At 47.2% G+C, this 57,671-nt stretch carries 52 protein-coding genes and 8 pseudogenes (2 of these 60 cut by a window edge); 53 read left to right on the forward strand and 7 right to left on the reverse strand.

Annotated features, from left to right (window positions below; genetic code table 11):
• The 4 genes from AK95_RS05395 to AK95_RS05410 form a co-directional block, all read left to right on the forward strand.
• On the forward strand, positions 1 to 216 hold the 3' portion of the coding sequence (locus AK95_RS05395; protein ID WP_071218957.1) for an RCC1 domain-containing protein. 675 nt of this gene lie to the left of the window's left edge; 216 of the gene's 891 nt are visible here — the last part of the coding sequence; its start codon lies off the left edge, out of view; the stop codon is at positions 214 to 216.
• A 154-nt stretch (positions 217 to 370) separates the two neighbouring features.
• Positions 371 to 880 (forward strand): DinB family protein, encoded by a 510-nt coding sequence (locus AK95_RS05400; RefSeq protein WP_343225158.1) that lies wholly within the window; start codon positions 371 to 373, stop codon positions 878 to 880.
• A gap of 23 nt (positions 881 to 903) precedes the next feature.
• Entirely contained in the window at positions 904 to 1,299 is a 396-nt protein-coding gene (locus tag AK95_RS05405) for a VOC family protein (protein ID WP_071218959.1), read from the forward strand.
• A 527-nt stretch (positions 1,300 to 1,826) separates the two neighbouring features.
• Positions 1,827 to 2,186, forward strand: coding sequence for a DUF6463 family protein (locus AK95_RS05410; RefSeq protein ID WP_071218960.1), 360 nt, complete (start codon positions 1,827 to 1,829; stop codon positions 2,184 to 2,186).
• A 169-nt stretch (positions 2,187 to 2,355) separates the two neighbouring features.
• Here AK95_RS05410 and AK95_RS05415 read toward each other — a convergent pair whose 3' ends face one another.
• A complete protein-coding gene (locus tag AK95_RS05415) occupies positions 2,356 to 3,375 on the reverse strand; it encodes an alpha/beta fold hydrolase (protein WP_071218961.1) in 1,020 nt (339 codons plus the stop codon).
• A 152-nt stretch (positions 3,376 to 3,527) separates the two neighbouring features.
• Between AK95_RS05415 and AK95_RS05420 the strand changes: the two genes are divergently transcribed.
• The 17 genes from AK95_RS05420 (at position 3,528) to AK95_RS05500 (ending at position 25,954) form a co-directional block, all read left to right on the forward strand.
• A complete protein-coding gene (locus tag AK95_RS05420) occupies positions 3,528 to 4,433 on the forward strand; it encodes a LysR family transcriptional regulator (protein ID WP_071218962.1) in 906 nt (301 codons plus the stop codon).
• A 362-nt stretch (positions 4,434 to 4,795) separates the two neighbouring features.
• A complete protein-coding gene (locus tag AK95_RS05425) occupies positions 4,796 to 7,300 on the forward strand; it encodes a heparinase II/III domain-containing protein (RefSeq protein ID WP_235613002.1) in 2,505 nt (834 codons plus the stop codon).
• Positions 7,288 to 8,250 carry an ABC transporter permease gene (locus AK95_RS05430; protein ID WP_071218963.1) on the forward strand — a complete coding sequence of 321 codons (963 nt, stop codon included), beginning with the start codon at positions 7,288 to 7,290 and terminating at the stop codon, positions 8,248 to 8,250. Before AK95_RS05425 ends, AK95_RS05430 begins: the two co-directional genes overlap by 13 nt.
• A gap of 33 nt (positions 8,251 to 8,283) precedes the next feature.
• Complete coding sequence (locus tag AK95_RS05435) at positions 8,284 to 9,159, forward strand: carbohydrate ABC transporter permease (protein WP_071218964.1); 876 nt, start codon at positions 8,284 to 8,286, stop codon at positions 9,157 to 9,159.
• 88 nt (positions 9,160 to 9,247) lie between these two features.
• The gene (locus tag AK95_RS05440) at positions 9,248 to 10,843 is read left to right on the forward strand and encodes an extracellular solute-binding protein (RefSeq protein WP_071218965.1); all 1,596 of its coding nucleotides are present in this window, start codon (positions 9,248 to 9,250) and stop codon (positions 10,841 to 10,843) included.
• Positions 10,844 to 10,968: 125 nt separating this feature from the next.
• On the forward strand, positions 10,969 to 12,672 hold the full coding sequence (locus AK95_RS05445; RefSeq protein ID WP_071218966.1) for a polysaccharide deacetylase family protein: 1,704 nt from the start codon (positions 10,969 to 10,971) through the stop codon (positions 12,670 to 12,672).
• A gap of 23 nt (positions 12,673 to 12,695) precedes the next feature.
• The gene (locus AK95_RS05450) at positions 12,696 to 13,934 is read left to right on the forward strand and encodes a DegT/DnrJ/EryC1/StrS family aminotransferase (protein WP_162487529.1); all 1,239 of its coding nucleotides are present in this window, start codon (positions 12,696 to 12,698) and stop codon (positions 13,932 to 13,934) included.
• Entirely contained in the window at positions 13,915 to 15,822 is a 1,908-nt protein-coding gene (locus AK95_RS05455; protein ID WP_071218968.1) for an NHL repeat-containing protein, read from the forward strand. The genes AK95_RS05450 and AK95_RS05455 overlap by 20 nt, the downstream gene beginning before the upstream one ends.
• Positions 15,809 to 16,837 carry an alpha/beta hydrolase family protein gene (locus AK95_RS05460; RefSeq protein ID WP_071218969.1) on the forward strand — a complete coding sequence of 343 codons (1,029 nt, stop codon included), beginning with the start codon at positions 15,809 to 15,811 and terminating at the stop codon, positions 16,835 to 16,837. Before AK95_RS05455 ends, AK95_RS05460 begins: the two co-directional genes overlap by 14 nt.
• A gap of 92 nt (positions 16,838 to 16,929) precedes the next feature.
• Positions 16,930 to 18,381, forward strand: a complete 1,452-nt coding sequence (locus tag AK95_RS05465; protein WP_071218970.1) for an extracellular solute-binding protein — start codon at positions 16,930 to 16,932, stop codon at positions 18,379 to 18,381.
• Positions 18,382 to 18,789: 408 nt separating this feature from the next.
• Entirely contained in the window at positions 18,790 to 19,467 is a 678-nt protein-coding gene (locus tag AK95_RS05470; protein WP_071218971.1) for a response regulator transcription factor, read from the forward strand.
• Positions 19,464 to 21,284, forward strand: coding sequence for a sensor histidine kinase (locus AK95_RS05475; RefSeq protein ID WP_071218972.1), 1,821 nt, complete (start codon positions 19,464 to 19,466; stop codon positions 21,282 to 21,284). Before AK95_RS05470 ends, AK95_RS05475 begins: the two co-directional genes overlap by 4 nt.
• Before the next feature lie 181 nt (positions 21,285 to 21,465).
• Complete coding sequence (locus AK95_RS05480) at positions 21,466 to 22,167, forward strand: N-acetylmuramoyl-L-alanine amidase family protein (protein WP_071218973.1); 702 nt, start codon at positions 21,466 to 21,468, stop codon at positions 22,165 to 22,167.
• Between the two features lie 10 nt (positions 22,168 to 22,177).
• Positions 22,178 to 22,861, forward strand: a complete 684-nt coding sequence (locus tag AK95_RS05485; RefSeq protein WP_071218974.1) for a GDSL-type esterase/lipase family protein — start codon at positions 22,178 to 22,180, stop codon at positions 22,859 to 22,861.
• Positions 22,862 to 22,896: 35 nt separating this feature from the next.
• Complete coding sequence (locus tag AK95_RS05490; protein WP_071218975.1) at positions 22,897 to 24,303, forward strand: MBOAT family O-acyltransferase; 1,407 nt, start codon at positions 22,897 to 22,899, stop codon at positions 24,301 to 24,303.
• 12 nt (positions 24,304 to 24,315) lie between these two features.
• Positions 24,316 to 25,455, forward strand: a complete 1,140-nt coding sequence (locus AK95_RS05495) for a DHHW family protein (RefSeq protein WP_071218976.1) — start codon at positions 24,316 to 24,318, stop codon at positions 25,453 to 25,455.
• A gap of 4 nt (positions 25,456 to 25,459) precedes the next feature.
• Positions 25,460 to 25,954 (forward strand): DUF4358 domain-containing protein, encoded by a 495-nt coding sequence (locus AK95_RS05500; RefSeq protein ID WP_071218977.1) that lies wholly within the window; start codon positions 25,460 to 25,462, stop codon positions 25,952 to 25,954.
• Positions 25,955 to 25,973: 19 nt separating this feature from the next.
• Here the strand turns inward: AK95_RS05500 and AK95_RS05505 are convergent, their stop codons facing one another.
• Positions 25,974 to 26,894, reverse strand: coding sequence for a helix-turn-helix transcriptional regulator (locus AK95_RS05505; RefSeq protein ID WP_071218978.1), 921 nt, complete (start codon positions 26,892 to 26,894; stop codon positions 25,974 to 25,976).
• Between the two features lie 98 nt (positions 26,895 to 26,992).
• Between AK95_RS05505 and AK95_RS05510 the strand changes: the two genes are divergently transcribed.
• The 6 genes and pseudogenes from AK95_RS05510 to AK95_RS34035 form a co-directional block, all read left to right on the forward strand.
• Positions 26,993 to 27,457 (forward strand): VOC family protein, encoded by a 465-nt coding sequence (locus tag AK95_RS05510; protein WP_071218979.1) that lies wholly within the window; start codon positions 26,993 to 26,995, stop codon positions 27,455 to 27,457.
• 78 nt (positions 27,458 to 27,535) lie between these two features.
• Entirely contained in the window at positions 27,536 to 28,105 is a 570-nt protein-coding gene (locus AK95_RS05515; protein WP_071218980.1) for a YdeI/OmpD-associated family protein, read from the forward strand.
• A gap of 191 nt (positions 28,106 to 28,296) precedes the next feature.
• Positions 28,297 to 29,133 carry an isocitrate lyase/PEP mutase family protein gene (locus AK95_RS05520; RefSeq protein ID WP_071218981.1) on the forward strand — a complete coding sequence of 279 codons (837 nt, stop codon included), beginning with the start codon at positions 28,297 to 28,299 and terminating at the stop codon, positions 29,131 to 29,133.
• Positions 29,134 to 29,507: 374 nt separating this feature from the next.
• A pseudogene (locus AK95_RS05530) lies at positions 29,508 to 30,328 on the forward strand (radical SAM protein); the annotation flags it as partial.
• A gap of 14 nt (positions 30,329 to 30,342) precedes the next feature.
• Positions 30,343 to 30,519, forward strand: a pseudogene (locus AK95_RS35110) (hypothetical protein); the annotation flags it as partial.
• Positions 30,512 to 31,004: pseudogene (locus AK95_RS34035) on the forward strand (IS256 family transposase); the annotation flags it as partial. The pseudogenes AK95_RS35110 and AK95_RS34035, both read left to right, overlap by 8 nt.
• 273 nt (positions 31,005 to 31,277) lie before the next feature.
• Here AK95_RS34035 and AK95_RS05540 read toward each other — a convergent pair.
• Positions 31,278 to 31,793 carry a hypothetical protein gene (locus tag AK95_RS05540; RefSeq protein WP_162487530.1) on the reverse strand — a complete coding sequence of 172 codons (516 nt, stop codon included), beginning with the start codon at positions 31,791 to 31,793 and terminating at the stop codon, positions 31,278 to 31,280.
• 517 nt (positions 31,794 to 32,310) lie between these two features.
• Here AK95_RS05540 and codB point away from each other — a divergent pair.
• The 7 genes and pseudogenes from codB (at position 32,311) to AK95_RS05575 (ending at position 37,345) form a co-directional block, all read left to right on the forward strand.
• Positions 32,311 to 33,588, forward strand: a complete 1,278-nt coding sequence (gene codB / locus AK95_RS05545; protein WP_071218984.1) for a cytosine permease — start codon at positions 32,311 to 32,313, stop codon at positions 33,586 to 33,588.
• Complete coding sequence (locus tag AK95_RS05550; RefSeq protein WP_071218985.1) at positions 33,557 to 34,825, forward strand: cytosine deaminase; 1,269 nt, start codon at positions 33,557 to 33,559, stop codon at positions 34,823 to 34,825. Before codB ends, AK95_RS05550 begins: the two co-directional genes overlap by 32 nt.
• A 205-nt stretch (positions 34,826 to 35,030) precedes the next feature.
• Positions 35,031 to 35,277 (forward strand): annotated as a pseudogene (locus AK95_RS05555) (effector binding domain-containing protein); the annotation flags it as partial.
• Positions 35,278 to 35,289: 12 nt separating this feature from the next.
• The gene (locus tag AK95_RS05560) at positions 35,290 to 35,778 is read left to right on the forward strand and encodes a phage tail protein (protein WP_071218986.1); all 489 of its coding nucleotides are present in this window, start codon (positions 35,290 to 35,292) and stop codon (positions 35,776 to 35,778) included.
• Positions 35,771 to 36,193, forward strand: a complete 423-nt coding sequence (locus AK95_RS05565; RefSeq protein ID WP_071218987.1) for a DoxX family protein — start codon at positions 35,771 to 35,773, stop codon at positions 36,191 to 36,193. Before AK95_RS05560 ends, AK95_RS05565 begins: the two co-directional genes overlap by 8 nt.
• 139 nt (positions 36,194 to 36,332) lie before the next feature.
• Positions 36,333 to 36,644, forward strand: coding sequence for a hypothetical protein (locus tag AK95_RS05570; RefSeq protein ID WP_071218988.1), 312 nt, complete (start codon positions 36,333 to 36,335; stop codon positions 36,642 to 36,644).
• Positions 36,645 to 37,090: 446 nt separating this feature from the next.
• Positions 37,091 to 37,345 carry a hypothetical protein gene (locus AK95_RS05575; RefSeq protein ID WP_071218989.1) on the forward strand — a complete coding sequence of 85 codons (255 nt, stop codon included), beginning with the start codon at positions 37,091 to 37,093 and terminating at the stop codon, positions 37,343 to 37,345.
• Between the two features lie 396 nt (positions 37,346 to 37,741).
• On the opposite strand, the gene AK95_RS05580 is transcribed toward AK95_RS05575, so the two are convergent.
• Together AK95_RS05580 and AK95_RS05585 are read right to left on the reverse strand one after the other, a co-directional pair.
• On the reverse strand, positions 37,742 to 38,575 hold the full coding sequence (locus AK95_RS05580; protein ID WP_071218990.1) for an ABC transporter permease: 834 nt from the start codon (positions 38,573 to 38,575) through the stop codon (positions 37,742 to 37,744).
• A 2-nt stretch (positions 38,576 to 38,577) separates the two neighbouring features.
• Complete coding sequence (locus tag AK95_RS05585) at positions 38,578 to 39,534, reverse strand: ABC transporter ATP-binding protein (protein ID WP_201259357.1); 957 nt, start codon at positions 39,532 to 39,534, stop codon at positions 38,578 to 38,580.
• Between the two features lie 306 nt (positions 39,535 to 39,840).
• Here AK95_RS05585 and AK95_RS33800 point away from each other — a divergent pair.
• The 9 genes and pseudogenes from AK95_RS33800 to AK95_RS05625 all read left to right on the forward strand — a co-directional run.
• A pseudogene (locus AK95_RS33800) lies at positions 39,841 to 40,319 on the forward strand (methyltransferase domain-containing protein); the annotation flags it as partial.
• Between the two features lie 121 nt (positions 40,320 to 40,440).
• Complete coding sequence (locus AK95_RS05595) at positions 40,441 to 40,926, forward strand: DinB family protein (protein WP_071218993.1); 486 nt, start codon at positions 40,441 to 40,443, stop codon at positions 40,924 to 40,926.
• Positions 40,927 to 41,102: 176 nt separating this feature from the next.
• Positions 41,103 to 41,327, forward strand: coding sequence for a hypothetical protein (locus tag AK95_RS05600; RefSeq protein WP_071218994.1), 225 nt, complete (start codon positions 41,103 to 41,105; stop codon positions 41,325 to 41,327).
• Between the two features lie 108 nt (positions 41,328 to 41,435).
• A pseudogene (locus AK95_RS34040) lies at positions 41,436 to 41,528 on the forward strand (acetyltransferase); the annotation flags it as partial.
• A gap of 289 nt (positions 41,529 to 41,817) precedes the next feature.
• The gene (locus AK95_RS05605) at positions 41,818 to 42,873 is read left to right on the forward strand and encodes a LacI family DNA-binding transcriptional regulator (RefSeq protein WP_071218995.1); all 1,056 of its coding nucleotides are present in this window, start codon (positions 41,818 to 41,820) and stop codon (positions 42,871 to 42,873) included.
• A gap of 22 nt (positions 42,874 to 42,895) precedes the next feature.
• On the forward strand, positions 42,896 to 44,593 hold the full coding sequence (locus tag AK95_RS05610) for an NPCBM/NEW2 domain-containing protein (RefSeq protein WP_071218996.1): 1,698 nt from the start codon (positions 42,896 to 42,898) through the stop codon (positions 44,591 to 44,593).
• A 328-nt stretch (positions 44,594 to 44,921) separates the two neighbouring features.
• Positions 44,922 to 45,269, forward strand: coding sequence for a DUF1048 domain-containing protein (locus AK95_RS05615; RefSeq protein WP_071218997.1), 348 nt, complete (start codon positions 44,922 to 44,924; stop codon positions 45,267 to 45,269).
• A gap of 10 nt (positions 45,270 to 45,279) precedes the next feature.
• Entirely contained in the window at positions 45,280 to 45,630 is a 351-nt protein-coding gene (locus AK95_RS05620; RefSeq protein WP_071218998.1) for a DUF1048 domain-containing protein, read from the forward strand.
• Positions 45,631 to 45,796: 166 nt separating this feature from the next.
• Positions 45,797 to 46,945 carry an enolase C-terminal domain-like protein gene (locus tag AK95_RS05625; RefSeq protein ID WP_071218999.1) on the forward strand — a complete coding sequence of 383 codons (1,149 nt, stop codon included), beginning with the start codon at positions 45,797 to 45,799 and terminating at the stop codon, positions 46,943 to 46,945.
• A 158-nt stretch (positions 46,946 to 47,103) separates the two neighbouring features.
• Here AK95_RS05625 and AK95_RS05630 read toward each other — a convergent pair whose 3' ends face one another.
• Entirely contained in the window at positions 47,104 to 47,562 is a 459-nt protein-coding gene (locus AK95_RS05630; RefSeq protein WP_071219000.1) for a DinB family protein, read from the reverse strand.
• A 320-nt stretch (positions 47,563 to 47,882) separates the two neighbouring features.
• On the opposite strand from AK95_RS05630, the gene AK95_RS05635 reads away from it, so the two are divergent.
• The gene (locus AK95_RS05635) at positions 47,883 to 48,479 is read left to right on the forward strand and encodes a DUF1349 domain-containing protein (RefSeq protein WP_071219001.1); all 597 of its coding nucleotides are present in this window, start codon (positions 47,883 to 47,885) and stop codon (positions 48,477 to 48,479) included.
• A 48-nt stretch (positions 48,480 to 48,527) separates the two neighbouring features.
• On the opposite strand, the pseudogene AK95_RS05640 reads toward AK95_RS05635, so the two are convergent.
• Positions 48,528 to 49,091: pseudogene (locus tag AK95_RS05640) on the reverse strand (NAD(P)H oxidoreductase); the annotation flags it as partial.
• Positions 49,092 to 49,341: 250 nt separating this feature from the next.
• Here AK95_RS05640 and AK95_RS05645 point away from each other — a divergent pair.
• The 9 genes and pseudogenes from AK95_RS05645 to AK95_RS05685 form a co-directional block, all read left to right on the forward strand.
• A pseudogene (locus tag AK95_RS05645) lies at positions 49,342 to 49,479 on the forward strand (winged helix-turn-helix transcriptional regulator); the annotation flags it as partial.
• Between the two features lie 84 nt (positions 49,480 to 49,563).
• Entirely contained in the window at positions 49,564 to 49,896 is a 333-nt protein-coding gene (locus AK95_RS05650) for a winged helix-turn-helix transcriptional regulator (protein ID WP_071219003.1), read from the forward strand.
• A gap of 316 nt (positions 49,897 to 50,212) precedes the next feature.
• Positions 50,213 to 50,941 carry an NAD(P)-dependent oxidoreductase gene (locus AK95_RS05655; protein ID WP_071219004.1) on the forward strand — a complete coding sequence of 243 codons (729 nt, stop codon included), beginning with the start codon at positions 50,213 to 50,215 and terminating at the stop codon, positions 50,939 to 50,941.
• A gap of 14 nt (positions 50,942 to 50,955) precedes the next feature.
• Positions 50,956 to 51,414, forward strand: a complete 459-nt coding sequence (locus AK95_RS05660) for a DUF2269 family protein (RefSeq protein WP_071219005.1) — start codon at positions 50,956 to 50,958, stop codon at positions 51,412 to 51,414.
• A gap of 87 nt (positions 51,415 to 51,501) precedes the next feature.
• The gene (locus AK95_RS05665) at positions 51,502 to 52,335 is read left to right on the forward strand and encodes a nucleotidyltransferase domain-containing protein (RefSeq protein ID WP_235613003.1); all 834 of its coding nucleotides are present in this window, start codon (positions 51,502 to 51,504) and stop codon (positions 52,333 to 52,335) included.
• A 255-nt stretch (positions 52,336 to 52,590) separates the two neighbouring features.
• Positions 52,591 to 53,553 carry an ABC transporter permease gene (locus AK95_RS05670; RefSeq protein WP_071219096.1) on the forward strand — a complete coding sequence of 321 codons (963 nt, stop codon included), beginning with the start codon at positions 52,591 to 52,593 and terminating at the stop codon, positions 53,551 to 53,553.
• Positions 53,554 to 53,577: 24 nt separating this feature from the next.
• Complete coding sequence (locus tag AK95_RS05675; protein ID WP_071219006.1) at positions 53,578 to 54,462, forward strand: carbohydrate ABC transporter permease; 885 nt, start codon at positions 53,578 to 53,580, stop codon at positions 54,460 to 54,462.
• Positions 54,463 to 54,587: 125 nt separating this feature from the next.
• Positions 54,588 to 56,183: an extracellular solute-binding protein gene (locus tag AK95_RS05680; RefSeq protein ID WP_071219007.1), complete on the forward strand. Its 1,596-nt coding sequence runs from the start codon at positions 54,588 to 54,590 to the stop codon at positions 56,181 to 56,183.
• A gap of 335 nt (positions 56,184 to 56,518) precedes the next feature.
• On the forward strand, positions 56,519 to 57,671 hold the beginning of the coding sequence (locus tag AK95_RS05685; RefSeq protein ID WP_083397535.1) for a helix-turn-helix transcriptional regulator. It continues 1,172 nt past the right edge of the window; the window shows 1,153 of its 2,325 coding nt (coding positions 1-1,153); the start codon lies at positions 56,519 to 56,521; the stop codon falls past the right edge of the window.

Genomic DNA, 57,671 nt, shown 5'->3' on the forward strand with positions numbered 1-57,671 from the left:
ATCGGCATAAAATCGGACGGTACGGTTACGGCTGTGGGTTGGAATGAGCATGGCCAATGCAATGTAAGCGGCTGGCGCGATATTGTGGCAATTGCTGCGGGTTGCGTTCATACTGTCGGCGTAAAATCAGATGGCACGGTGGTGGCTGTAGGCGATAATGAATATAGCCAATGTGATGTAATCGGTTGGCATGGCATCCAACTGCCCAGTAATTAATTTCCAATATTACAGGATACATATACTATTGGAACCATGCCTGATTTGTGAAATTGCTTGACTCTGAAAAGCAAGACAAAATAGCAAATAAAAAGAAATATTAAATACGCTACTGTAATAGGATGAAGATGAGTTGATTTGATGTTATGGAAAGGTGAGGCAATTGAATTCTTCGGAACTAATCGATGTATACAAGATCAATCTGCAGCAGTATTCCATCGACCAATTAAGACATGTATCTGAACGAGGAGTATGGTCGCTCGGCCAAATGTATGACCATATGATCCTCACTGCTCTCGATTACCTTGACCAAGTGCAAAGATGTGCGTCCATGAGTGAAGTGCAGCTGAAAGGAAAGACAGAGGCTGGCGACCAGTTGTTTTGCGCCGGTTCATTTCCTCCGATAAAAATCAGATTACCGGATGGGCCTGAGAATACCCCAAGTAATTCGGAAACCGTGGATGATCTCGTTCGCGGACTTGATACGGTGCTTCAGAGAATGTATGAATGGGAGGAGAACTTACATGCAATAAACCCAAATTATAAAGTCAGACATGAGGGATTTGGGTGGCTCAACGCACGGGAGTGGTTTGATTTGGTTGGTATGCATTTCCGCCATCACTTACGCCAGAAGGCCGAACTGGAACAAAAACTCGAGTTTTAATTATAATGTGAAGGGGGATATGTATGAAAACTTTAGGGTCCTTGAATGTTGATGTGATAACTTTGTTTGTAGAGGATTTGCAAAGGGTGAGGGCGTTCTATCAAGAAGTATTCGGATTATCCGCCGTATATGAAGACGCTGTTTCAGCGGTATTCAACTTCGGAAATATGAGCATAAATCTCCTGGATATTTCTGAAGCATATGGTCTGATCCATCCTGGAACAGTCGCAAACCGGGAATCCGGATCTCGTTTCCAGTTTACCATCCGGGTGGATGATGTAGATGCAGTGTGTGATGAATTGAAACCACATGGCGTAACTCTACTTAACGGTCCAATGGACCGGCCTTGGGGAGTACGCACTGCTGCCTTCATGGATCCGGCAGGACATGTCTGGGAGATAGCGCAGCAATTTACCTAGAGACGAATGAAATGGTCACAAAGAGTTTATTTACAAAATAACTACGGCATTTGCATCTTGACATTGCTACGAAAACGTATTAAATTAGGTGCAGCCACTTACTACGAGTTCGTACTAAAAAGAAGTCGCCGGAATGGGGGCGCTCCTACGTTCGAGGACCGGTATCGCGACCTATCATCCGGTAAAGTCCAAATCTAGGAGTGACTGATTCCAGTCTGGCACTTTATTTTTCTTATTTATTACGAAATCGTACTAAATATTGCAATGACCGTTGCGGCTGCTGATACGTATTGAGTTGAATTGGCATGACATAGCATTAATAGTGGCGCGGATCATCGGAATCGGAGTGCCGTTGATTCATGGCATTCTGACCCAACGGACGATGGTCAGGCCGTTTGCGAAGTCGGAGGTCACTATTCGCCGAAGCAGTAATCAGATGAATCGTGCCAGGACTCATACAGTTCAGCACATCAACTGGATCCTCGGCGGCAGCGCCTTGATCGCTATGAAGAAAAGGAGGGAGCAATATGGTAAGTGGGGCTAAGCGCCATGTTGGCCTGATGCTTATGTTAACCGGGTTACTGCATGTGATTTATGGACTTTTTGCATACGCAAGTCAATTACAACCCCTCATCACTGAAGGCTTGTGGGGTACAGTGGCAGATGATCAGTGGGATCGTGGAACCGCGTTCTGGTTCACGATGTTTGGATTTCTGCTAATGTTGCTTGGCTATATGGTGGATTGGCTGATTAAAAAGAAGGGGATCGTTCCTCCCGCAGTTCTCGGTTGGATGCTGCTATGTGTCTGCTTGATCGGCGCTATCGTAATGCCAGCTTCGGGTTTTTGGATTGGCCTGCCTCAGGCATGGCTTTTATTACGAATGTGAAAGGGCACTACAAAAAAGAGGTCAACCAGCAAGTTCTGGTGACCTCATATTACGATCGGGCAGGGTCGTTACTTCATGAGAGTTATGACAGACGAGAGCCATGTTTCAACCATAATTAGAAAATAAAGTTTGAGAAATGAATTGATATTTTGTAGCATCGAGTGATGATTTATCCTTTTGCCTTAAGCGCCAACAAGCGTTTAAGGTTGTCATCAATACATTTATTATCGGCTTGGTTGATACCGCGACCAGCAAAATGTCCCCAGATCGACTCGATCGGATTAAACACAGCATGAGGAATAAGCTTAGCCTCGTATTCGTTATCGTCCGCCGTGCAGAAAAGATCCGTGCTCCCTGGCATCACACACGCAAGTGCTTTGATGCTTCTGAGCGCCTGATCGAAATCTCCGTTATAAGAGGGGTTTGCACTAATATCTGCATGCTGCCCTGTCCATAACATGGCCAGGACATTGTGCGGATCCATCTGCATAAAGCTTTCCTCCCAAAAACCAGCCACAAAATCCGCCAATGCGTCAAATCCCAGCTCACGATAAATTTCCTTTCTGTAAAACGCTTGAGATACTCCCCATCCCGCATAGACACGGCCAACGGCACGCATGTCTGCAGAAGTCAACTGGTCTAGTTTACTTGTATTGGAGCCGACTGCAGCTATGAGTGCAGCTTTCATCCCTTCCAAGACGACATACGTTTGAGGCCAAGTCTTTGCAACACCGGCGAAGGGGGCAATTCGTTCCACCATGTCTGGATAACTTGCTCCCCACTGGAATGCTTGAATGCCTCCCATGGACCATCCAACGACGAGTGCAATCTTATGAATCCCGAATTTTTCGGTGACCAGCCGATGCTGGAACTTAACGTTGTCATAGATGGTTACCTGCGGAAAATTAGCCCGGTCGAATGGGGGAGGCGTGTTGCTGGGTGACGAAGATAATCCGTTGCCCAGCAGATTTGGAACGATAATGAAGTATTCTCTCGGATCTAGCGCCATATCGTTTCCAATCAACCACTCATTCTGAACATGGTGGTCGCCAAAAGCTGTGGGATAGACGATGACATTATCTTTCTTCTCATTCAATTGTCCATATGTCTTATAAGCAAGAAAAGCGTTCGGTAACGTCACTCCGGATTGCAAGGTGACGTCACCCAAATTAAAAATCTCATAATCCATCGTATTGTTTACTCCCTTCAAAATGAAACCATATATTTAAAATGTAGTTCTTGTTGTTAGTATAGTTCCATGATACTCTCAATAAAAGTGAATGGATTTCAAAGCTATATTCAATAATTTTGAAGGTGAAAAGGTAAAAGGGGGATCGTATGATGGAATTGCGCCAACTGAACACGTTCCGCACGGTTGCCACAACTTTAAATTTTAGTCGGGCTGCGGAGGTGCTGAACTATGTCCCCTCCAATGTCACGATGCAAATGAAAGCATTGGAGGATGAGCTTGGTGTTCGTCTCTTTGACCGCTTGGGCAAGCAGCTCGTTCTGACGACTGCGGGTAAGCGTTTTTTGACTCAAGTCGAAGGGGTGCTAAACAAATTGGACGAAGCACGCAGCGTCGTACATGACAATGATAACTTAAGCGGCACTCTAACGATTAGCGCTAACGAAGTTCTTTGCGCCTATCGGCTTCCCGTTGTCTTTCAACGTTTTCGTTCGCGCCATCCGGGCGTGCGCCTCATCTTCCGCTCCGTTCCCAATCAGGAACTCAAGCAAACGCTCTTTGAAGGGACCGCGGATGTCGTCTTTATGTTGGACGAACCTATTCGCTCAAGCGGACTTGCGGTGGAGCCGTTGGTGGAAGAAACTTTCCGATTATTCGCCGCTCCGAACCACCCGCTTGCAAAACGAACTGTGCTGCAGCTGGAAGATTTTCACGGAGAAGTGTTTCTGACGAATGAAAAGGGTTGTCCCTATCGAACCATGTTTGACCGGTCCTTTGAGAAAGAGGGCATTGATAGTATTACTTATTTAGAGTTTCAAAGTGCCGAAGCCATTAAACAATGCGCAATCACGGGAATCGGCATTGCCTTTCTTCCTGAAATCGTCGCGGAAGCCGAAGTTGAGCGGGGCGAACTTGTTGCCCTTCCATGGCAAATTCCGGACTTGCACGTGTATACACAAATGTCATGGCATAAAGACAAGTGGCTTTCACCTATCATAATTTCTTTCATAGAAGCAGCAAGGGAGGTAATTGCTGTAGAGGGAGAGAAAACCGTATAGCTTAAAGTAGCTGTCGAGAGACAAGAACGAACCAAATACCATTCAAAAGTCGCTAAATTAGCGGCTTTTTGTTTTGTGAAACCAAGTCCTTGTCCTGAAAATGAGCTAAATAGAAAGAGATAACCATATTGGGATGAAAGGAAAAGCAGCGAATCTTGTGTAAAAATTTGAATTGACAGATCATTTAAAATACAAGTAATATACATGTATGTTAATGAGGGTCCGTAAGTAAGCAAGTTGCCGAGAAGGGTATGAACGGAGACTGATCTCCATTGGGCATTGTTTGCCATAAAATTATGACAGCGTTTTCTTGGTCGATTGTACAGGAAGAAACTCACTTATTAACGGAGGAGCTGAGATTGATGCTGCGGATGGAATTTATAAAGCCCTCGCTGCTGGAGACGGGGGAGGAGCACCGGCTGAGCTTCATGCTAGCGGAGCCCTGCGGGAGACTAGAACCCCAATTGGATTCAGCGTATAGAATTACCTGCAGCGATCCGGAGACACTTGGGGTGAACGGAAGTCTGATAACCGGGCTAAAGCCGGGCGAGACGGAGGTATCCGTATACTTCCAGGGCGATAGCCCATCAGCGTGCAGCTGGAAGGTGCGGGTACAGCCGGCAGGTATGGCTTCAGGCATGAAGCTGCATGACCATCCGAGAATATTGTTTTCGGAAGAAGAACTCAAGACATTTCGGGAACGGATTAAGCCGGGCGACGGCCGTTTTTTGAGGATCATCGATGCATCTCGGCTATGGGAGGAATATTTGGCAAAAGCGGACGCCTATGTGGAGGAAGAAAGCTTCGAAGTGCTGTATCCGTCCATATCGGAGCAGTGGAAGGTTGAGCTGCCTCTGACAGAGCCGAAGCGGGCGCCCGAACCGCAAGGCCATACCTTCTTCCCCTTCTGGACGATGTATGCCAGAGCGATTGAGGATCGGCTGGTCGTCATGTCCACGGCCTTCCTGGTGACGAATGAAAGAAAATATGCGGAGCGAGTGAAGGAGCATCTGATGTCCCTGACTTCCTTCGGCAAATGGTATGAGTTTGACGAGCGGGGTGCAGAAGGAAATCTGAGCAACGCTCACCTGCTGCTTGGCGTTTCGAGTGCCTATGATGCCATTCACCGTCTTCTAACGGAGGATGAGCGGCGATCCATTCGCCAAGCCATTCTGGAAAAAGGGCTGCAGCCGCTGGCCATCGATATCGGAAGCAGTGATATGCACAATATTGTCGCAGCCAAGCAGGTGGCGATGGTGTACGGTGCGGCGGCGATCATGGATGAGGTCGCGTTTGCCGCCAAATATTTAAACGCCGGACTTACTTATCTTCAGAGCTATCTGGAACGAAAACGGGTGTCCGGCGAAACAGAGGGGCTGCTGTACGACAATGTGGCAGCACGACATGCCTGGATGGCGGCGGATCTTTACCGGAGGATCAGCGGCGATGACAGCCTGGTTCAGGACCCGTATTTACGGGAAGAGCTTCCCGAGCGTTTTTTTCGGCTGATGGCGCCGGGGGAGGAGAGCTCGTTCCCGAATCTGTCGGATTCATTTTCCAAGCTCGATATCGCATACCTCATGGCCATGACAGCTACCCATTACGGCCATCCGGCAGCGGTGTGGTACTTGCAGAAGCATGCTGCGGCACATCACAATTCGCTTCTTTATTTGCGGAAAGAGACCTCCCCGAAGAGCCCGTCAGAGCTGTACGGCGCATGTGCTTCAGCGGTCTTCCGGAGCGTAGGCTGGGCCGCCCTGCGGTCAGGATGGGGGGATGAGGATCATCTGCTGTGCTTCACCTCAAGCAGCTCGGCGAAGGACCATAATCACAGAGACCAGAACAATCTGGTGATCAATGTCGGCGGAGAATGGCTGCTGACCAATCCTGGCTATCAGGATTATGTACCCGGTCCGAAGGCGGATTACACTACCGGCACGGTAGGACACAATTCGCTGCTCGTCAAGGGTCAGGGACAGCTCCACCTGGGAGGAGGCGATCTTCGGGAGGAACTGCTGCTACCGTCATTCGAGGCGGTTGTCGGGAACGCTACCGAAAGTTATGGGGGGCTGCTGAAAGGCTACCAGCGATCTGTCATACATATCGATTCGGCTTATTACGTCGTCGTGGATGATGTGGAGCTGCATCAGGATTCAGATGAGGCGGAACTGCTGTTTCATACGACCTCGGCGGTTCTGGATGGCGATGAGCCCAAGGCACCGGGCGAGAACCTGGAAAGCGACTCCGTTGTATTCCAGGGTGAGAAGGCCGCTCTGCAGCTCATGTTCCCTTTTCCCGAGGAGAAGATGCTTTCCCTCCGTGAATACCCAGGGGCGGAGAGCTACGGTCCTTATGTTGCTGTCGGGGGCGCGTCGGGAAAAAGACGGCGGTTTCTCACGCTGATCAACCCGCGATTCCAATATGGTGAAAGGCTGGAAATCCGTCAAAAGGAACAGAATGCCGGCAGCCTTACCTACGGTTTAACGGTGGAATGGCAGAACGGGACGGAGGATGTCTGGCTGTTCTGCGCTGACGCGGCTGAAGCACGCTACCGAGGCATTACTTTCCTGGGAGATACCGCCCGCATCTCCGGTGACGGCAAGCTTAATTTATGGAAGGCGGAGCGGCTGTCCGGTGGGGACATCGCTTTCGAGGCGGAACTGCCTCTAAGCATATACACCGATGCCCGCGATTCAACCTGCTTCGTGCATAATCCCCATCCGGTAGAAGTTCTCTTCAAGCTGAAGCTGATAACTGCCGGCGTGGAAGTCGAACAAACCACGCCACCCGGCTATTATGAATGTAATCTTATGAACATCGGCAGAGGTGGTCAGGCGGAAGGGAGAGAAGCTATGTGGAAACCGTGACTTCGAAAATCAATAAACCGGCTCCTGCCAAAAAGAGCGCATGGAAGCGAATCCGAACTCGAATGTGGAGGGACCGTTATTTGTACCTCTTGCTGCTGCCGGGCCTGCTCTATTTTATTGTGTACCGGTATCTGCCCATGCTGGGCATATCACTTGCCTTTAAAGAATACAGTCCGTTCCGGGGATTTGCGGAGAGTCCTTGGGTCGGATTCGCGAACTTTGCCCGTATTTTCGAAAGCTCCGAGGTGATCCAGGTTATCTGGAATACCCTGACCATTTCCTTTCTGCAAATCGCGTTCGCATTTCCGGCACCGATCTTTCTGGCCATCATGCTGAACGAGGTGACCAATCCGCTCTTGAAAAGAGGGCTGCAATCCATCGTTTACATGCCGCATTTTCTCTCCTGGGTCGTGGTGGTCGGCATCGTGACGATCTTTTTCCGAAATGAAGGACTGATCAACGATGTGCTCCGCGAGCTGTTCGGCCTGGAGCAGACGATTCCTTTTCTGACTGAACCCGATTATTTCCGTGCCTTTCTGGTGCTGGAGGTCATATGGAAGGAAGCCGGCTGGGGAACGATTATCTTCCTGGCGGCGCTCGCAGGCGTTAACCCGGCTCTGTACGAGGCGGCCGTCATGGACGGCGCAGGACGCTTCCGCCAAATCTGGCATATTACGCTGCCCGCCATCCGCAGCACGATCATTATCATGCTGATCATACGCCTCGGTGACGTGCTGGAGATCGGCTTCGAGCAGGTGTTCCTTCAGCTGAACGCCTTTAACATGCACATCGGCAATACGCTCGACACCTTTGTGTATTACAAGGGTATTCAACAGTCGGACTACAGCTTCTCTACCGCGGTCGGCGTATTCAAGGGACTGGTCGGTCTCGTGCTGGTCATGGCCGCCAACAGGCTGTCCAAGCGTTTTGGCGAGCAGGGCGTATATTAAGCGATTCGATTCTTTCAGAGAGGAGATCGACACATGAAGCAAAAATCCATCGCGGACCGTTTGTTTAACGGTGTGAATATCAGTCTGCTGCTTGTCATATCCGCGGTCATGCTATTTCCGTTTGTATATTTGTTCTCGGTTTCATTTTCCTCGTTCGAGGATTTTCTGGGCAGCAAGCTGCTGCTTTGGCCGTCCAAGTGGACGACCGACGCCTATGAATATATTTGGGCCTCCAGAACGTTCCGGCAGGCGCTGCTGAACACCTCGGTGGTTACCGTGCTTGGCACCATCGTCAATCTGTTTTTTACGGCGACGATGGCATACGCCTTGTCCCGTCCGATCGTCGGTCAGCGCACCGTTATGTTTATGGTCGTATTTGCGCTCCTGTTCTCGGCCGGCATGATTCCGACCTATCTGGTCGTGCAGGAAACAGGGCTGCTTGATTCCATCTGGTCACTAATTCTTCCGGTGGCCATTGCGCCCTTCAACCTGATTGTCATCCGCCAATTTTTCATGAACATCCCAAGCGACATGATCGAGGCAGGCATTGTGGATGGCGCGAATGACCTGCAGATTTTCGGGCGTATCATCCTGCCGCTCTCGAAGCCTGCACTGGCGGCATTCAGCCTGTTTTATGCAGTTACGCACTGGAACAACTATTTTGCGCCGATTCTGTACATCAATGATCCCTCCAAATGGACGATTCAGGTGGTGCTGAGACAGATAGTGGTGGTGGGGGAAACGACAGGCACGCTCGGGGGGGATAATATGTTCCTCGAAAATCCGCCTCCGCCCGAGACGATTCAGATGGCCGCCATTCTGATGGCGACGCTGCCGATCCTGATCGTGTATCCGTTCTTGCAGAAGCACTTCGCCAAGGGCGTCATGCTGGGCGCCGTCAAAGGTTGATGACTTCGCACGGCCGGACCATGGCGGCTGTCGAATGAATCATAGATGGAGGTCACACTCCGACATTGATATGAATGGGGGAAAGCTCATGTTAAAGAAACGCAGACTTACCGCAGTCATGGCGGCCTTGCTCTCTATCAGCCTGGCTGCATGCGGAGGCCAGCCGAAAGCGGAGGAGCAGCCGAAAGCCCCGGCTTCGGGAGATAAGAGCCCGGCGCAGGCGGATCCAAAGTTTTCGATTACCGCAATCGATTTCCGGTATGGCGATCCGCCGCCGACTTCAAGTCCCGGCATTGACATGATCAACGAGAAATTCAATGTGGACTACAAGCCTGTTTTTGTACCGAACACCGCTTTTGATGAAAAGATCAACGCTGTATTCGCATCAGGTCAGATTCCGGATATGATCGGCTTAATGTCGACCGACTTGAAAAACCGCTACAACAAGTTTGCGAAGCAGGGTGCGTTTTTGGACCTCGAGCCGTTCATCAACGATTATCCGACCTTGAGGGCCGTGCCCGATTACATATGGGACTCCATGCGAGTAAACGGCAAAATTTATGCGATTCCACAATATGCCCCGAAGTATCAGGTGGTACCGGTGATCCGCAAGGATTGGCTTGATAAGCTTGGCCTGAAACCACCGACCAATTATGAGGAGCTGAAGGAGGTAGCGCTGGCGTTTACGAACGGAGATCCGGACGGCAACAGCAAAAAGGACACGTACGGGATTGCCATCGGCCAGGATATTAATCCGAACTTTAACCAGGGACCCTATTGGGACCCGGATGCCTGGTACCATCAGGATGCGCAGGGCAACTACATCCCGGGCATAATCGGTGAAGGCCGCCGGGAGTTTGTTACGATGCTGTCCGAGCTTTACAAGCAGGGAGCCATGACGAAGGACTACGCGATCCTGAACTGGGGAGACACGAACAAGGAATTCTATTCCGGCAAGGCAGGCATCTTCATCGGAACGCCGCGGGGCATGTCGCAGGACTATATGAACGGGCTGCTGGCGATACATCCCGAAGCCGAGTTTATACACCTGGAGCCGTTCGAGGACCCATACGGAAACAAGGGACTGACGGCAGGAGCAGGGTATAACGGCCTTACCGTGCTGAGCGCTAAACTTGAGGATGAGCCGGAAAAGCTGAAGAAAGTGCTGGAAATGATCGATTTCGGCCGCAAATTCTATCCGCAGGATCAGAAGAATGAGAAGAACGCCGATTTTGACTGGTGGTCAGGCAAAGTCGGTTCAGGTTACGTTATGCAAGACGGCGTGCCTGTCTTCAACGAAAACTTCGGCAGAGACGGCCTGGGGCCATCAACGTATTATGTTGATAATTCATCCTGGGTACCGCAGGACTCGGACAACGTATATTCCATTACGTATCAGACCAAACAGCTGGTAGATCTTGTAGCAGCCATTGAAACGATGTACAAGGATATGAAGCTTTATATCAACCCGATCAATGGATTGGAGTCGCCGACGGACAACGAGAAAGGCGCAGAACTGAAAAAGTATGTCATGGATGAGCAGGTGAAAATGATTGCAGGCACCCGTCCCGTATCCGATTGGGATAAACTGGTTCAGGAGTACATGGACAAAGGCGGAGCCCAGATCGTCCAGGAATACAACGCGAATATAAAAGAGAAGGATCCTAAAGCACTTTTTAAGTGAGATTGGTTAAAGTGACGCTTTATAAATGATCTGTAGAACGGCGGGGCAAATCATTTTGCCCCTGTTCTGCATTGGATGACAGGCACCTATGCGAATGCGAGCAGGGGAAGGGGGAGAGATGTATCATGAGAAAGACAGCCAAAATCGGTTTATGGTTTAACAAGCGGTCGGCGGAGTATCTCTGGAGACACGGCCAGGACCTGTTTCAGCTTTATGTGGAGGAGGTGCTTGGGCATGCCGGCATTCCTTATGCAAGGTTTGATGATGCCGATACCCTTGAGTCCTATCATCCCGATATCATCGTCGTGCTGCACGCTGGAGAGAAGGAGGAGGATCTGAACCGACTGGAGCAGTGGGCCCGACAGGGAGCGACGCTCATCAGCTACGGTGGATTGAATCGTATGGCCGGCCGGCTGGGCTGTACCCGGTTTGCCATCCGGGATGCGGTGTATGGCGATCTGTCGGGGTTAAAATATGCGCAAGGCATTCCGGTTCTGAGGGCGGTAATCAGTGATCCGTGGATGGTATCGCAGACATCTGTCATGCCGGTTGAAGCAGACGGCGTTCTGCGCCGGCTACGGAAAGATGGTGCCGAGGCGTCCGCGGCCGTCATCAAGTTCCCGCTCGGCGGCGGACGGCTGATCCGCTGGAACGTGGACATTCCTGCGAACATTGTCATGCTGCAGCAGGGCGGAGGCCCGGTCGTGCAGGACGGCATACCTGCTCCGGACGGAACAGGAGCGGTGGACGAAGGCATTCTGAAGGCGGATGACCGGTGTGAGCTGGACTGGAATGAGGACCGCTCGGTGACAGAGACCGGGATGCCTTATTTTGATACGCCGTATGCAGACTGGTGGCGCGAGGTGATTGTCCGCCAGCTGATGGAGGAAGCGGATGCGCTTGGATTGTCTCTTCCGTTTCTGGATTATTGGCCGGAAGGCGTCCATCAGGTGGCCATGATTTCGCACGACAGCGACTTCAACGTTGAGGAGGCGGCCCGAACGACCTTGAGCGTGCTTCAGAATAACGGCGTCCGATCGACCTGGTGCATGATTGAGCCGGGTTACTCTCCTTCGTTGTACAAGGAAATTCGGGCAGCCGGGCATGAGCTGGCTTTTCACTTCAATGCTTTGGAGCAGGAGAATGGCATATGGAGCGCCGAAGAATTCACACGTCAACTGAACGTGATCCGGAGCACCAGCGGATCGCCAATCGTATCGAACAAGAACCACTATACCCGGTTTGAGGGCTGGGGAGAGCTCTATGAATGGTGCGAGTTGAACGGCATTGAAGCGGATCAGACCCGGGGGCCGAGCAAAAAAGGAAATGTCGGCTTTCCGTTCGGTACCTGCCACCCCTATTATCCTATCGCTCGTTCTCATGAGCGAAATCGGTTTTACCGGGTGCTGCAGATCGGCTTTCTGACCCAGGATCTGGAGCATCCTACACTTTCGGATGTGTCGGTGATTGCCCCGTTTCTCGAAAAGGTGGCGGAGGTCCGCGGCGTCGCTCACTTTCTGTTTCACCAGCAGCATATCCATAACCTGGAGCAGGTCCGGCACGCGCTTACGCTTGCCGTCGAAACCGCGAAGCGTCTTGGTTTTGTATTCTGGACGAGCGAGGAGATCACCCGCTGGGAGGAGGCCAGACGAGCTGCGGTACTGCGGGTCGGCGCAGACGGAATCCTGATCGCCGAGAATCTTCCGCAGGGAGCGGTATTGCGTCAGCCTTCTGATGCGGAGGCGGACCTGTCAGCTTCACGGATGGAAATTCGCTTTGGGCGCCCGTGTGCTGAAGCGGCGAGCAGCGTGAAAACAGCAGCTGAATAACGACGATGAGGAGGAATCAGATCGTGGAAATGTTAGCGATTCATGGCGGAGCGCCAGTCAAGACCGGTCCTTTTGGCACAGGTAAACGATTCGGGGACGAGGAGGCCGCGCAGCTGCTTGAGGCGCTGGAGCAAAACACGCTGTTTTATCATTTCGGCTCCAAGGTTAAACAGTTTTTGGCCGATTTCAATGCGATGTACGGCCGGGAATACAGTGTGGCGACATCCTCCGGCACCGCAGCCCTTCATGTCGCACTTGGTGCGGCGGGTGTCACCGTAGGGGATGAGGTCATAACAAGCCCGATTACGGACCAGGGAACGCTGATCGGCATTCTGTATCAGAATGCCATCCCGGTGTTTGCCGATCTGGAGCCGCACACTTACAATTTGGATCCGGCTTCGGTTGAGGCGCGCATCACACCGAGAACCAAAGCCATTATCGTCGTCCATCTCGCAGGATATCCATGCGATATGGATCCGATTATGAAGATCGCGAAGAAGCATGGCATCAAGGTTATCGAGGATTGCGCACAGGCCTATTTGACCCGGTACAAGGGCAGGCTGACCGGGACCATCGGAGATTACGGCTGTTTCAGCACGAATGATTTCAAGCATATTTCCACCGGGGACGGCGGTATGGTGCTGATCAATTCGGGAGCGCGCGAGGATTACGAAACCGCTCACGCCTTTGCGGACAAAAACTATCGCCGTCTAGGCACCACGGTTGACCGAGGAACGAGTTATATTGCACCGAATTACCGGATGACCGAGCTGCAGGGAGCCGTCGGAATCGCCCAGTTGAAGAAGCTGCCCTGGATATGCGAGCGGCGTCAGAAATACGGGGACCGGCTCAATGAAGGATTGCAAGGTATTAAGGGTGTCATTCCGCCGCAGGTTGACCCGGAGCATGACTGTACATACTGGTTCTACATGCTGCGGCTTGACCTGGATCAATTGACCTGCAGCCGCGAAGAGTTTTGCAGAGCGCTGGAGGCGGAGGGCATCCCGAACCGTGCCGGCTATATCCCACAGGTATGTTATTTGCAGCCGCTGTTCCAGAAGCGGCAGGCTTATCCGGGAAGCCATTTTCCGTTTGACGGCAGCAGCGTTTCCTATAAACCCGGCCTGTGTCCAGTAGCGGAGGAGATTCTGGTCACGGCGGTTCAGATTCCACTGAACGAATTCTACTCGCTGAAGGATATTGAGGATATTATTCACGCAGTTGCCAAGGTGGGTGCTTGTTATGCCAAAAGCGATGAGTAATACGGATAAAGCGGGCGGCGGTAAGATCCCGGCGAGGATGGGGGCTTTTGAGCGGATCGGCGTTCCCGCAGACGTGGATGAGAGCCGGTCAGCGGCGGTCTGTCGTAGAGACGACGGAGCCGAACGCATCGTAATCGCTGCCCGGGGATACGTGCTGATTGTGGATCCCGAGACGGGTAGCTGCAGCCAGCTTTATTTTCCGGGGGGTGAGAGCCAGTATCCGTTCGCGTCGGCCAGTGATCTCCGGGGGTGGTTCTATACGGGAGCAGGCCGCTATTTTTACATTGTAGATCCGTTCACTCCAGCATTTGTTGGACAGCACCGGGTTCCTGAAGGGGAAGAGGAAGCGGGATTTGCGTTTGCCGTTAAGGGGGATGGACGGGTTTACGCCACAACGTACCCGGGAAGCTATCTGGTTGAGCTCGACGCTTCGTCGGATTCATCTCGCACGTTATGCAGGCTGGATTCCGAGAGGAAGTATGCCATGACGCTAGCATGCGGAAGCGGCGGGAAGATCTATGCGGGACTAGGCACGACATCGTCGGCCATCGCCTGCTTCCATGAAGAAACCGGCGAGCTGGAGATATTGCTCGAGGGACCCCCGGATATGCCCGGCAGCGCTGCAGTTCTCCAGGGCTGCAACGGCTCTGTTTACGGCTGGCTGCCTTCAGGAGAGAATGGAGACGGACGATGGTACCGGCTGGGCGAGCACGGGGTGGAGCCAGTGCCGGCGGAGGAAGTCGGTCCATCCCTGTATAAGGGAGCAGGTTACAACAAGCTGCATCTGGACCTTGACGGCGGTCGAACGCTGCTGAAATGGCAGCTGTCCGACAGGCAGGTCGTCATCATGGAAGCGGACGGGAGCTTGAGCCGGATACCGCTTGCTTACAAGGGAGGGGGAACACCCCTCTCCCCGCTGTATGGAGGCCCGGACGGCATTTTGTACGGCACCTCGAACCACCCGCTTCATCTGTTTACTTATGATACCACAGCCGGACGTCTGACCGATTGGGGCGGCGATATTGTGGAGCGGGGAGGCGGCGGTAATATCGCCGCTTATGCGGCTCAAGGGAACATCATCGTGGGTGCGGCATATGCAGGCGGCATGGTCCATCTGTTGGATACGGCGAAAGATTGGAATACGGAAGAAGGACTCTGTCGGAATCCTAGGCTGATCTATGAAAATGCCGCTGTCCACAGGCCGAGATGCGCTGCCGCGCATCCGGACGGCCGTCATGTTCTGTATGGCGGATTTCCCGGTTATGGTGCCGCAGGCGGCGGGCTCGGCATCGTGGATGTGCAGGCCGGTCAGGTGGAGATGCTAGAGCACCAGGAAATTGTCAGCGGGCAGAGCACGATTTCGCTGGCGGTACTGCCGGACGGCAGGGTATTCGGGGGCACCAGCATTGAAACACCTGGCGGTGGGATAAGCAAGGCGGGGGAAGCGGCAATGTATGAGTTGAGTTGGCCTGACCGGAAAGTGATTCGGCGCTGGGTGCCGATCCAAGGAGCCAAAGAGATTGCTCAGCTGGCTCCCGGCGTGAAGGGTATCCTGTATGGACTGACCTCGGAATCGGTATTTTTCGTTTATGATGCTGACCTGAAACAAGTGGTTCACTGGAGCGATCTTTCTACATGGGGCCGTATTGTTCGGCAGGGGCTGCTCATGACCGAGCGGGAGGGCCGTCCATTCCTCTTGGGTCTGCTGAGCAGGGCTTTGTTCACCGTGAATCCTGTAAACATGGAGCCAGAGCTGCTGGACCGGCTTCCGGCTGAAGCTACCAGTGGGATCGCCTGCCTGAACGGAGACGTGTATTTCGGTTCCTTTGCTGAGCTGTGGCGGTATCGGCTGGAAGAGGAGGGTAATTCATTTTATGAATCGGTTTAATGGGAACATGATGCCGCTATTAGAGGGTATACATACCCTTGATGCTTGGATGGAGAAGGAGTCCAGACTGAGAGAGCGCTGGCTGCAGCTGCTGGGGGAGCCCCCGGGGCCGGTTGATTACAAGCCGAGTGCGGCCGCAAACAGTGGTGGCTTCCGGGTGGTATCAGAGCATGACGAGGAAGATCACACAAGACTTAAGATCGTTTACCATTCCCCGGAAGGGGATCCGATCCAAGCTTATCTTCTGCTTCCTCATGGAAAGCCAGTTGAGGGAGGTTATCCCGCTGTTCTGGCTCTTCATCCGACAACCGAGAACGGAAAAGACGATGTATGTCTGCCTTCCGGTCGGGAGAATCGGCGGTATGGCCTGGAGCTGGTTCAGCACGGATTTGCCGTGCTGGCACCGGACTCCATCACGTTCGGCGACCGGGTCTATGCAGGGGAAGCGCCATTTCAAACCGCACCGTTCTATCGGCAGCACCCCGCGTGGACTGCGGTTGGTAAAATGCTCTCCGACCACATCACGGCAGTCGATGTGTTGTCCTCGCTGCCGCAGGTAAACTCCCACCGGATCGGCGTCATCGGTCATTCGCTGGGCGGCTATAATGGCTGGTTTCTGGCCGGAATGGATAAACGCATCAAGGCTGTCGTCTCGAGCTGCGGGTTTACGATGTTCCGCGGTGATCCGGAGCCGAACCGCTGGGGGCAGCGGGAGTGGTTTTCCCATATCCCTTCCATAACGGACAGCCTGAGTAACGGCGATCTTCCATTCGAATGGCATGAAATCGCGGCGCTTGCGGCTCCGGTGCCGATGTTGATGTGGTGCGGGATGCGAGATCCGATTTTTCCGAACTGGCGTGAGATTGCATCGGGTCTTGGGGAACTGGATGGCTTGTATGATTTTCTTGGCGCTTCATCTGCTTTCGAATGCTGGATCGGTCATGAAGGGCATGACTTCCCGCCGGATATCCGCCAGCGTGCCTATGCTTTTCTTGAGAAGAAGCTTGCAGAGTAAAATATATACACGTTCTTTAAGCGGAGTACATGGAATCCTGATGTTCCTCATGATATACTGATTGTTATAGACATGTATAGGAGCGGTATATATTGTTACGTAGAAGAAATGAATTTCATGAGCGTTATGAACGCTTTGTCCAGGAATTGAGAAATGAAATCGTCTCAGGTGTTCTGCAGCCGGGTGAATTTATTTTGCCGGAAAATACGCTTAGCCAGAAGTATGAAATGAGCCGGGTATCGATCCGGAAGGCGCTGGATGAGCTGGTGAACGAAGGACTGATCGAGAAGATTGCGGGCAAGGGCAACCGTGTGAAGGAGCCGGATGAGGACAGAACGCCTGTCGTACTGAGACTCGCCTGGTTCTCTTCCTCCTATGAGATTCCGATTATCGAGAAAATGATCGAGGCGTTTGAGCGGAAGCATCCGTTCGTTCAGGTGGAAATGGTGCTGTACGCCGAGGACTTCTACACCGAAACCATCATTCGGTCCATTGATGACGGTCAGGGCCCCGATCTGTTTATTATGTCGGATCAGCATTTCCGGGAATGGACCGAAAGCGGGCGAACGAATCTGCTGACAGGATATGTTCCTCCTCGTCTCAGGGAGGAAGGGGTCAGCTATCCGCGGGTCTTCGAGCTGTTCAATCATGAAGGCGACATGCTTGCGGCGCCGTTCGTCTTCTCTCCGGTGGTCATCTGCTACAACCGTTCGATCTTCCGTCAGCACGGCCTGCCTTACCCTATCAGTCTTGGCGACTGGAAGGAGCTGCTGGCGGCGGCCAAAGCCTGCACATCGGCCCCGGACGAAGACGGAATGACCGATCATTACGGCTTCTGCTTCTCCTCGTCTCCGAACCGCTGGCCGGTCTTCCTGCTTCAAAATGGCGGCAGCATTATGGCTGCAGACCGCAGCTGGAGCACGATGGCGGATCAGCGGAATATCGAAGCTTTGGAGTTTTGCGTATCGCTTATGTACAAGGAACATGTGTCGCCGATCTTCTCCCATGGCAGCAGCCATTTGGCCGAGAGCCTCTTTATGAAGGAACGGGTTGCCATGATCATGTCCACCTATTACTTCATGAATGAATTCCGCGACCATTCCATCGACTGGGATGTAATGACCCTGCCGAACGGCACCAAGCCCGCAACGATGCTGCTTGGAGGGGGGCTGTCGATCAATGCTGCGAGCAGTCATCGGAGTATCGCCGAGAAACTCGTGGATTTTATGACAGGTGAGGAGGCGCAGACGCTGCTGAAGAAGCACGGCTGCACCATTCCGGCTTTGCGGTCGGTGGCCGAGGATGACCGTCTGCTGAATCCGGACATTCATCCGCAGCACTATAACCGTTTTCTGGAGGTGCTCCCTCACGCTTATCCGCTTCATACACTCAACCTGAGCCAATCTGAAATATTGACGCTGCTGGATGAACTGAATCTGCTGTGGGCCGGCATGGAAACCCCGGCGGATACCTGCACCCGAATCGAGCAGCTGTTCAACAGCCGCCTCGGCCTGACGGGCGCCGGTACGGGAATGGAGAAGTGAACGAAACTCTTATTCCGTCTCATTACGTCAGGTAGTTGAGCGGTAATTAAATGTATGAAGGAACTTCATGGCAGGATGCCGAAATTGTCAGATGATTCAGATGACAATGACATATGGATTTTGAAAGCCGCATAAATTGCGGCTTTTTTCAGTTGTAGTATTAGTTTTTTTCTAATTGAACGACAAGAGTTTAAGACGAAGCCTGTTACATAATCACTCCATATTGATCTTGTCTGCACCCGATCTTCATTTCTCTATTCTATGATTAGTCCCAAAATAGATTAGAGTTGTGTCTTAGATGACAACGTTTGTCTAGTATTTGAAAAAGTGTTACGATCCAACTGAAGTACACACTGGTGAGTTTGAGGGGCTCATGCTCATGCTCATATAAACTTGAGAGGTTGTCACATGCCTAAAACAATAATGATTGTAGAAGATGAGCATATTTTACGAGAAATCATAAAAGATTATTTGCTTGAAGAAGGTTATGAAGTGCTCGAAGCGGATGATGGCAGAAAAGCTTTGGCGCTATTCCAGGAACATGAGCTGGATCTGATCATTCTGGATATCATGCTCCCTGAATTGGACGGATGGTCCGTATGCAAACGCATCCGAAAAGCATCTAACGTTCCGATTATCATGCTGACGGCCCGTTCGGATGAGGATGATACCTTGATGGGTTTTGAACTGGGAGCCGACGACTACGTAACCAAACCATACAGCCCTCCAATCTTGCTGGCACGGGCGAAGCGGCTTTTGGAGAGCAGACAGACTCGGGAACAAGAAGACGATACACTATCCAGCAACGGTATTTCCATCCACTTTCCATCCCGAACGGTGGCGGTGGATGGGGAAAACTGCAGTTTGACGCATACGGAATTTGAAATTCTGGCTTATCTGATGAAAAACAAAGGAATTATTATAACCAGAGAACAGCTGATTACAAAAATTTGGGGGTATGATTTTGTCGGTGATGATCGCACGGTCAACAGTCATATCCGCAATCTGCGTTCCAAGCTGGGAGAGCACGCCAAGCATATTGTCACGATCGTTCGATCAGGTTACAAGTTCGAGGACAAGTTATGAAGCAAGGGATTGTTCTAAAGCTGTTTCTATTTACGACGGGATTATGCTTATTCATTCTTGCTGTTATCTTTACCTTGCAGACCGTATTTTTCAAACAGTATTATGTTCATCAGAAAGTGAAGGATGTGAGCACGGCGCTTCAGGTTTATGAACAAGACTACCTGAATCAAACAACGGACACGCAGGAGACGGCAAAGCTGGAGCAAGATTTTTATCAAAAGCATAACATCTGGGTTACGACGGTGGACACCCAAGGTAATTTAAAGTACACCGATGATTTCTTCATGGAAGTCAAGCTAAGACATTCGGATGAAACCATGTTTTCCAATAAAACGATGATCATTCCTCTGTATAGTGTGATCGACGTAGAGGACTTCAGCAGTGATAATCCCTTCCTCACGCCTTGGATTAAAGAAGGGGAAGAGATCGCCATGGAAGGTTTGATTATGAATGGCCAGCCGGTGATCCAGCGTATGGGAAGGGGCAATTCTAACCTAAGAGACGAAAGCAGGCTGGAAAATTCGCAGATGGTGAGAAAAGAGTACGAGGTCGTCACTCGATTTGAGAGTCCGAACCAATACTTTGAGAAATATCCCACATTTCTGGTCGAGGGAACCATTATGAAGGTCCAGTTACCGGAAGGCGCAGGGGTCTCGCTTTATACCAATCACTTGTTGCTGGACCGCATCAAGGCTTTCCAAGCGGATCTTTTATACGGCGACTGGAAGGATAGCAAGAACCCCAATCAGATCGTGGATTATAAAGAAAATGATGTGAATTACAAAATTTTCGTGAATCGTATCCAAGATCGCGACGGAAATCCCGCATATCTGTTCGCGATGGCGTCACTCCAGCCGGTTAATGAAGCCGCAGGGATGATCAAGGAATACTATGTGTACATCATTATTGCTACTCTGCTTCTCGTGGTGCTGGCATCGTTCTATTATTCTCGTCAGATCACTCGGCCGCTGCTGCGCATCAACCGTACCACACGGCAAATGGCAGACCTTGATTTTTCGGAGAAAATCCCCATTACAACGAAGGATGAAATCGGGGACTTATCACGCAACATTAATGAGCTCTCCGAGCGCCTGCACTCTCATATTCTTCGGCTTGAGCAGGATATCGAGAAAGAAAAGCAGCTGGAGAATACGAGAAAAGAATTTATATCCGGCGTATCCCACGAGCTGAAAACTCCGCTAAGCGTTATTCAGAGCTGTCTGGCCATTATGAAGGACGGGGTGGCAAGCCATAAAAGGGATTATTACTTTAAGGCGATGGAGGACGAGGTCAAAAGAATGGATCTGCTGATCGTGGATATGCTGGAATTGGCCAAGTACGAATCCGGAACGTATACCATGGACATGGATTCTTTTTATATCGACACCGTTATCGAGCGGGTATGCACAAAATTGGCTGCGGACATCGAAACAAAGCAGTTACATCTTGATATGTCACTGAAGCCAGTCGAAGTGCTGGCAAATGAGCGGCGAATGGAGCAGGTCGTTGTCAATTTCCTCAGCAACGCGATTCGCTATACACCGGAGCAGGAGTCCATTCTCGTCAGTATCTTGGAAGATGGGGACACCGTTAAAGTATGCATCGAAAATAAAGGAGTCCACATTCAAAGCGAACAGCTTGAGAAGATCTGGGACCGGTTTTATCGCGGCGAGCCTTCCCGAAAACGGTCGACTGGAGGGACCGGGCTGGGCCTTTCCATCTCCCAAAAGATTCTGGAAATGCATGGTGTCCGATATGGTGTAACTAACACTCCCAATGGTGTCCTATTCTATTTTCATTTGAATAAGAAAGCGTAGAACCCGGTTCTGCGCTTTTTTAATTGAAGAGTTGTTCTTGAAGGTCTCTTATGGACCTATCAGGAACAGCTCTTTTTGGTTTGCCGCCGCCAAAGCCTATTACTCTATGAAAGTTTGATATCATCTGCACCTTATCTTGATCTCTGGCTACTACACTTTTATCAGGAGGAGGAGAGAAGGTATGAGAAAAGGCAGCTCGATTATAATCACTCTTATGTCTGCGCTGGTGATCGTTCTGCTCTATCAACTTGTTTCCGGGGAAGGGACAGCAAGCGACCGCAAAGCCGGCATGGATGTCCGCTCGGATAAGATAAGAACGCTAGAATACCAGTCGGAAACGCCTTATAAGGTCGTGATTGATTCAGGACATGGCGGTAAGGATAACGGCGCAACGGGAGCCAGTGGTAGTTTTGAGAAGGATTTTACGCTGCAGGTAGCGCTTAAGGTAGAAGAACTGGCAAAACAAGAGCCAGGGATTGAGGTGGTTCTCACTCGATCAGAGGATCGCTTTATATCTTCGATTGACCGGGAACGGCCGGAAATCGCCAATCGACTGGGTGCGGATTTATTCATATCCATTCACGGAAATACGTACGAAGACGCTAGTGTTTCGGGTACAGAAACATACTATTATCATGAAGATTCCCAGTTCTTGGCGGAAATTATGCAAAAGCATATGGTTCAGACCAGCGGATTTCGGGACCGGGGAGTAAAAAAAGAGGATTTCTTTGTCTTGAAAGATTCGAACATGCCGGCGGCTCTAATCGAAATGGGTTATTTAACGAATCCGCAAGAAGAGAATGAGATGCTGACAGAAGATTACCAATACCGGATGGCAAGCTCCATTCTGGACGGAATTAACGAAGCTCTAAATTTAAATTAAAGAGAGGAACATGAACATGAAAAAAATAGTTGCAACCCTACTCCTTGGGAGTATTACACTTGCCTTGGCAGCATGCGGAATTGAATCCACAAGCTCGAGTCCGCAGCAACCGACCACTCCAAACCAAGGACAGGCAACGGAATCAAAAGGCTCCGTAGAAACCGAGTATCAAGCTCTTTTCCAGAACAGCGTTTTTATGGGGGATTCCATTACGGAGGGTTTATCTTTTCACGATGTGCTTAAAGAGGAGAATGTTCTGGCAGGCGCCGGAAAAACGGCGGAGTTTGCACGTCAAGATATGGCTGAGTTGACTAAGCGGGATCCGGAACAAATCTTTATCCACTTGGGATCGGATGACATTTTATGGCCAACGGATAACCCTAAAACCTATTCCATGAAAAACTATGCGAAGCTGATCGGTATGATCAAGGAAAAGCTTCCGCAAGCGAAAATAACCCTTTTATCGGTAACCCCGGTAACGGCGGAAGCGGAAGAACTGGAACCAAGATACAAAAATATCAATGATTATAACCAAGGCTTAAAAGAGTTGGCGGAGAAAGAGAACATTGGATATGTTGATTTGTCCTCGGTATTTTCAAACGGCTCAAATAATCTGTACGACTCGGACGGGATTCATTTTAAACCCGAGTTTTACACAAGAATGCTGGACCTGCTAAAAGCTCAAGTGGAATAACATGCAATGGATCAATCATTTTGGAGGTGTGAATATTGGTCTTTAGCAGCCTAATATTCCTGTTCCTCTTTCTGCCGGTCACCATTCTGATCTATTACGCATCTCCGATGAAATTTCGAAATGCTGTCCTACTAGTTGTCAGCCTGATTTTTTATGCATGGGGAGAGCCGTTATACATTTTCATCATGATTTTCTCCACGGTCTTCGATTATATCAACGGGCTGCTGATCGATAAGTATAGGCATCGGAAGCTGATGGCCAGATCGATTTTTATCGGCTCGATGATCGGCAGTCTGGGTATTCTCGGATTTTTCAAATATGCGGATTTTGTCGTGGACAACATCAATCTGTTGTTTCACATGGATATCCAAGCAGCCGATTTGCCGCTGCCTGTGGGCATATCTTTCTATACCTTTCAAACGATGTCTTATGTCGTTGACGTTTACTTGGATAAAGTATCGGTGCAGAAGAATTTCATCTCTTTTGGGGCATATGTGACCATGTTCCCGCAGCTTGTAGCGGGTCCCATCGTCAAATACGGCGATATTGCGGAACAGCTCGTTTTCCGAAAGGTGTCGCTGGACCGTTTTGGCGAAGGGGCGGAGCTGTTCATCAGGGGACTTGCCAAAAAAGTGCTGTTGGCCAATAATATCGGGTTATTGTGGGCGAGTGTTAAAGCAACGCCGATCGAGGAATTGAGCGTACTCTCCGCCTGGCTTGGCATTACCGCATTTACTCTGCAAATCTATTTTGATTTCAGTGGTTACTCTGACATGGCACGGGGACTAGGGAAAATGTTCGGATTTGATTTCATGGAAAATTTCCGATATCCCTACATCTCAAAAAGCGTAACCGAATTTTGGCGCAGATGGCATATTTCGCTCGGCAGCTGGTTTCGGGAGTACGTTTATATACCGCTTGGCGGTAATAGGTCAGGCTTTATGAAGCAGCTCCGGAATTTACTGGTCGTATGGTTTTTAACCGGATTATGGCATGGGGCCAGCTGGAACTTTATCGTGTGGGGCTTGTATTTCGGATTCTTTGTGATCATCGAGAAACGATTTCTTTTGCACAGTCTTGGACGTTTACCCGCTTTTGTCGGCCATGTTTACACGCTTCTGGTCGTTGTGATCGGCTGGGTATTGTTCGAAATGGAGCAACTGGCTTCCGCTTGGCGTTTCATCAGCGTGATGTTCGGTTTCGGCGGGCATGCTTTTGCGGATCAGCAGGCGCACTATGATTTGTCTACGAATGGTGTATTGTTTGTCGTGTTGGCAATCTGTGTTACTCCGCTTCCAGGAAAGATGTTATCCTGCATGAGGGAAAAATGGAGAATCGCCGGCGTGATTACCGTTCCGCTTATCTATTTTTTATTCATGATCCTGTCGACGTCTTATTTGGTCAATGAAACCTACAATCCGTTTTTATATTTTCGATTTTAAAAGGGGACAGCCATGGGATATTACAAAAATTTCAAAAGTAAATTGCTGGCTTTATTGCTGCTCCTATTTATTAGCGTAATCGCAGTTCTTCATCTTTTGGCGGTGGATCGTTCATTTTCGGAGTCGGAAAACCGGATGCTGAAGCAGCTGCCGCACTTCTCGCTGAAAGCATTGCTGTCAGGAGATTTCACTGCGGATTTCGAAAAATATGTGTCCGACCAATTTGTTTTCAGAGACTTTTGGATCGGGGCAAAAACCGATGCGGACCGGCTCTTGGGAAAAAAGGAGAGCAACGGAGTTTACCTAGGAGCAGACGGGTATCTGATTCAGGATGTCATTCCCCCGGCAGAAGAGGATGTGAGGGAGAAGCTCGAAGCCATTCATTCGTTTGACCAGGCCACGCCGGAAATGAATAAATATGTGATGCTGGTACCAACGGCAGCCGCTCTGTATAAAGACAAGCTCCCGAAATATGCGATCATCGGCGATCAAGAAGCATACTTGGAAAAAGTAAAGCAATGGCTGAATCCCAATATACGTTTCATCGATGTTTTTCCAGGTTTATATGCTGAGCGCGATCAACCTATATTTTATAAAACCGATCATCATTGGACGACTCAAGGCGCTTATGTCGGCTATCTGGAGCTTTGCAGGCAAATGGGGCTGATACCGCAGAATGACGAAGACTTTAATATCCAGCAAGTAACGGATGAATTTTTCGGTTCGCTTTATTCAAAAAGCGGGTTCAGACATGTAAGGCCCGATCGATTGGAGCTTTACTTGCCAAAGGACCAGGAGAATTACACCGTAACGTATGTCGATGAAGAGAAGACTGCGGATTCATTGTATGCGATGGAGCAGCTGCTCAGAAAGGATAAATATGCGGTGTTTCTTAACGGTAACCATGCACGAATCCATATTGAAACGGCTAATCCGAGCGGTAGAAAGCTCCTGGTGGTCAAAGATTCGTACGCTAACAGCCTGATTCCTTTCTTATTAAAGCATTTTAGCGAAATACATGTGATAGACCTTCGGTATTATGAAGAGGATTTAGCGTCGTTCGTGAACGAGCAGGGGATCCAGGACATGTTATTGCTTTATAATGCGAATACGTTTTTCGAGGACCCATCCATCAAAAATGTAACGGAGTGATCAAATGAGAAAACAATGGAGCGGGAAAAGAAGTTTTTACCCCGTTATGCTTGCATTATTCGTCGTGATTGGCGTATTGTCCGGTTGCGCAGGCAAGGATGACAAGACTTCAGAACAATTGTCTGCCACCGAAATCGGAAAAAGTATCGAACAGGCAGTGGGCCTAAAAGACATGAAAAAGCAGGATCTGAATAAGCTGCAGAAATTGTATAAGATGGATGCAGACAGCATGGATGATTTTATTCTATATACGTCTACATCGAATGTAAAAGCTGATGAATTGGCCGTTATCAAGCTGAAGGATGAGAGTCAGGCAGAAAGCGTCAAAAAGAATATGGAGCAACGAATCGAAGCGCAGAAAATGAAATTCAAGGACTATCGCCCCGATGAATATTTTCTGGTCGATAATCACGTGTTAAAGGCGAAGGGGCGATTTATTTTCTTCGCGGTTTCTAAAGACGCCGAATCAATGGAACGCACGTTTGACAGTGCTTTTTGAAAGAAGCCCAGCTCAAATCCTAATTTTCCAAATAAGAATATTTCTCCACCATTTTATATAAATAATTTCGAAACTCTTCCATGTATGATTTAGGTTCTACGATTTCCAGATTCGTGCCGAAACCTGCTAAAAATTGAAATCCAATAGGGTTCTGAGGAATATGGATGGTAGCCAGGAAATATTCAGAACTATAGCTTTCAATACTCTTTCGACCGTACCTTTCAATGAATTGATCTTTTATGCTTGGCGAAATCAATGCCTTTATAGCGACAAGTTGCGGTTGATAACGGGTTGTTTCTTGTTCTAATGCATAATCTCTCGGGTTAAAGGTTTCTTCATTCATATTGAGATTATCGATCCTGGATAATTTAAATGTTCTATAGCTCTGACGATGTAAACAGAATCCCTTCAGATACCAACTCGTCTCGCTGTAATGAAGCTGATACGGTTCGACGATTCGATTCGTTATCATGCCATTTTTATCTATATAATCAAATGAAATTATTTTTTTCACTGATATCGATTCCTGGCATGTCTTCAAGGTTTGAAGAACCTCGGACCGACCCTCCCAATCATAAAATGACAGTCGGACTGAACCTTTCAGTGACAATGGACTAACCATGGCTTCTATTTTTTTAATAGTCACTTCAACTTCTTCGCTAATTAGAATTTGTTCCAATCCGCCGAGCGCAGTCAATATATTCTCCAAGTCGGAGCTGCTTAAAAGACGTTTATCCACCTTGTATTCATCCAAAATACCGTATCCGCCATGAATTCCATGAACAGAATAGATGGGGATGTTGGATAAACTCAGTGTTTCCATATCGCGAAGAATCGTTCTTTTGGAAACGTTAAATAATTGTGCGAATTCTTTTGTTGAAACGATATCTTTTTTTAGCAACATCATGATAATCGATATTAATCTTTCAACCTTCTCCATAGCTGCCCCTCTTTTGGTACAAATTTTTAAATGGTGACATGCGTCTGTCACCACTAATAAATTATACTTCATTTATCAAAAGAAGGAGGTACAACTTTATGTCAGCTATTGCCTATTTGAACTTTGATGGAATCGCCGAAAAAGCGATTGAGTTTTATTCGGAGGCTCTCAATGCGGATGAGGTAAAAAAAGTGAAATTTAGGGATTTTCCGCAGGATCCAAATTATCCATTGCCAGAAAATGAATTAAATATGATCATGGAGTCTTCAATAGAATTTGCAGGCGGGAAACTCATGATGTCGGATATTTTGCCTTCCATGAAGGCGGTAACGGGTGAGTTGGTAAAAGGAAATAACGTGCTTATTAGTGTAGTCATGGATGATCAACAAACATTGGAAGAATACTTTAATCAATTGTCTGTTGGCGGACATGTTGTAATGCCGTTATCCAATACTCCTTGGTCTTCGTGCTTTGGAATGCTGGTTGATCAGTTCGGAGTTGCCTGGAAATTTAATAGCGACGCAGATAAGTTTCTTGATAGTGTCATTTCCAACAAACAGTAACTCATTCAAAACATGGCCTTCCAATGAAAGGCCATGTTTTAATATTTCCATTAGAAAGGAGGAGGAGAGGTTTTATCTATGGAAATTGAACATATGATTCCAGCAAAAACGAGAGAGGATTTAAGAATTTGGCTGCAGAACCATTGCAAGACCGAGAAGTTCTGCTGGGTTTTGGTTAGTATGACGCCAACCCCTCATATGTTGTTATATTTGGACGTCGTTGAGGAAGCCTTATGCTTTGGATGGATTGATGGAGTCAAAAAGAAAGTGTCCGAAACCGGGCTGGCCCAGAGACTGTCTCCTAGAAGCAAAAAAAGCTCATGGACCGAATTGAATAAAGAACGTGTCCGCCGCCTCGAAAAGTTGGGGTTCATTAGTGAGGAAGGCAGGAGGGTTCTTCCTGACATGGATCCCGGTTCTTTCAGAATAGACGGGGTCGTAGAACAAAGGCTAAAAGAGGAAAAGCAAGTATATGAGAATTTCATGGCATTTCCCGATCTTTATAAAAGAGTTCGGATCGACACGATACAAAGCTATAAGAATCAGCCGGAATTATTTAAGAGCAGATTAGACAAATTCATAACCAACACGAGAGAAAACAAGATGTACGGTCAATGGAACGATAATGGCCGTCTATTAGATTATTGATATTTCCTGGGTCGAAGGCCAACAATCGTATTCACTCCAATTTCTTATAGCTTTTGATTATTATTCTTGTAAGACTTTACCATATCCTTCTGAAGCGCAATGTGCATTCCATATTTCGATGTGTATCGAATAGTACTCGGTTTATACTATATACAAAAGTACACCAGAATGTGGATGGGGAGGGTTATGGTATGGACATGACAAAACAGATTGAACAGCTTGCCGTCTTTAAAAAGCTTCATTCCAATTTCTTTATTTTGCCCAATGCATGGGATGCTGCGAGCGCGAAGACTTTTGAGAAGTGCGGATTCAAGGCCATTGGCACGACAAGTGCAGGTATTGCGGTTTCTCATGGGTATGCGGATCGGAATATGCCCTTTGACAGGATGCTGGATACGGTACGCAGGATTGTGCAAACCGTGGATATTCCGGTTACCGTGGACATGGAAGACGGGTATGGACAAACACCTGATGAAGTCGCAGAGTCGGTTAAGCTGGTGATCAAGGCGGGCGCGACGGGAATTAACATTGAAGACAGCAGAAGGGACCGACAAGCGCCGCTGCTTGATATTCCGGTCCAGCAAAAAAAAATAGCCGTCATCCGGGAGCTGGGGAGCGCCATGGCTTACCCTCTCTTTATCAATGCCCGGATCGATTCTTATTGGATCAAGTCTATGCCGCCTGCAGGGAGGCTTGAAGAGACGATCAAGCGGGCTCATGCCTACCAGGAAGCCGGGGCAGATTGCATTTTTGTCCCAGGAATCCAGGAAATCTCCGACATCCAAACACTGCGCCATGAAATAAGCTGTCCGATAAATGTATTGGCCGGGCCGGGAATGCCTTCCGCAAATGAACTTGTAGCACTAGGGATTCAGCGCATCAGCACCGGCTCAGGACCTTTTCGCGCCGCACTATCGCTGCTGCATCGCATGGGCCAAGAAATTCTGGAGAAGGGAACTTTTGAGCATATGACTTCGAGAGTCCTTTCTTACGATGATTTATCCAATACTGATAGGAATGGAGAATGAAGTCAAAAGATGAGTGCGCTCTCCTTACGCATACAGGTATGAAGCTTGATGAAATTGCACGCGATACCGGATTTGAGTATGACACTTACTTTATTAAGCAATTTCAAGCTGATAAGCGGGCAGGATATATATCTATATCCAACTCTGAAATTGTAGATGTAAACGTGAACCTGTCATGTAAATCGATGTTTGACAAGGTTCACAAAATAACAAATCAGATACCGGAACTTTATCCTTCTATGCATATGTACAGTTCGCGACTTGTTTATTGTTAGTCTCTTATTTTTGTATAGGTATAGTTAGGTTAATGTACGCAAAAAAGCACCGGTAAGCTGGTGCTTTTTTGCGTTTTCTCCGTTTAAAGGGAGATAGAAATGAAGCATTTATCTAAGTATGAAAAAATACGGAAGATCTCATCGGCTCTAAAACAGCCGAATTATAGATATTCGCAAATAACAGAGGCAATCTTCAAGAACAAGATCGGAAATTTCGAAGCAATGAACAACTTGTCTAAGCCATTAAGAAATGAATTAATCAAAGAGCTTGGAAACAATGTGTTAAGCATCACACCAAACATGGAGCAGAAATCCAACCAAGTTAGCAAAATTCTGTTTGCTATCCCAGGCGATGAATACATTGAATCCGTAAGGTTAAGTTATAAAACGGGCTGGGAATCCTATTGTATCTCTTCGCAGTGCGGTTGCGGATTTGGTTGTACATTTTGCGCTACGGGAACACTCGGTTTGAAGAGGAATCTCACGACGGATGAAATAACGGATCAACTGCTTTACTTTATTTTGAATAACCATCCCTTGGACAGCGTGTCCTTTATGGGGATGGGAGAGGCACTTGCAAACCCATATGTATTTGATGCATTGCATATGCTGACAGATCCAAAACTTTTCGGTTTAGGACATCGCAGAATTACGGTTTCCACAATTGGTATATTAGCTGGAGTAAAAAAGTTGACGAAGGAGTTTCCACAGATTAATTTAACGTTCTCGCTTCATTCACCATTTCATGATCAGAGAAGCGAGTTAATGCCAATTAACAATCATTTTCCACTTGAAGAAGTTATGGGGAACATTTATATCATGTTAATCTAATCCCTTACAATTCCACCGATGCCACACCAAACAGTTTTGTAGAGTCGGATCAGAACAGCATCAATATGTTCCTTAGAATCTTGAAGTCAATAAACAATTACAGGAATATGTCCAAGGCGAATACCTCTATATACCAGCTAGAAATAATGAATTTAAAGTCTGGGGAGAGCTGTCGGGCGCACGTAAAGAGATTAACAACAGAAATGATGCTATTCTGGATGCGTATTTATCGGGCGCTTCAGTCGAGGAACTCTCAGAATTATACTTAAGAAAAGCATGAGATCAAAGCCAAGATGACGCCAAACAGCCGAAATGGCAAGAGCAAGAAGACGGTGGTCAGCGAATACGGAGAGCAGGAAATTGCGGTTCCACGGGATCGGATGGATGAGTTCGTTGTGCAGAAGACCAGAAGAATGTAACCGGCATCGAGGGTCAGATCATCGCCCTGTATGCCAAAGGTGTCAGCACACGAGAGATTCAAGACCATCTGCAAAACCTGTACGGCATCGAAGTCTCGCCCACGCTTATTTCCAATGTTACCAACAAAATCGTGCCTCTTATTAAGGAATGGCAGAATGGCCGCTCCAAGGCGTGTACGCCGTCGTTTACATGGATGCGCTTCACTTCAAAATGAAGCAGGACGGGGCCATTGTAAACAAAGCGGTCTACATGGTTATCGGTATCGATCTGGACGGAAACAAGGATGTGCTTGGCATGTGGATCGGGGAGAATGAATCCAGTAAGTTCTGGTTATGCGTCCTAAACGCCAAATCCCCCTCGGGAGATGACTTGGAAATAAGTTTACACAGAAATCTTGACAGACCCTTGCAGTGACTAATCAATGTGGCAATTCAATAAAAAGCATATTAAAAGACCAACCTATCATTGAACTGCACCTCCAATGTTAGATGGTATCTAACAATTGGGGTGCAGTTCACATCAGAGTTGATCTTATAATAAGATGCATATGATAGCTTAATGTGCAACCATCATGTCACAATGACTTTGTTTTCATTTTTTTATTTCAATCACGGTAGTTTAATCCCATAACTTCACAGAGCCGGATCCACTGAAGCTTTCATAGACATAAAATTCTGCCTTCTTGTTGTCCCCGTCGACATAGTTGCTGATTCCCCGATAGATCAGTGTGTCGCCAGGGTATAGAAAGTATTCATAGCCAGTCACAAGTTCGTCGGCATTGCTGCCCGGATCGTATTCCCGAAGCTGATACCAGGCCCCGCCGCCCGGACCGCTCACAACTTGAAACTTGAAATCGCCGCCGCCAGAGTGAACGTAATTATTCGGGTTTTGTGAGGAAACCGTTGAGAGACTCCCAAGGTAATCCCATTCGCCTGCTCCCATAGGGGTGGCGACATCCCCATTGGCACGAATTATCGTGACGTTAGGGGCAGAGTCAACAGTTTCTCCCACAGCTCTGGATTCCATTTCGGGTTCGTCGGCAAACATCGTGGAAAAGGGAACTGCGAATATAAGTATCAGGGTGGTCAACATAATACGCAACCAGCCGACACTTGTTTCTTTCCGATGCTTCACATCCATCGTCCTCCTTATTATTTCGATGTATGAAATCAGGGATAATGTAACACACCTAGAATGGAATAACAACCATAATTTGCTAAATTTGATTTAATTATATAAAAATGAAACTTTATGTCTATGACTTTGGTCACTAAGTCTGGTCTGATGACTCAGCATATTGTTGGGATGACTACATCAATGATCTAAACATCGTTCGAAAAAACGAACCGGACAGTCATAAACATCGATAGTTGGTTCACATTGGATAATTATAACATTGACAACTGTAGGTTTTTCCAAAATAATAGAATGTAATTGAATACTGGTACCTTTAATTCAGTCCAGAGAGGCTGGCAAGGGCAGCGGATTTTTTATAATCACGCGAGAATCAGTGCTTATTCCGACAGGGATGCTCTGCGTCTTCGTGCGGGTTATGATATGAGAAAGAGGCTACTTGTCAGTGAAGACTTGACGAGTGGCCTCTTTTTTCTGCTTCTTTGGTATCAGAACACTTTAACCTGGAGGTATTCTGATGAGCAAACAAGATCAAGAGTTTTCGTGGCAAGCGGTGCCGAACACGCACAGAAACCATTTTTGGAAGACGTTATCCGTCATGTTAGGGTTCACATTCTTTTCGGCAAGCATGCTGGCAGGGGGGACGCTCGGAGTCGGCTTAACGTTCATGGAGTTCATTGGAATCGTGCTCGCGGGCAATTTGGCACTCGGCATCTATACAGGAGCGCTGGCGCATATCGCTGCCAAAACAGGCCTTTCTACGCATTTGCTGGCAAAATATGCTTTCGGTGAGAAAGGCTCGTACCTGCCATCATTCCTGCTTGGCTTCACGCAGGTCGGATGGTTCGGCGTCGGTGTAGCCATGTTCGCGATACCGGTCGCCAAAGCGATGGGTTGGAACGTGTACCTGTTAATCTTCTTGTTTGGTCTTGCCATGACGGCATCAGCCATCTACGGCATGAAGTCGCTCGTCATTCTGAGTTATATTGCGGTTCCGGCCATTACCATTCTTGGCGGTTATTCCATGTTCGAAGGCGCAGGCTCGCTTGGCGGCCTTCAAGGCTTACTCGATTACACGCCGGAACAGAGCCTCACTGCGGCAGCGGCACTAACTATTTGTATCGGCTCATTCATTAGCGGCGGGACCTTGACGCCGGATTTTGCACGGTTCTCCCAGTCGTCCCGGCAGGCGGTGACCGCGACGGTCATTGCGTTCTTCCTTGGAAACTCGCTCATGTTCCTGTTCGGCGCAGTCGGCGCAATGGCGTATAACCTGGCAGATATCTCGGAGGTCATGTTCCTGCAAGGGCTGATCATTCCCGCAATCATCGTACTCGGGCTGAACATTTGGACGACCAACGATAATGCGCTTTATGCTTCAGGACTGGGCTTTGCCAACATTACTAAAATTTCAAAGAAATTATTCGTCATCGTAAACGGCATCGTGGGTACCGTATTGGCCATGTGGATGTACAACAATTTCGTTGGTTTCCTGAATGTGCTGGGTGCGGCGATCCCGTCCATCGGAGCCATCATCATCGCGGACTACTTCTTTGTAAAGCGCAGAAACTATAAACCGTTTGCCGACATGACTTTCAAGAAGGTAAACTGGATAGCGATGGCGGCTTGGGCTATCGGCGTTGCTTTTGCCCAGTTGGCTCCGGGAATAACGCCATTAAACGCACTGATCGGTACGGCGGTGGCCTACATCGTGTTAATGCTGATCGTTCCTGCCAAAGAATCCAATGAAATGGGGAAATCAAATGATTATACAGAACGCAAAATTGCGGGGTAAAGAAGGTTTGTGGAATATCGTCGTGAAAGACGGGAAGTTTGGTCTAATCACGCAGTCTCTGGAAACAACTGCGAATGAGGAAGTCATTGATGTGGGCGGCTCGCTGGTGCTGCCACCGTTCATTGAACCTCACATTCACCTGGACACAACATTAACGGCGGGCGAGCCGGAGTGGAATTTGAGCGGAACGTTGTTCGAAGGCATCCAGCGTTGGTCCGAACGCAAGGCGTTCCTGACACATGAAGACGTCAAAACGCGCTCTAAAACAGCACTGAAGTGGCAGATGGCGCAGGGCATCCAGCATGTACGCACGCATGTGGACGTTACCGATCCAAGCTTGACCGCAGTTAAAGCGATGCTGGAAGTGAAAGAAGAAATGGCACCGTACATTGACATCCAGCTTGTAGCATTTCCACAGGAAGGCATTCACTCCTACCCGAACGGTGCGGAATTGCTGGAAGAGTCGCTGAAAATGGGTGTCGACGTGGTTGGCGGCATTCCACACTTCGAATTCACGAGAGAGTATGGCGTCGATTCGATGAAGGTTGCGTTTGACCTCGCCGAAAAATACGACCGTCTCATCGACATCCATTGCGATGAAATCGACGACGAGCAATCCCGTTTCGTGGAAGTCGTCGCCAAAGAAGCATACGAACGCGGGCTGGGCTCCCGCACGACGGCAAGCCACACGACGGCGATGGGTTCATACAATGATGCATATACGTACAAATTGTTCAGATTGCTGAAGATGGCGGACCTCAATTTCGTCTCCAACCCTCTGGTCAACATCCACCTGCAGGGACGCTTCGACACGTATCCGAAAAGAAGAGGGCTGACTCGCGTCAAAGAGCTGCAGGAAGCCGGTCTTAATGTGTGCTTCGGTCACGATGACATCTTTGATCCATGGTATCCGCTAGGCACAGGCAACATGCTTCAAGTGCTGCACATGGGCATTCATGCTTCGCAGTTGCTCGGTTACGATCAGATCGTGAACTCGATTGATCTCATTACGAAAAACAGTGCAAGAACGCTGCATATCGAGGATGTGTACGGTATTGAAGAAGGCAAACCTGCCAACTTCATCGTTCTTGAAGCAGAGAACGAATATGAGGCCATTCGCAAACAAGCCGCAGTGCTTTATTCGTTCAGAGGCGGGCGTAAAATCGCCGAAACGAAGCCGCGGGACACGTCGATCATTCTAGAGGGCGGTTCGGAGAAGGTCACTTTCAATAAATAATCTATCAGGCATTAAAATCCGCGAATTTAGCGGATTTTTTTGTTTTAGAAACTATAGATCCATAATCATCTGGGGTAGGCTGCCGACAGCAATAAATCGGCGGCCTATTTATGATTTTTTCATCGCTCCCTAAACAGTATCACTTTTTGACATGATTTAAGACTATGATAAACCCATCAAGTAAAAAGAAAATTTAAAGAAGACGACAGAGAAACCGGTGCCCGAAGCAACCCGAGTTATTCAGTTTCCTAAAGGGGAATACCTCGTAGTAAAAGGGGAAGGGAAGACGGCTGATGAGTTGAGTAATATGCTTGCTGGTGTTGCCTTTGGTCAAGTTTTGCCGGAAGCCAAAGATTTCGCGTATCGTTGGCGGGCCAAACGCAACGGTGAGATGAGTCAGCGAAACCGGCCTAGTAGTTGGTGAAATGTGGATTCCCGTTGTCAGGAAATAAGGAGGGATAACAATGTCCAATATCATTGATTTTAAAAATGTATCTACCGTTGGTTTAGAATCTTCACCCGTAGCAGAAGCGCTTGCTGGTTTACGAGCGAATGAAGCCCGTTACTTTATGAACAAGTATAAGCATGAATTTACGGTTGTACCCGCCAGCGAGAGCCAGGAGACCCTTGAGTATGTGAATCGAATATTGAAAGAAGAACGACATCTTGAGTTTGCGACTAAACCTTTAGAAACGTCGCGTTTTCAAGTGGAAAACATCCAATTTGCCTATGTATTTTATGAGAATGGTCTTGGAATCAATGTCATGTATACGGTTGATGACCCTAAGAAGCGAGCCGTTGGTTTTAAGCTTTCGGAAGGGATGGAGGTACCGGAGGAATTAGAAGGGAAGTTTAAGTTTGCTAGGCAGAAGTCAAAATTAGCCGGAACCATTCGGGGCTCGTTCTTTGTAATTAAGAAAAATTATACTGATGAGGTGGGAACCCATGAATAAAATGACCAGTGTGGAAACAACTATGAAAGTAAATGCCCGTCCTGTCGGAAAAATGGTAACTTATTGGACAGTCACATCGCTGCTCGCAGCAGCTATTATGTTAAGTGGTATCGGACAACTGATGCAATTTGGAGGAAACCTCGAGTTGGTGACGAATCTGGGCTACCCATTATACGTCCTGACCATTCTCGGGATTTGGAAAGTGCTTGGAGCCATCGCTCTCGTCGTGCCAGGTTTACCTCGACTTAAAGAATGGGTTCACGCTGGTATCTTCTTTTTAATGACGGGTGCGGCATTATCCCATGCATTTGCTAACGATTATGGTGACTACGGATTTAATCTGATCCTCCCGCTCTCATACGCTGCACTAAACATCTTTTCGTGGGCGCTGCGGCCACCGAAGAGCCGCTTATAAGATTACAGAATACTGTTGGAAATCGACTGTGTCTCGACATCGATGAGAGCAGCTTGCCCTGGCAGCTGCTCTTCCTCTATATTTAAAAAAGGAAATTTCTACTGTAAATCGATTCTTTACATTAATAGGGGGCATATCGATGGTCGGGACGATTATCATTTGTTTTTTGGTATTACACATCATCATGGCTGCCATCATGGCGGTTTTCGCTAGGGATGAAAGCATGAGAAATAACATTGGATTCCAAGCTTACACCCCCGAGCCGAAATCGGCTGGAGATTACATTTTTAATGTGCTGTTCTTTCTCCTTGCAGGTGGAGCTTATTATATGGAGTCGATCAATGAACGGATTGCGCAAAAGTTTTGGCTGGTCCGGATCGGCATCCGAATTGCGGTTCTATCCATTGCCATAATCGTTGTTTTTATCCTTGCCATCATCTTTTCATTTTGATCTGAAAACACGGTAAGCCAATAGTCTTTTTTTACATCTAGTTTATTTACGGTATCCATAACGTGTGAAAAATTAGAATTATGTACGATAAACTCGTCCGTTCTGCCATCAACATGTGTACCAAAAGCAAGATGTTTTATAGAATCGTAATCATATACTTGGGATGCAGGTTGGCGACTACAGTAATATTCACCTCGAACGAAAAAATCAACAGCTTTTTTTTAACTCCGTTTCTTCCCACATATAAAAATCCTCCAATTCGCAATATGGCCCTTTTCATGTGCGAGATACTCAAGGGGACCATCCCGTTTATAATTGCTTATAGACATCATTATAGGGATGGCATCAGATTAATAAAATGTATAATACAATTGATAATTGTTTTATGCGTAACACCGACTTACAGGTAATAACCGCGAGCCGCTTGATCAATGGGAGGATTAAACATGTGGGAGAATATTGAAACGGGGTATTATATCACGCTAGAAAGCTGTTATCAGGAAGCGTGTGATGGGGAAAAGGTGATCGATGAAATTATTAATCATTATGAAGAAGAAAGTGAGGGAAAGAATGGATTGAACAAGAGCTGGATTATAATCGACACGTATTTCTTATCGATGAACTTGGATGAATATATGAGATTCAGAAGAAAGGCACAAGTTTATAGAAATCAAGGGTTCGACATTGATGAGACTTTTTAATGAATTCAATATTCGCTCAACTAACAGCGAACGATAGCTCAATCAAATAGAAGAAGAGGAAACAAGAGAATTAAAGGAGTGTCCAATATCTTTGATTAAGAGTAAAGAACATACATACATCCGTTGTCGCAGAACTCGCGGCTTTTTTTGTTTATACGATGGAAGTTCTTATCCCGAGTTTAGGAAAAGAACTTCCATCGTTAGCCGATTAGGTGATTGTCTAATGTGATTGACTTATCCTGATATAACCGTTTGAGTAGGTACGATTCGATCTACTATAGGTGCTTTTCGAGGAATCGTTTTTTTTCGGTAAAAATGAACAGCGACTATTAAACATAGAAGGAGGGAAAGAGCACTCTTCCATCGACTAATCGAGGGACAGGGCAGTACTTATCCCTACTTCTCAACACGCCAATCTACCTTTTTTAAGATCAATACGATTGAAATCAGCGAAAAGAGCAAGAGTACAAGCGTGTTCCAGGCGACAGACCCGGACCAGCCAGAAATCAGCACCTCCCGCATAGCCTCGGCGGCATAAGTGGTTGGGAAGAGATAAGAGAGCCACTGCAGGATCGCAGGCAACTGATCCATATCCACCATGACTGGCGTCAAAAACGAGATGAACATCATCAGCGCCTGGACCAGCATGTTCGTCAATTGGTGGCTAGGCGACCAGAAGCCGATCAACACACCCGCGCCAACCACGCTAAAGACGGTGAGCAGCAACACAGGGACAAGTCCCCAGCTGTAGTGGAATTGAATGCCGTAAGCCAGCTGACCAATCATCGCCAAGATGATAAAAGAGGGGGCGCTCATGATCAAGCCGCGCAGCAGATTGGCAAAGATGAAGTTTACCTTCGCAATCGGCAGGGACGAATAGTACGTGAAGTGCCCTTGGTGCTTCTGATAAGATATCTCCTGCGCCATGGAATTGAGTCCCATGACGATTAAACCGAAGAGCATATTCCCCGTAATTATACGGGTCATGACAGCCGGCGTTGGGTCGACTGTAAAGAATTTGAGAAACAGCAGCGTCGTTAATGGAAACATGCATGCCATGATGAAAATCCAAACCCATGCCTCGCGGATGATCGTGAATTGAATGCGGGCAAGGATCAGCCATTCTGTTATTCTGCGTTGGATTACGCTCTGCTGCTCGTGCTCTTGAAGAAAGACCGCTTCTTGCAGTTGCAGGTCTTTGCTTTGCATAGATGGTTGAGTATTTTCCATGTTTAGATCACCTCCGCTTTGTCAGGCTTATCCTGTTCGTCATCGATATGAAAATAGACATCTTCAAGATTCGGCGGGACTAAGGAATATTCTTCAATCGGTAAATGCTGCTTTGTTATGAAGTCAATTGCGTAGCTGGCGTCCTGCTTCTCGATCAATGCCCGGATTCGGTTTTCTCCCGTTTTGGTCCACTGTCCCAGCGCGATTAAGCTTCGGCATACATGATCGCTTTCACCAAAGGAGGTCGTAATTTCCAGCTTCATCCGCTGATCGACCCTTTGTTTTAATACGCTGACATGATCGATGGCGAGCAGCTTGCCGTGATTTACGACAGCTACTCTGTCCACGACCTGTTCGGCCTCCAGCACGTTGTGTGTCACCAAGATTACGGTTACTCCTTGCCGATTCCGTTCTTGAATCAGATCCCATACGAGTCTTCTCTTTTTCGGGTCCAGCTCATTGGTCGGTTCATCCAGGATCATGACGGGGGAAAAGCCGATCAAGCAAGTTCCTATCCCGATTAAACGCTTCTGTCCACCGGAAACGTTCTTCAGCAGCTTATGACGGAGGTCCTGCATTCCAAAGCGTTCCAACAATTCCTCTGTTTGCTTTACGGCGGACTCTTTCGTCAACCCCCGCAATCTTCCCGTAAAATATAAAGCTTCCCAGGTTTTTAAACTGGTCAGGGCGTGAGGCTCTTGCGAGTAGTAGGCTACCTCCTGGGCAACTCGCTTGGTTTGGGTCTTCACGCTGGTTCCTTTATAGCGTACTGTACCTGAGGTGGGAGCAAGGTGTCCTACCATCTGCTTGATTAGCGTGGATTTGCCTGCTCCATTCGGACCGAGCAAACCGAGAATTTCACCTTCTTGTACATCGAAGCTTATGTCACGATTAGCAACAACCTTTCCTTTTTTGTACGTTTTATTCACATGCTCTAATTGATAAATCAGCTTCATCATTCTTACCCCTTTCTGTTCCTACTATGGTTTTGCTGGTGTGTGCCTGAACACAGAGAAAGTATGTATTCCTTGACTGGTAATTACTTTTGTTGGATGATGCCTAAGTATACTAAACGGTAAATTAACAGGCGTTAGTCTAAAGATATCGCAAAATCTTGCTAAGGAGTGACGGGCGGCAGAATGGTTTTCGTCTCCGTCTCAGGACGGAGACAGCATGCTGAGCTCTTGTATCCAGCCAGGGCTTCGATCGGCGGAAAATCAGATCTGATAACAAAAAGTGAAGGCAAATAATCACACAAATGACATTTGCGTTTTGCAAATAATAATGATGAAATCCGCCAGAATGTACGAAGCCGGTATAAGCAAGTGGCCGTTCAAGAAGCAAATGCTGAATCGTGTTGCCATCCCAATATATAAGCAACTGGCTGCTGCACTACATCTTCTGACGTTAATACAATTTCAAGCAAATTAGGTTACTCAAATGAAGAATTAGACTCGGTACCTGATGGTGCAAATCTGGGGTTAAGTGCGGCAATCCGCAAGCTATCGCGTCGTTAATTCCTGGTGAAGTGGTACTGGACTTAGGCAGCGATGGTGGGTTTGACTGCTTTTTAGCATCCCGACAGGTGGGGGAGACAGGGTCAGTGATCGGTGTGGTCATGACACCTGAAATGGTTAGCCGGGCTCGTAACAATGCAACGAAGGGGAATTTCGTGAACACAGATTTTCGTTTAGGGGAAATTGAGCATCTTCCAGTTGCTGACCATACGGTGGATTCAATTATCCTAGGAGATATGTTTGTTATCCATATGTGCGGGATCAGGGATCTTCACAGATTGGAGGATAACAGGATTATATGGCGAATCATGTTAGAAGCAACAAAGTTGTATTACAGGAGGCTGTGACATGTTGAAATTGTTCGAGTATAACTGGCAAGTTCGCAAAGATTGGTTTGACTGGTGCGATACGGTGAGTGAGGAAGAACTGTTGAAAAGACGCACCGGGGGCATAGGAAGCATTCTCTACACACTCTATCACATCGTGACAGTTGAATATGCCTGGTTGTGCGGGGATTTGCAAGGGAAAGAGCTGGAAATCCCTTCGTTCGAGGATTGTGCCAGCGTGCAGGGATTAAGAGATTATTCGGCACGAAGCCATGCGGAAATTGCACCCTTCATCTACGCTTGGAATGATAGCTTGGAAGACCGTATCATGTATGATACAAACCAAAACGGAGAGCAGGAAAGCTTTACATTCGGTGAAGTGATGCGGCACGTGATCGCCCACGAAATTCACCATATCGGTCAATTGTCAATATGGTCTCGAGAAATCGGAAAGACGCCGGTTACAGCAAACTTGATTCGTAGAGGGTTATTCGATAAGTCGCGGTAGAATGTAGAAACATGTCGCTGGACAAGAATAAAGTACCATGCAAAGTCGCTAAATTAGCGGCTTTTTTTTATAGTAACGATGTTTGTGCGCCGGAGATGGAAGAGCAGATATGTATAGAATTACTTTTACAGGGAAATTTAATACAATCCGTATGCGAAGGAGCTGAAGTATAGAGTATGATCCATCCCAAAGACGACTATGGGGAATTAGGCAATAAAATCGAAGTTGATTCGGATGTGAACGAGGATCGTAATCGAGAAGAGCAGTTGGATGACTCCTTTGAGGCCTGGTATGGGGATATCAACGATCAGGTGAAGCAAAAGCTGGATCTCACGAGCGTTCCGCAAGATAGTGTTTTTGATTCTGCCGTTCGCATGGATGAGGATTCATCCCAGGATTAAGAGCTTAACAATGATAAACAAGGGGCCGCCGCGGTTCCTTCTTCAAATAGACATCTTCCGAGTATGATATGAACTGCAGTTCTTCATCAAAATGAAAGGTTCATCCGTGTCATTATCGCATCAGGAGCCGTGCTGACTAAGGATGTACCGGACAACATGATGGTTGTTGGTGGTAATTCAGTGAAAGTGATTAAAGATTGAAGGATAAAAGATAGTAGTAAAGTCGAGGGACAAGTACATTGTCCCATTGAAAGTCGCTAAATTAGCGGCTTTTTTTGCATTGAGGGTATAAGTTCTTGTTCAGAGGCTAACTGGCAGAAGTAGAGGGCTTACTCAAGTGATCAAGTGGGCAATCGCAATTTTTATTTGCAGCAAAAAAGTGAAAAATTGCGCAAAAAAAACATTGAATAATTTGCCAACGCAGTATAAGATTGCAACAAAGGGGAGGTAAGCGCTTTCCAAAACTATAACAGACAGGTGTTATGCCGATATGAAAATAACTTTAAAAGACATTGCTGATCATGCAAATGTATCTATTTCTTCGGTTTCGAGGGCTTTAAACAACGCAAACTCGCCAGCACTTGTAAACGACCAAACCCGCCTGCGAATTATTCAAGTTGCCAAGGACCTGGGTTACCATAAGTTTAACAATTCACTGCAAAAAAACGAAAAATTTTCAGAGAATAAAAAGGTTCCAATGAGGGTGGGACTTGTTTTATATGATGTAAAAGCTAAATACCAGGATCCATATTTTTCAGAAATTATATACGGAATCGAAAAAGAATTGCTTGATCAAGAATGTATATTGGACTTTACATTTGAGGTGCAGGATATTTTTAATTTCAATTTATTCGGGAATATGAACGAGAGTGACTTAGGAGTTATTTGTATTGGACCGCTTAAGCATGATTTTATAAATGAGCTGAATAAGCGGGTTCCATTTGTTATATCGGTGGGCGGTATACCTAAGTTGGAAATGGATTATGTTACGGTGGATTTTCGTCATGCGGCAATGCAAGCAGTTCAATATTTGGTAGATCTCGGTCATCGAAATATTGCTTATATTGGCGGAAGCTCTCAAGTTGGAATGCCGATTGACCAAGAGGAACGTTACTATGGTTATAAAGAAGCGATGGAGTTGAACCATCTTAAAATTGTTCCGGAGTGGGTTCAAGACGGCTGCTTTGATCTGACCAAGAGCTATGAAGCCATGAAAAAAATTTTAAACACGCAGAGTCCGCCTTCGGCCGTATTTACAGCTAGCGACAAAATGGCATTCGGGGCGTATAAGGCAATTGGTGAATATGGGCTATCGATTCCAAATGATATATCTGTTGTTTCTTTTGATAATGTCGAAATGTCAGAATTCATTAACCCTCCGTTAACAACGGTACAGGTACACAAGGAGGAAATGGGGAGAATCGCAGTCAAATTACTGCTTCAGCGCATGGAAGGGGGGATACCATTGCCATTGATCAGCTATTTGCCGACAAAACTTATTGTCCGCAGTAGCTGTACCGAGAAAAGCGAAATGAAAAATATATGAAGGTTTTGAGGAGGGTATAATAATGAAAAAAGTAATTGCTTGTCTCGGTTTAGCCGCTTGTATGCTTATCCCCCTGATTGCTCCAGCGCACGCACAATCAACCCAAGGGGACACAAATGCAAATGTAAAAAAACCAAAAGCAACCTTTCAAGTGATCAGTGACCTGCATATTAGGGATACATCGTTCTCGCATAACAAACTATTGAAAGCGCTTCAAGACCTTCATGCCACTGATCCGCTGGCAGATGCTATGGTCATCAACGGAGATATAACGAATAACGGTTTTCCCGAAGAATATGCAAAGGCTCGCGAACTTCTTGATCAATCTGCTAAACCGAAGAATTTGTATATGACCATTGGGAATCATGAGTTTTTTAATGGAGAAGGAAATGAAGTGAACACCAGTCGGTTCGCAGACTTTATCGAAGAGGAGCATGTGTACTACGAGAAAATCGTAAAAGGATATCCTTTTATATTCCTTGGCTCTGAAAGCTGGGGGCCAGTCGATTCGCCCGCCAAAGACCATGCCTATCTGAGCGACGAGCAGTTGAATTGGCTGGAAGATACGTTGGAGAAGCGTAGTAAGAGCGAGAAGCCTATGTTTGTTTTTCTTCATCAACCTCTTTCCGCCGTACATGAAACAGCAGAAAAGCGTCTAACCGATCTCTTCTCGAAGTATCCGCAAGTTATTTTATTCACTGGCCATACTCACCGGGATATGCGACTTCCAAATATTAACCTAACACAGAATAAATTTACGAGTATCAATACAGCTTCTGTCTATTATACAACCTTCGCACCGACAGTAAACTGGGACGAAAGCCAAGGATTGTATGTGCAAATTTACGATGACAGGGTCGTAGTCCAGGGACGCGACTTTTACCGTAAACAATGGATTCCTGAAGTGCATTACACGATTGATGTCCAATCGGCAACAACATTTTCTTATCGTAATGACTATGTTATTCCGGGTGAAACTGCTCTATTAACTTCAACCTTTACAAATTATGGACAAAACACAATCGAGGCCATCCATTTGGACTTAACGGCCCCCGATGGTTGGAACGTAGAGGCAGTAAATGATCCTCTGGTCACGAATCTTTCGCCTGGAAGTTCGATTGAAACGGATTGGCGTGTGACGCCCCCAGATACTGCTGAGCCTGGATTCGCAAATTTAAAGGCAACCGTTTCATTTGAATATGGGGAAAACAATAAGCAAACAGAATGGAGTGCCGACCCCATAGTCTGGATACCAGAACGGCTCCCAGCTGCCGATTCATATGTAAGTGATGTGGAATGGATTCATTCCGCTAATCATTGGGGTCCCGTAGAACGGGATCAAAGCAACGGTGAAAAAGCAAAAGACGACGGAAAAACCATAACGATTGGCGGCGAAAAATATACGAAAGGCTTAGGTGTGCATGCGAATGCTGAGATTGCTTATTATATAGGCGGCAACTTCTCAACGTTTACCGCAGATATCGGAATCGATGATGAAGTGGGAAATAGAGGCTCGGTCGTCTTTCAAATTTGGGCAGACGGCGAGAAAGTATATGACAGCGGGCTTATTACCGGATCTGATTCCGTCAAAAAAGTTCATGCGGATATCTCCGGTGCAAACGTACTGAAACTGGTCGTTACTGATGGCGGAGACGGCACTGGCTACGACCATGCGGATTGGGCAAATGCCCATATTGCTAGATCCAATGTAAACCGTTAGGAAGGCTAATATCTTACAGCCACAGAAGCTTAGCGGTAAACATATTTGAATTTGAACAACGGATAACAGGGTTTGACTATTATTGCCGGGGGACAAAACATGCTCCCGCTGAAAGTCGCTATTTTAGCGGCTTTTTTCCTTTAAGGGTGCAAGTTCTTGTCCCCAAGGACTACGGCAGAATAGTTGAAAATGTACAATCGACATCAGAACAAACGCTATTGACAATCCACCTACTGCGTGTTACTTTATAGCTGTAATATGTATTACTTTATACCAGTGATACAGAATAGCAACGGGAAAAAATTAACGAGTTAAAGGAGAAAAAATAATGAATTTTTGGGAGAAAATCACCGGCAGCGATATGACTAAGGAAATGAATGCTTTTGAATTGAGAGCCAAAAAGTTACCGCCTGATTATCAAACGGCATGGGAAAAAATTAATGCGCATCTTTGGCCGCACTCAGATTTCACCGGTCGCAACCTCATGCCCATTCTTGACGGTGTGCTTGGCCTGCTCGAAGAAACGGCGGCAGACGGACAGAGTATCGAAGAGGTTTTGGGTGACGATATCAAAGGTTTCTGTTCAGCGCTGGCCGGCATCGATGAGGCAAATTCTTTTCGCGACAAGTGGCGCAAGCAACTCAACAACAATATCGCTAAAAAATTAGGCAAATAGGAGGATGAAAATGAGAATCCAAGATATCATTGAAGGCAAAAAAGAGTGGCGAGCGCACGTGGCGCGTGTCAAAGCGCTCCCGAAAGATTATCAGATTGTTTATAAAGAGATTCAAAAATATCTCTTTAAGGTCGGTCCTGTTGAACTAACGGACGGGACGGGTTTGCTTTCGGGGATAATTGATCTTTTTGAAGAGGGTGCGGCCTTAAGGAAAGGCGTGCTCGAAGTGACGGGCAGTGACGTAGCGGCTTTCTGCGACGATCTAATCAAAGATTCAAAAACTTACGCTGACATCTATCAAGAATCTCTGGATCAAGAGGGTAACAAAGCCATAAAGAAGGATACGGATAAAACAAAGTAAAAGTGGGATATTGGGCTGGAAACAGCAATTGAAGTGAAAGGTCATTTACAGATTTCCAATGGAAGAAGAATGTTCTTATCTTCTAACAGTATAATTCTATAATATGGTGTTCTGCTTACGAATCACATCGGGACATGAAACCGTCGAGTCGGTGAAGGAGGATTCTATGAATATTACGGGTATACAATCTGATTGGAAAGTGGAAAAGATCGAATTCGCCAAGTTAACGGGAGAACGAGCCAGAAGCGCGGGGGCCAATGGCAGGATCGGCATTCATGGCAAAAGCTGCACCGTGGATATCGCCAGAATAACAATCGATGGACAAACAGGGTACGGTAGCTCGATTCACATGACGCCGGAATGGGCACAAGACATCATAGGCCGCCGATTGCTCGACTTATTCGATGACCGGGGCAGACTGCTCGAAGCGTATCGTTTGCAATTGGAATACCCAGTGCTCGATTGGTTAGGCAAAAGACAAGACAAACCCGTGTATGACTTGGTGTCCGGTGTCCACATGGAAAGAGGAGTCCCATTGGTTGTTCCCTGCTATGATACCTCACTGTACTTCGACGATTTGCATTTGCCCGATGAGAGGTCCGCAGTCGCGTTGATGCAGGAAGAAGCGATGCAAGGTTATGCGAAGGGCCAACGTCATTTTAAGATTAAGGTTGGCCGTGGCGGACGCCATATGCCACTCTGGGAAGGGACGAAACGAGATATCGCGATCGTTCGGGGGATCTCTGAGGTAGCAGGTCCCACAGGTAAGATCATGATCGATGCGAATAATGCATATAATTTGAACTTAACCAAAGAGGTCTTGGCGGCTTTAGCGGATGTAAATTTGTATTGGCTGGAAGAAGCGTTCCATGAGGATGATGCCTTGTACGAGGACCTGAAGGAATGGCTCCGGCAACGCGGGCAGAATGTGCTTATCGTGGATGGGGAAGGGCTTGCCTCGCCGCATCTAATTGAGTGGGCGACACGCGGCCTTGTCGATGTGCTGCAGTACGATATCATCAGGCCCGGTTTCACGCATTGGATGGAATTAGGCGAGAAGCTGGATGCCCATGGTTTGCGGACTGCGCCTCATTGTTACGGAAATGCCTATGGTATTTACGCGTCTGGACATTTGTCAGCCGCGGTGCGGAACTTCGAATTTGTGGAATATGACGACATTACAATCGAAGGAATGGATGTTTCAGACTATCGAATCGAAAACGGAGAGATTCTTATTCCGGCCACGCCGGGTTTCGGAATCGTCTTCGACGAAGAACTTGTAACTAACCTTATAAAGCGATCCGGCTGGTCCTGATGTCGAGGTACAACTACATGGCCTTTGTTGAAAGTCGCTATATTAGCGGCTTTTTCATTATATCGGTACAATTTCTTGTCTCGAGCGGGGGACAAGACATTGTACCGATTACCGAAATGGACAAGAACTTCGTACGATTAGCTATCGAGTCATTACATTCAGAAGAGAGGACCTGCGAATCCGTTTAAACGTGCAATGACGCCGATTTGACCGACATGGTACGACTCATGATCGAAAACATGATGGATGATCCATCGTAGCGTCGGCGGCGAAGGCGGTTCCCAACCGTCTGAAAAACGAGGGAGCTCTACAACTGGCTCGTGTTCATCGTATTCCATAAAGTCGAGTTTCTGGTCTGTGTGGTCTCGAATGTCGATGTATGCCTGCAAAATTTGCTGAGGACGATCCAAGACTCGTTGAAGTCGTCGCTCTCCCTTAAGTACGATCACGTTAATCCATTCGTCTTCGCTGCGCGCGATGTGCTCAACGATCCAAGCGATCGAATTCGGATGATCCGGATGCCTTGCATGCCACTGTTCCTCAGTCAATTGATTTAAATAAGGGATCAGTATCTTTCTTGCATCGTTTCGATAAGGAAAAAAGGTAGTGAGTTTCATGAAATCCTCCAAGAAAAATAGTGTTGTTACAGGTATTTACTACCATGTGTCATTGTAACTTATTTTTAAAGATGGGAACAACTGACGCTTGAGTTTGGGATATTAATGATATATTAAGAAGGGGAAATATGGATTTATGTAGAATATTGTCATATTAAAATTAGCTTCGTACAATAAACAGGTTTCATTAAACAACGCGCCTCAGATAAAGCGATCTCGACCACGAAAGATGGTGATGTGGTTGAAAGTCTCATGGGACATGCTGAACTTGAACATCCCATCGTAAGAAATGAAAGTTAATTCAATAGAGGAGATGAGTTATGATTAAGAATTTATTTCAGCCAGAAACAAGAAAGAATTTAACGTGGTTAAATGAACCTGAACATTGGGAGTTTACAGCAGATGACAGGCTAATCATTGATGCTCCAACGAAAGCTGACTTTTTCAAAGACCCTGGAGGTAAACATGTAGCTCATTCAGCACCTTTTCTGCACATCCAGGTGAATTCAACATTTCAGCTTATAACGCAGCTTCAGGTAAACATGAACGAATTGTATGATTCCGGGTGTCTGATGTTGATGGCAGATGAGAACAATTGGGCTAAGCTTTGTTTAGAGTTCAACGGTGAGTATGCTACGATCGTGTCTGTTGTTACGCAGAACGGTTTGTCGGATGATTGTAATTCTGAGCGTGTATTAGTAAGCAATCCTTATTTAAAAATAACGAAGAATGATCAACTTATTTCTTTTTACTACTCATCAGATGGTGAAGTTTGGAAATTGATTCGATACTTTGGAATGAACACCTCAGAACAGTTTACAGCGGGTGTGGTAGCTCAATCACCGAAGGGAGCAGGTTGCCGAGTCGAATTTCTGTCTTTGGTTTTATCCGAATCTGATGAAAGAAGTAGGTTTTAAAGTAAACGCATACTAAAGCAATCAGTCAGTTCAGACTTAATCTCAAGCTTACTGTTCCTTCGCATAATTCAACCCTAAGTGATGAGCTTGGTTAAGCAGCATCTCATAATGCTTGGGATTGGAATCTAAGGTCTCGTATAAAAATTCAACCTTGGAATTGGATACACCGCAATAATCTGCAATTCCCACATTGAGCAAATGAATCATCATTTCATCATAGTTACGCTTTTTCATCTGTTCTTTCGAAACGCCAGCCAAACCAATCCACAAGACATGCTGATGATGGAGCTGGTTTGAACCGTACGCAAACCCATTGTTCCATACACGGTCTATATAACCTTTTAGCATGGCAGGCAAATGCCACCACCATATTGGAAAAATAAATGCCAAGGCATCGTGCTTCTTCATTCGCCTTATTTCCAGTTCTACTTCAGGGGAAAAGGACTGTTCCTCTGCTGACCAATCAGGTTCATCTACTCCTTTTAAAACAGGGTCAAAACCAATCTCGTGTAAATCCAAGATCTCATAGTCGTGGCCCGACGCGGTAAGACCTTTTACGAAACGATCGGCAACCTTAAAGGTCAGGGAATCTTTTCTTGGGTGGGAAACAACATACTTGTATCTTCACTACCTTTCTCATTTCTCAACAGCTATCTTATAGCCACGATCAATGGCTGATGCTATTATAAACAGTAATAAAATTATCAGGAAGTACGCACTTTCAAGTTCTATAGGATGATACAGGTGCCCTAGAAACATCGAAGTGCCCTAGACAGTTCCCCTAGAAACTTACCTGAGTAACGGACTGAAATGAATCTTATGTTCCTAGAAAAACCACAGGCTTTTAACGGGGGAATGAGAGATGACTGAGAAGAGGAAAAATAACGTTCAAAAGAAGTATAAAGTTGGAGTGGAGGCGGCCTTAGAAGTAATGGGGGGGAAATGGAAGCCTTTAATCATCTATCATTTGATGACAGGACGGAAACGGACGTCTGAGATTGACTTGATTGTAGAGCTATCATAAAATTTTGTTATGTCAATTATAGGTAATGCACTTACTTAAAAGTAAGGGGATGATTCAATTATGATTCATCAGCGCGAATGTCCAATTGAGACACTCATTCATGTTTTAGGCGGTAAATGGAAGCCCATGATTTTATGGCATTTGATTGAATCCAAGAAGAGGTTCAACGATCTGGAAAAGCTTATACCTGATGCTTCACAAAAAATGCTTTCACAACATCTCCGAGATTTGGAACGAGAAGGCATAGTCGATAGAACGGTTCACCCGGTTATCCCTCCAAAAGTGGAATATTCTCTTAGTGAATACGGCAGAACATTGATTCCTGTAGCAGAAATTATGTGTTCTTGGGGAGAAAATCATAATAAGCGGAAATATGAAGAGCCAGCGTCATAAAGCTGGTTCAATGAACTTGTACACGAATTCAATCAACTCAAAACAAAAAGCTGCCACGGGATTCCGGGCAGCTTTTTGTTTACCTACAGTGCACAATCCTGATATGAATGGATAACAAAACTCCTATTAGAGTAGAATTGTCGCCAATCTGTCTAAAATTCCCCCTTCCTCCCAACCTCCGCCATTATGTATCCCTTTCTGCATGCTTACTTTTAAGTAAGTACCCTACTTTAAAGTGGGTTCTTAACATCATTTTGAAGTGATGCTAAGCTTGAGTTAACCAAAATTTGGGACCCTAAAAGAGGAGGAAAGAACAATGAACATTATTGTTTTTGGAGCGACGGGGAATACAGGGAAAAGAGTGCTGGCACAAGGGATAAAAATGGGGCATGAAATGACCGCATTTGTGCGAAATTCTGAGAAGCTTTATGATCAACTAGGTGAGCATTCCGCAAAGCATGTGAAGGTGATCGTAGACGATATGATGAACCCGGTAAGTGTCAGTGAAGCGCTCGTGAATCAAGACGCCGCTATTATTGCAGCCGGCCATGCGGGCCAGGGAGAAGAGTTTGTTCGTATCGTCGATAACATTATAAGCCAATGTGAAATCCAGCCTAGTTTCTCTGGGCGAGTATGGGTCATGGGAGGAGCCGGTCTGCTGGATATTCCATATACCGATCTTATCGGCAACAATTTACCCGGGTTCCCACCTGAGTATAAAAATCACAACCGGAATTTCGAGAGGCTGCAACGGACTGGGCTCGATTGGTCCATAATGTGTCCGGGAACCATGATGGATTCGATCGAGCAACCAGAGCCGGTTCATCTGCATGTAACAACGGATACCTTGCCCGTTCCGATGCCGGAGACGATGAAGGAATATTCCGAGGCAGAAATAGCTGGTCACTTGTTCAGCCGATTTCAAGAGCTGAATGTTGCTTATGACGATGTCGTCATGTGTATGCTTAACCATCTTGAGCTCGGAGGAGCGTTTATGAGGAAAAGGGTCGGTCTAGCCTATCAAAGCAAGATATCGGTGCGCTGAGGAGAAGGGGGAGCATGAGTTTGTTTGGATTACTGCTCGTTTTGCATATATTGGCTTCGATCGCCATTATTGGCCCCGCTTTCGTGCTGCCCATCATTCGTAGATCGGCAAGAACCGTCGGCCAGCTGCACTTTACTCTTGGTGTAGCGACCAAGCTTGCCATCATGCCTAAAATTGGCGGAGCCGTACTTATTTTAACCGGGATTTGGCTTATGATCATAACTAAGATGGGGTTATCCCAAATGTGGCTGAATGTATCCATCCTTTTATCGCTGCTCATGGTCGTCATGATTGACGGATGGATCGAGCCTCGTATGAAAAAGATCATTAAGATCCTATCTGAAAGTCAAGAGCAGGGTAATGATATACCCGCCGAGTTCGGACTGCTGATCAAAAAGATCGTACCCGTCGAGACGGCAGCACAGCTGTTGATGATCGCCATATTGGTGCTTATGGTCGTTAAGCCATTTTAAAGAAGCCGATGGAGCGTCCTACTCGCTTTTCAGTCACATGATTTTGGTGCTAAAATTTTAGGAAAATGCTGGGTAAAAGGAAAGTTGGTGATTGAAATAGGGATTTTAAAAGCGGGTTATGGCCTAGACCATAATGGCTTTATTGTAAGCGATGTGAGTAAAGACAAAATTGCGGATGTCTATGCGACTTGCATTCATGAATCGATCGAGAGCCTTAAACATTTATTTCATCAACATTTGCATAGTGTTTATGTGTACGGTAGCGTAGCCAGAGGAGAAGCGATTGCAATTAAATCAGATTTAGACCTTATCGCGATGTTCAATACCAAATTAAGATCTGATAAGTTAGCTGAATTAAAGAAATTTGATGGAGAACTATCTAATAATTATCGCTTTATAGTTCGGGATGTTGGTATAGCTGTAGCCTATTATGACTATACGCTTGACCCCTCAAATTATTACGAAAATGCATTTCTTAAGGAATTCTGTGTTTGTGTATATGGAGAGGATCTAGGTGAACGATTTGGTCCTTATCAACTTACATCAGAGATAGCCATCCGTTTTAATGGTGATATTAATGAGGTTCTTAATCGGACGTTAACAAGGTTAACAACAGCTTCTGGAGAAGATTTTAAAAAAATTACACAAAGCTTCGCTCGTAAACTCATTCGAACATACTATTCAATGGTGATGGAGCGTTCTCAGATTTGGACGACACGACTTCACGAACAGTCTGAAGTCTTTCTTCATCACTTTCCAGAAAAAGAATCAATCATTCGCACTCTGCTAAATTGGATAGATGAACCGCCTACAGACCATAAGGCTGTGTATGAGTTGTTTAAGATTGAGGGGGAATGGGCTGGTGCTAACTTTACAAATGAAGCTAACATTCCTTATAAAGCTAACGGGGGCTTTAGTTGAATAAGACAATACTACACAATAAAACTTCCAGTACTTGGAGGTTTTATTTTTTTTGTTTCAGTGAGAAGTGCTTGTTTATACAGAGGCTACGCGTCTTTTCCACTCGTTTGCCGACTTTGCACTTTCTTTAAAAATGCCGAAAAACGAGGCTTTTTTACTCTTCAAAAATGTCTCATTGCGGGAAAAGAAAGCGCTGCCGCATAATAAGGCCACACCGCTCGCGAGGTGATGAACGACATATGGAGGTGGTGAATGATGAAGCAAGCTACGGCTCAAAGGGATTTCCCGCAAACGTCCAAGCAGGCGGAGCACCGCACGAGCTTCGCGGCGAGGCTTCGCAGGGACAAATGGCTCTACCTGCTGCTGCTCCCAGGCTTGCTTTATTTTTTGGTTTTTAAATACGTGCCGATGTGGGGGGTCATGCTGGCATTCCAAAACTATCAGCCGTTTACCGGCTTTTTGAAAAGCGAATGGGTAGGCTTCGAGCATTTTCGCCTGTTTTTTAACAATCCAGAGTTTTTAATGCTGCTGCGTAATACGCTGTTGCTATCGTTCTATAATCTCATCTTCTTTTTTCCCGCTCCGATTATACTGGCACTCTTGTTAAACGAAGTAAGGCTTTCGTTCTTCAAGCGCACGATTCAAACGATGATTTACGTTCCGCATTTTATATCGATGGTCATCGTGGCAAGCCTGACGTACGTGTTCCTAACCACGGAAGGCGGCACCGTCAACGAACTGCTATTCCAATATACGGGGAACAAAATCCAATTTCTGTCCGATCCGTCTTGGTTCCGCCCCGTGATTATTTTGCAGACAATCTGGAAGGAATGCGGCTGGGGAACGATTATATTCCTGGCGGCGCTGGCGGCCGTCGATGTGGAGCAGTACGAAGCGGCGACGATTGACGGGGCAAACCGTTGGAGGCAAATCTGGCATATCACACTGCCGGCGATCCGCAGCACGATCGTAATTCTTTTGATTTTGCGGATGGGCAGCGTGCTGGACAACGGCTTCGAACAGATTTATCTGATGTTGAATCCGCTTAACCGCTCGGTAGGCGAAGTGTTCGACACATACGTATACGCGATGGGCATTACACAAGGCGCTTTTAGCTACAGTACGGCTGTCGGGCTGTTTAAATCGATTGTTGGCGTAACGCTGGTGCTCGGCACGAACTGGCTGGCGAAAAAGTTCGGCCAATCCGGGCTTTACTGATAAGCAAGAAAGGGGAATCAATCCATGGCCAAGCAATACAAATCCGCGGCCGGTGTCACGTTCGATGCTGCCAACTACATCGTGCTATCGTTGTTCGGGCTGGCTGCCGTGCTCCCTTTCGTCTACGTGATTGCGGGCTCTTTTGCCTCGGACGCGGAGCTTACGTCGAGAGCGGTATTTTTCATACCCAAAACATTTACATTAAACGCTTATAAGTTTATTTTTTCGACAGATACGATCATGAGAAGCATCGGCGTCTCCGTCTACATAACGGTCATCGGCACGCTCGTCAACCTGTTTTTCACGGTCACGATGGCCTATTCCTTAGCCAAGAGAGGGTTGTACGGCCGGAATCTGGTGCTGAATCTCGTTATCTTCTCCATGCTGTTTGGCGGTGGCATGATTCCGACTTATCTGGTCGTGAAGGAGCTGAACCTGCTTGATTCGCTCTGGGCTCTCATGCTGCCAGGGGCGATCAGCGCGTTTAATCTGATCATCGTCAAAAACTTTTTTCAGGAAATTCCGAAGGAGATCGAGGAGGCCGGCCGCATCGACGGCTGCTCCGAGCTTGGCCTCTTAGGGCGGATCGTGCTGCCGCTTTCAATGCCCGTCCTCGCTACGTTTACGTTGTTTTACGCCGTCGGGCATTGGAACGATTTCTTTGCGGCACTGCTGTATATTAACGATCCGGAAAAATGGCCGCTGCAGGTCATGCTGCGCCAGATCGTTCTGCTGTCGCAAGCGGCTGCAGGCGATTTGAACTCGATGGACCCTAATTTCGTGCAGCCGCCGGATCAATCGATCAAAATGGCCGTCATCGTTGTCGGCACGGTTCCGATCTTGTGTGTGTATCCGTTCCTGCAAAAGCATTTTGCCAAAGGCGTCCTGCTTGGCTCGGTCAAAGGCTAAAGTTTGTTTTTCCAAATGTGTGATTCCGCTTAGGCTCTGTTGTTAATACCCTAGACGCGCTGATCGATTTGCTTGGAGCTCATGCGGTTTGCAATATGATCTTAATAATAAAGGGAGGCTATTTAATGAAGAAAAAGACAATGAAGGCGAAACGTGCTTCCACATTTCTAATTCTAGGCACGGTTTGTATCGTTCTGCTGGCAAGCTGCTCGTCCGGTAAAAACAGCGGTGGCACAGACTCTTCCAACAATTCGACGGCGGCTCCCCCTGCAAGCGCTTCCGCAGATACGCAGGAAGCGTTTAAGCTGAACATCATGCTCCCGATTTTTAAAACGAACTATCCGAAGGACGACAGTCCCGTAGCGGCTGAGCTCGAGAAGCTGACCGGCACGGACATTCATTTCGAATGGGTGCCTAACGCTTCCTATGCGGATAAATTCAACATTACGCTTGCCTCGGGCAATTTGCCGAAAATCATTTACGTGCCGGACTCAAAGGGCCCGAGTTTCGTTAGCGCGGTAAAATCGGGGGCGTTCTGGGATTTGACCGACAAACTCAAAAATTATCCGAACCTCAGCCAGGCCAGCGAAATCATTCTGAACAACTCCTCGATTAACGGCAAAACGTACGGCGTATATCGCGGGCGCGAGCTTGGCCGCAACGGCGTTTATTACCGCCAGGATTGGCTGGAGAACGTCGGACTTGAGCAGCCGAAAACGATCGACGATTTTTACAACATGCTGAAAGCGTTCAAAGAGAAGGATCCGGACGGCAATGGTAAAGATGACACGTACGGATTGGTTATGGTCAAATGGACGGCCGGCTGGGGAGCGGGCTTCGACCAGATCAAACTGTGGTTCGGTGCACCTAACGTTTGGGGCGAAAGGGATGGCCAGCTCGTACCGGAGTTCGAATACGATGAATATCTCGAAGCGCTCAAGTTCATGAAAAAGCTGTATGACGAAAAACTCGTCAACCAAGATTTTGCCGTCATGGATTCGGCGAAGTGGACTGATCCGCTTGTTAACGGGCAGGCCGGCGTGATTATCGACGTCGTCGACGGAGCGGCTCGAGTCGACGACAAAATCAAGGCGGCGAACGCGGCGGCTGGCAATGATTCAAGGGAGCATTACATGGATGTGTTCGGTGCAGTAACCGGTGCGGATGGTCAAATTCGTACGCTGCCTACCTCCGGTTTTGCCGGCCTATTGGCCATTCCGAAGTCGAGTGTGAAGACTGAGGAGGAGGTCGACCGCATTCTGAAATTTCTAGACCAGCTGAACGAGCCTGACCTGCAAACGCTGACCAGCTTCGGCCTTGAAGGCGTGCATTATACCAAGATCGACGATACAACGCTGGAAAGAAGTACGGACTCCGTGCTGCTCGAGTCTGAAGTCGAAGGTCTTAACCAGATGGTACCTTACATTCCTGAAGGAAAAGGGCTGCAAGTGGCCCAGACACCGCTTCGCTTAAAACAAACAGAGGTTCAAATGAAAAACCGGGAAACCATCGTCGCCAATCCGGCGGAGCCGTTTATTTCGGAGGTGTATTCACAAAAAGGACAACAGCTTGGCAATATTATTAACGATGCGCGCATTAAATTCATCGTTGGCCAAATCGACGAGCAAGGCTGGCGCGATGCAATCGAACTGTGGAAAAAATCCGGCGGCAACGATTACGTGAAGGAAATCAACGAGCTGTACGCAGCGTCCAAATCCTAGGCGAGGTCATTTGAGCAGTGACGTTCAGCGGAAAAAAGAGGCCAGCGGCCTCTTTTTTCTCTATCCGAATTTTTCTTCCGAGAGTTCCCGCAAAATGACGGTAGCAACTTTGTAGCCAAGACTCCACGATGGCCGGTTTTTTGGAATTTCTCTGTTTTTTAAACAATTTACTCTGAAAACATGCAGGTTTTATTAGTAGGACCGCGTTATGCTAATTAAGACAGTCGATTTTATTTCGCGGTTTTAAATTTGAATACGCTTACATATCTGAAAGGCAAAGGACCACCTAACAAGGGAAGGCAAAACTAATTTTAGATATGGTTGGTGAGCTGACGATGAATGGATGGAAAATGTTATTGGCCCGATTATCCGGGAGATCTGGCAGCTTCTATAGGAAAAGTTTAATCATGTTCCTGTTTGTTGCCGGAATTCCCGGCATAATTACCGGGGTTCTCGTATATTCGATGGCCGGTGGTAAGCTGGAAAAGGAGCTGCTGAAGCTCCATAACAACCAGATTGAGCAGCGGTCGCAGAACCTGAATAAACAGCTGTCCAATCTCGAAATGATGCTGGCGCATTGGGCGTTCGATACGAGCTTCGATTATTCGCTCGGAGAACGCGATTTCGTGCGTGATTTTGAGAAGACCCGCGATATTACGAATACGCTGCTCGTCATGCAGGGCTCCAATACGATGATTCGTAACGTCAGCCTCTATTTGCGCGGAAGCCAGCCGGTATTGTTTTATCCGGAATATTCCGCTTTACATGATACAAGTGTCATAAAGCTATACGACCAACTGCTTGACGCAGGAAAAACGACGTATTGGACACAGCTAACGCTGGATCCCGATCAGCCGGGAAAACGGGAATTGACGTTTGTGCATCTCGTTCCAGGCGGCAGCCAAAAACCGATTGGAGCCTTGATCGTCCGCTTGGACAGCGATCAAGTCGCGGAAGCACTGCAGACGATTACCCCTTATGCCGACGGCGAAAATTTTCTAACAGAGCCGAGCAGTCATCTATACGTATCCGCCAACGGGAGCTCGATAGATTCGACGTTCGTAAAGGCAGTCAGGAGCGAGGTCGAGTCAAACGTGAACAAGGAAGGCTCGTTTCTTTATGAATGGAACGACAAGACCTATGCGGTCACGTACGGTTATTTCGCACGAATCATGGATAACTGGCTGTACGTGTCGGCTTCGCCGATCACCAATATAACGGCACCGGTCGTTTTTATATCCAAAGTCATTTTGACGGTCAGCTTGAGCGCTCTCCTGCTGGCAGTAGGGCTTGCTTGGCTTGCATCGATCCGAATGTACTTGCCTGTAAAAAGGTTGATGAAGGATTTGCTGCCAAGCGCCTCCTTGTCGGGCGGAGGCCGGGAGGACGAGTTTACGCTAATCGAGCGGCAATGGCAGCATTTAAGCAGGGAGAGTCGGGAGCTGAACGCCAAGTGGCTCGAGCAGCTGCCGCATGTGAAGGAAAGCT

The sequence above is a fragment of the Paenibacillus sp. LC231 genome, assembly GCF_001860525.1.
Taxonomy (GTDB): Bacteria; Bacillota; Bacilli; order Paenibacillales; family Paenibacillaceae; genus Paenibacillus_AQ.

Bases quoted from the DNA above. Each gene is read 5' to 3' on its own strand.
- AK95_RS05405 (WP_071218959.1), top strand. From the start codon at position 904: ATGAAAACTTTAGGGTCCTTGAATGTTGATGTGATAACTTTGTTTGTA.
- AK95_RS05410 (WP_071218960.1), top strand. From the start codon at position 1,827: ATGGTAAGTGGGGCTAAGCGCCATGTTGGCCTGATGCTTATGTTAACC.
- AK95_RS05415 (WP_071218961.1), bottom strand. From the start codon at position 3,375: ATGGATTATGAGATTTTTAATTTGGGTGACGTCACCTTGCAATCCGGA.
- AK95_RS05420 (WP_071218962.1), top strand. From the start codon at position 3,528: ATGGAATTGCGCCAACTGAACACGTTCCGCACGGTTGCCACAACTTTA.
- AK95_RS05425 (WP_235613002.1), top strand. From the start codon at position 4,796: ATGCTGCGGATGGAATTTATAAAGCCCTCGCTGCTGGAGACGGGGGAG.
- AK95_RS05435 (WP_071218964.1), top strand. From the start codon at position 8,284: ATGAAGCAAAAATCCATCGCGGACCGTTTGTTTAACGGTGTGAATATC.
- AK95_RS05440 (WP_071218965.1), top strand. From the start codon at position 9,248: ATGTTAAAGAAACGCAGACTTACCGCAGTCATGGCGGCCTTGCTCTCT.
- AK95_RS05445 (WP_071218966.1), top strand. From the start codon at position 10,969: ATGAGAAAGACAGCCAAAATCGGTTTATGGTTTAACAAGCGGTCGGCG.
- AK95_RS05455 (WP_071218968.1), top strand. From the start codon at position 13,915: ATGCCAAAAGCGATGAGTAATACGGATAAAGCGGGCGGCGGTAAGATC.
- AK95_RS05460 (WP_071218969.1), top strand. From the start codon at position 15,809: ATGAATCGGTTTAATGGGAACATGATGCCGCTATTAGAGGGTATACAT.
- AK95_RS05470 (WP_071218971.1), top strand. From the start codon at position 18,790: ATGCCTAAAACAATAATGATTGTAGAAGATGAGCATATTTTACGAGAA.
- AK95_RS05475 (WP_071218972.1), top strand. From the start codon at position 19,464: ATGAAGCAAGGGATTGTTCTAAAGCTGTTTCTATTTACGACGGGATTA.
- AK95_RS05480 (WP_071218973.1), top strand. From the start codon at position 21,466: ATGAGAAAAGGCAGCTCGATTATAATCACTCTTATGTCTGCGCTGGTG.
- AK95_RS05485 (WP_071218974.1), top strand. From the start codon at position 22,178: ATGAACATGAAAAAAATAGTTGCAACCCTACTCCTTGGGAGTATTACA.
- AK95_RS05495 (WP_071218976.1), top strand. From the start codon at position 24,316: ATGGGATATTACAAAAATTTCAAAAGTAAATTGCTGGCTTTATTGCTG.
- AK95_RS05500 (WP_071218977.1), top strand. From the start codon at position 25,460: ATGAGAAAACAATGGAGCGGGAAAAGAAGTTTTTACCCCGTTATGCTT.
- AK95_RS05505 (WP_071218978.1), bottom strand. From the start codon at position 26,894: ATGGAGAAGGTTGAAAGATTAATATCGATTATCATGATGTTGCTAAAA.
- AK95_RS05510 (WP_071218979.1), top strand. From the start codon at position 26,993: ATGTCAGCTATTGCCTATTTGAACTTTGATGGAATCGCCGAAAAAGCG.
- AK95_RS05515 (WP_071218980.1), top strand. From the start codon at position 27,536: ATGGAAATTGAACATATGATTCCAGCAAAAACGAGAGAGGATTTAAGA.
- AK95_RS05520 (WP_071218981.1), top strand. From the start codon at position 28,297: ATGGACATGACAAAACAGATTGAACAGCTTGCCGTCTTTAAAAAGCTT.
- codB (WP_071218984.1), top strand. From the start codon at position 32,311: ATGAGCAAACAAGATCAAGAGTTTTCGTGGCAAGCGGTGCCGAACACG.
- AK95_RS05550 (WP_071218985.1), top strand. From the start codon at position 33,557: ATGATTATACAGAACGCAAAATTGCGGGGTAAAGAAGGTTTGTGGAAT.
- AK95_RS05560 (WP_071218986.1), top strand. From the start codon at position 35,290: ATGTCCAATATCATTGATTTTAAAAATGTATCTACCGTTGGTTTAGAA.
- AK95_RS05565 (WP_071218987.1), top strand. From the start codon at position 35,771: ATGAATAAAATGACCAGTGTGGAAACAACTATGAAAGTAAATGCCCGT.
- AK95_RS05570 (WP_071218988.1), top strand. From the start codon at position 36,333: ATGGTCGGGACGATTATCATTTGTTTTTTGGTATTACACATCATCATG.
- AK95_RS05575 (WP_071218989.1), top strand. From the start codon at position 37,091: ATGTGGGAGAATATTGAAACGGGGTATTATATCACGCTAGAAAGCTGT.
- AK95_RS05580 (WP_071218990.1), bottom strand. From the start codon at position 38,575: ATGGAAAATACTCAACCATCTATGCAAAGCAAAGACCTGCAACTGCAA.
- AK95_RS05585 (WP_201259357.1), bottom strand. From the start codon at position 39,534: ATGATGAAGCTGATTTATCAATTAGAGCATGTGAATAAAACGTACAAA.
- AK95_RS05595 (WP_071218993.1), top strand. From the start codon at position 40,441: ATGTTGAAATTGTTCGAGTATAACTGGCAAGTTCGCAAAGATTGGTTT.
- AK95_RS05600 (WP_071218994.1), top strand. From the start codon at position 41,103: ATGATCCATCCCAAAGACGACTATGGGGAATTAGGCAATAAAATCGAA.
- AK95_RS05605 (WP_071218995.1), top strand. From the start codon at position 41,818: ATGAAAATAACTTTAAAAGACATTGCTGATCATGCAAATGTATCTATT.
- AK95_RS05610 (WP_071218996.1), top strand. From the start codon at position 42,896: ATGAAAAAAGTAATTGCTTGTCTCGGTTTAGCCGCTTGTATGCTTATC.
- AK95_RS05615 (WP_071218997.1), top strand. From the start codon at position 44,922: ATGAATTTTTGGGAGAAAATCACCGGCAGCGATATGACTAAGGAAATG.
- AK95_RS05620 (WP_071218998.1), top strand. From the start codon at position 45,280: ATGAGAATCCAAGATATCATTGAAGGCAAAAAAGAGTGGCGAGCGCAC.
- AK95_RS05625 (WP_071218999.1), top strand. From the start codon at position 45,797: ATGAATATTACGGGTATACAATCTGATTGGAAAGTGGAAAAGATCGAA.
- AK95_RS05630 (WP_071219000.1), bottom strand. From the start codon at position 47,562: ATGAAACTCACTACCTTTTTTCCTTATCGAAACGATGCAAGAAAGATA.
- AK95_RS05635 (WP_071219001.1), top strand. From the start codon at position 47,883: ATGATTAAGAATTTATTTCAGCCAGAAACAAGAAAGAATTTAACGTGG.
- AK95_RS05650 (WP_071219003.1), top strand. From the start codon at position 49,564: ATGATTCATCAGCGCGAATGTCCAATTGAGACACTCATTCATGTTTTA.
- AK95_RS05655 (WP_071219004.1), top strand. From the start codon at position 50,213: ATGAACATTATTGTTTTTGGAGCGACGGGGAATACAGGGAAAAGAGTG.
- AK95_RS05660 (WP_071219005.1), top strand. From the start codon at position 50,956: ATGAGTTTGTTTGGATTACTGCTCGTTTTGCATATATTGGCTTCGATC.
- AK95_RS05670 (WP_071219096.1), top strand. From the start codon at position 52,591: ATGAAGCAAGCTACGGCTCAAAGGGATTTCCCGCAAACGTCCAAGCAG.
- AK95_RS05675 (WP_071219006.1), top strand. From the start codon at position 53,578: ATGGCCAAGCAATACAAATCCGCGGCCGGTGTCACGTTCGATGCTGCC.
- AK95_RS05680 (WP_071219007.1), top strand. From the start codon at position 54,588: ATGAAGAAAAAGACAATGAAGGCGAAACGTGCTTCCACATTTCTAATT.